The sequence below is a fragment of the Pseudomonas sp. AC229 genome (assembly GCF_979254655.1).
Genome location: NZ_CEEDHK010000005.1, coordinates 1 through 57671, shown reverse-complemented (window position 1 = coordinate 57671; position 57671 = coordinate 1). Strand labels below are relative to the sequence as shown.

General features: G+C 61.2%; 47 protein-coding genes and 1 pseudogene (1 of these 48 running past the window's edge). 24 read left to right on the top strand and 24 right to left on the bottom strand.

Annotated elements, in window-relative coordinates:
• Positions 1–43 carry the 3' end of a patatin-like phospholipase family protein gene (locus AC0IW7_RS08445; protein ID WP_122498391.1) on the top strand. It extends 983 nt beyond the left edge of the window, so only the last 43 of its 1026 coding nucleotides appear in the window; the start codon falls outside the window, past its left edge; it ends in the stop codon at positions 41–43.
• A gap of 3 nt (positions 44–46) precedes the next feature.
• Here the strand turns inward: AC0IW7_RS08445 and AC0IW7_RS08440 are convergent, their stop codons facing one another.
• From AC0IW7_RS08440 to AC0IW7_RS08425, 4 genes are all read right to left on the bottom strand, one after another.
• On the bottom strand, positions 47–667 hold the full coding sequence (locus AC0IW7_RS08440; protein WP_471817086.1) for a glutathione S-transferase C-terminal domain-containing protein: 621 nt from the start codon (positions 665–667) through the stop codon (positions 47–49).
• Positions 668–807: 140 nt separating this feature from the next.
• Positions 808–1209 carry an ExbD/TolR family protein gene (locus AC0IW7_RS08435; RefSeq protein WP_122451012.1) on the bottom strand — a complete coding sequence of 134 codons (402 nt, stop codon included), beginning with the start codon at positions 1207–1209 and terminating at the stop codon, positions 808–810.
• The gene (locus AC0IW7_RS08430) at positions 1209–1916 is read right to left on the bottom strand and encodes a MotA/TolQ/ExbB proton channel family protein (protein WP_122451013.1); all 708 of its coding nucleotides are present in this window, start codon (positions 1914–1916) and stop codon (positions 1209–1211) included. Before AC0IW7_RS08430 ends, AC0IW7_RS08435 begins: the two co-directional genes overlap by 1 nt.
• Positions 1917–1958: 42 nt before the next feature.
• Positions 1959–2777 (bottom strand): energy transducer TonB, encoded by an 819-nt coding sequence (locus AC0IW7_RS08425; protein WP_122498387.1) that lies wholly within the window; start codon positions 2775–2777, stop codon positions 1959–1961.
• 387 nt (positions 2778–3164) lie between these two features.
• Here AC0IW7_RS08425 and AC0IW7_RS08420 point away from each other — a divergent pair, with 387 nt between their 5' ends.
• From AC0IW7_RS08420 to AC0IW7_RS08400, 5 genes are all read left to right on the top strand, one after another.
• Positions 3165–3857 (top strand): DUF421 domain-containing protein, encoded by a 693-nt coding sequence (locus AC0IW7_RS08420; RefSeq protein WP_471817084.1) that lies wholly within the window; start codon positions 3165–3167, stop codon positions 3855–3857.
• A gap of 2 nt (positions 3858–3859) precedes the next feature.
• Complete coding sequence (locus AC0IW7_RS08415) at positions 3860–4966, top strand: DNA topoisomerase IB (protein WP_471817082.1); 1107 nt, start codon at positions 3860–3862, stop codon at positions 4964–4966.
• Between the two features lie 257 nt (positions 4967–5223).
• On the top strand, positions 5224–6264 hold the full coding sequence (locus AC0IW7_RS08410; RefSeq protein WP_471817080.1) for a GlxA family transcriptional regulator: 1041 nt from the start codon (positions 5224–5226) through the stop codon (positions 6262–6264).
• A gap of 43 nt (positions 6265–6307) precedes the next feature.
• Positions 6308–6556 (top strand): DUF1272 domain-containing protein, encoded by a 249-nt coding sequence (locus AC0IW7_RS08405; RefSeq protein WP_471817078.1) that lies wholly within the window; start codon positions 6308–6310, stop codon positions 6554–6556.
• 31 nt (positions 6557–6587) lie between these two features.
• Positions 6588–7760 carry an MFS transporter gene (locus AC0IW7_RS08400; RefSeq protein WP_471817459.1) on the top strand — a complete coding sequence of 391 codons (1173 nt, stop codon included), beginning with the start codon at positions 6588–6590 and terminating at the stop codon, positions 7758–7760.
• Between the two features lie 20 nt (positions 7761–7780).
• On the opposite strand, the gene AC0IW7_RS08395 is transcribed toward AC0IW7_RS08400, so the two are convergent.
• The 4 genes from AC0IW7_RS08395 to AC0IW7_RS08380 form a co-directional block, all read right to left on the bottom strand.
• On the bottom strand, positions 7781–12652 hold the full coding sequence (locus AC0IW7_RS08395) for a C80 family cysteine peptidase (protein WP_471817077.1): 4872 nt from the start codon (positions 12650–12652) through the stop codon (positions 7781–7783).
• Between the two features lie 189 nt (positions 12653–12841).
• Entirely contained in the window at positions 12842–13426 is a 585-nt protein-coding gene (gene nfuA, locus AC0IW7_RS08390) for a Fe-S biogenesis protein NfuA (RefSeq protein ID WP_122498371.1), read from the bottom strand.
• A 65-nt stretch (positions 13427–13491) separates the two neighbouring features.
• The gene (locus AC0IW7_RS08385) at positions 13492–14517 is read right to left on the bottom strand and encodes an acyltransferase family protein (RefSeq protein WP_471817075.1); all 1026 of its coding nucleotides are present in this window, start codon (positions 14515–14517) and stop codon (positions 13492–13494) included.
• 276 nt (positions 14518–14793) lie between these two features.
• The gene (locus AC0IW7_RS08380) at positions 14794–17073 is read right to left on the bottom strand and encodes a fatty acid cis/trans isomerase (protein WP_471817073.1); all 2280 of its coding nucleotides are present in this window, start codon (positions 17071–17073) and stop codon (positions 14794–14796) included.
• Positions 17074–17313: 240 nt separating this feature from the next.
• On the opposite strand from AC0IW7_RS08380, the gene metH reads away from it, so the two are divergent.
• Positions 17314–21024, top strand: a complete 3711-nt coding sequence (gene metH / locus AC0IW7_RS08375; RefSeq protein ID WP_471817071.1) for a methionine synthase — start codon at positions 17314–17316, stop codon at positions 21022–21024.
• 87 nt (positions 21025–21111) lie between these two features.
• The gene (locus AC0IW7_RS08370; RefSeq protein WP_471817069.1) at positions 21112–22404 is read left to right on the top strand and encodes a leucine-rich repeat-containing protein kinase family protein; all 1293 of its coding nucleotides are present in this window, start codon (positions 21112–21114) and stop codon (positions 22402–22404) included.
• 23 nt (positions 22405–22427) lie between these two features.
• On the opposite strand, the gene AC0IW7_RS08365 is transcribed toward AC0IW7_RS08370, so the two are convergent.
• A complete protein-coding gene (locus tag AC0IW7_RS08365) occupies positions 22428–23429 on the bottom strand; it encodes an AraC family transcriptional regulator (protein WP_463382558.1) in 1002 nt (333 codons plus the stop codon).
• 164 nt (positions 23430–23593) lie between these two features.
• On the opposite strand from AC0IW7_RS08365, the gene AC0IW7_RS08360 reads away from it, so the two are divergent.
• The 3 genes from AC0IW7_RS08360 to AC0IW7_RS08350 all read left to right on the top strand — a co-directional run bounded on the left by AC0IW7_RS08360 (position 23594) and on the right by AC0IW7_RS08350 (position 26354).
• Positions 23594–23911, top strand: a complete 318-nt coding sequence (locus AC0IW7_RS08360; protein WP_122498359.1) for an Mpo1-like protein — start codon at positions 23594–23596, stop codon at positions 23909–23911.
• A 289-nt stretch (positions 23912–24200) separates the two neighbouring features.
• Complete coding sequence (locus AC0IW7_RS08355; RefSeq protein WP_463549837.1) at positions 24201–24785, top strand: HD domain-containing protein; 585 nt, start codon at positions 24201–24203, stop codon at positions 24783–24785.
• A gap of 180 nt (positions 24786–24965) precedes the next feature.
• Positions 24966–26354 (top strand): adenylate/guanylate cyclase domain-containing protein, encoded by a 1389-nt coding sequence (locus AC0IW7_RS08350; protein WP_471817066.1) that lies wholly within the window; start codon positions 24966–24968, stop codon positions 26352–26354.
• A 126-nt stretch (positions 26355–26480) separates the two neighbouring features.
• Here the strand turns inward: AC0IW7_RS08350 and AC0IW7_RS08345 are convergent, their stop codons facing one another.
• Complete coding sequence (locus AC0IW7_RS08345; protein WP_471817064.1) at positions 26481–27506, bottom strand: glycosyltransferase family 4 protein; 1026 nt, start codon at positions 27504–27506, stop codon at positions 26481–26483.
• A gap of 89 nt (positions 27507–27595) precedes the next feature.
• Positions 27596–28402 (bottom strand): annotated as a pseudogene (locus AC0IW7_RS08340) (UDP-2,3-diacylglucosamine diphosphatase); the annotation flags it as partial.
• Positions 28403–28542: 140 nt separating this feature from the next.
• On the opposite strand from AC0IW7_RS08340, the gene AC0IW7_RS08335 reads away from it, so the two are divergent.
• From AC0IW7_RS08335 to AC0IW7_RS08325, 3 genes are all read left to right on the top strand, one after another.
• A complete protein-coding gene (locus AC0IW7_RS08335; RefSeq protein WP_471817063.1) occupies positions 28543–29292 on the top strand; it encodes an AraC family transcriptional regulator in 750 nt (249 codons plus the stop codon).
• A 94-nt stretch (positions 29293–29386) separates the two neighbouring features.
• Entirely contained in the window at positions 29387–29722 is a 336-nt protein-coding gene (locus AC0IW7_RS08330; RefSeq protein ID WP_471817061.1) for a tRNA-binding protein, read from the top strand.
• Positions 29723–29800: 78 nt separating this feature from the next.
• The gene (locus AC0IW7_RS08325; protein ID WP_471817059.1) at positions 29801–30694 is read left to right on the top strand and encodes a DMT family transporter; all 894 of its coding nucleotides are present in this window, start codon (positions 29801–29803) and stop codon (positions 30692–30694) included.
• A gap of 4 nt (positions 30695–30698) precedes the next feature.
• On the opposite strand, the gene AC0IW7_RS08320 is transcribed toward AC0IW7_RS08325, so the two are convergent.
• From AC0IW7_RS08320 to AC0IW7_RS08300, 5 genes are all read right to left on the bottom strand, one after another.
• Positions 30699–30995, bottom strand: a complete 297-nt coding sequence (locus AC0IW7_RS08320) for an Rdx family protein (protein ID WP_471817057.1) — start codon at positions 30993–30995, stop codon at positions 30699–30701.
• A gap of 68 nt (positions 30996–31063) precedes the next feature.
• On the bottom strand, positions 31064–33220 hold the full coding sequence (locus tag AC0IW7_RS08315; protein ID WP_471817055.1) for a motility hub landmark protein FimV: 2157 nt from the start codon (positions 33218–33220) through the stop codon (positions 31064–31066).
• 336 nt (positions 33221–33556) lie between these two features.
• Positions 33557–33994, bottom strand: a complete 438-nt coding sequence (locus AC0IW7_RS08310; protein ID WP_122498346.1) for a MarR family transcriptional regulator — start codon at positions 33992–33994, stop codon at positions 33557–33559.
• A 120-nt stretch (positions 33995–34114) separates the two neighbouring features.
• Positions 34115–35125: a DUF2804 domain-containing protein gene (locus AC0IW7_RS08305; RefSeq protein WP_471817053.1), complete on the bottom strand. Its 1011-nt coding sequence runs from the start codon at positions 35123–35125 to the stop codon at positions 34115–34117.
• Between the two features lie 137 nt (positions 35126–35262).
• On the bottom strand, positions 35263–35385 hold the full coding sequence (locus AC0IW7_RS08300) for a PA1414 family protein (RefSeq protein ID WP_471817457.1): 123 nt from the start codon (positions 35383–35385) through the stop codon (positions 35263–35265).
• A 357-nt stretch (positions 35386–35742) separates the two neighbouring features.
• On the opposite strand from AC0IW7_RS08300, the gene AC0IW7_RS08295 reads away from it, so the two are divergent.
• Positions 35743–36849, top strand: coding sequence for a DNA alkylation repair protein (locus AC0IW7_RS08295; RefSeq protein WP_471817051.1), 1107 nt, complete (start codon positions 35743–35745; stop codon positions 36847–36849).
• Here the strand turns inward: AC0IW7_RS08295 and AC0IW7_RS08290 are convergent.
• From AC0IW7_RS08290 to aceK, 7 genes are all read right to left on the bottom strand, one after another.
• Positions 36846–37772: a 5-oxoprolinase subunit C family protein gene (locus AC0IW7_RS08290; RefSeq protein ID WP_471817049.1), complete on the bottom strand. Its 927-nt coding sequence runs from the start codon at positions 37770–37772 to the stop codon at positions 36846–36848. The two genes, AC0IW7_RS08295 and AC0IW7_RS08290, sit on opposite strands and share 4 nt — an antisense overlap.
• Positions 37769–38473 carry a 5-oxoprolinase subunit PxpB gene (gene pxpB / locus AC0IW7_RS08285; RefSeq protein ID WP_471817048.1) on the bottom strand — a complete coding sequence of 235 codons (705 nt, stop codon included), beginning with the start codon at positions 38471–38473 and terminating at the stop codon, positions 37769–37771. The genes AC0IW7_RS08290 and pxpB overlap by 4 nt, the downstream gene beginning before the upstream one ends.
• Positions 38470–39216 carry a 5-oxoprolinase subunit PxpA gene (locus tag AC0IW7_RS08280; protein ID WP_471817046.1) on the bottom strand — a complete coding sequence of 249 codons (747 nt, stop codon included), beginning with the start codon at positions 39214–39216 and terminating at the stop codon, positions 38470–38472. The genes pxpB and AC0IW7_RS08280 overlap by 4 nt, the downstream gene beginning before the upstream one ends.
• A 387-nt stretch (positions 39217–39603) precedes the next feature.
• The gene (locus AC0IW7_RS08275; RefSeq protein ID WP_471817455.1) at positions 39604–40686 is read right to left on the bottom strand and encodes a polyamine ABC transporter substrate-binding protein; all 1083 of its coding nucleotides are present in this window, start codon (positions 40684–40686) and stop codon (positions 39604–39606) included.
• 1 nt (position 40687) lies between these two features.
• Entirely contained in the window at positions 40688–41740 is a 1053-nt protein-coding gene (locus AC0IW7_RS08270) for a histone deacetylase family protein (protein ID WP_471817044.1), read from the bottom strand.
• 213 nt (positions 41741–41953) lie between these two features.
• Positions 41954–42973, bottom strand: a complete 1020-nt coding sequence (locus AC0IW7_RS08265; protein WP_471817042.1) for an AraC family transcriptional regulator — start codon at positions 42971–42973, stop codon at positions 41954–41956.
• A 6-nt stretch (positions 42974–42979) separates the two neighbouring features.
• The gene (gene aceK, locus AC0IW7_RS08260; protein ID WP_471817040.1) at positions 42980–44701 is read right to left on the bottom strand and encodes a bifunctional isocitrate dehydrogenase kinase/phosphatase; all 1722 of its coding nucleotides are present in this window, start codon (positions 44699–44701) and stop codon (positions 42980–42982) included.
• Positions 44702–44940: 239 nt separating this feature from the next.
• Between aceK and AC0IW7_RS08255 the strand changes: the two genes are divergently transcribed.
• From AC0IW7_RS08255 to AC0IW7_RS08245, 3 genes are all read left to right on the top strand, one after another.
• Entirely contained in the window at positions 44941–45492 is a 552-nt protein-coding gene (locus AC0IW7_RS08255) for an RNA polymerase sigma factor (protein WP_471817038.1), read from the top strand.
• Positions 45489–46433 (top strand): FecR family protein, encoded by a 945-nt coding sequence (locus AC0IW7_RS08250; RefSeq protein WP_471817036.1) that lies wholly within the window; start codon positions 45489–45491, stop codon positions 46431–46433. Before AC0IW7_RS08255 ends, AC0IW7_RS08250 begins: the two co-directional genes overlap by 4 nt.
• A gap of 111 nt (positions 46434–46544) precedes the next feature.
• Entirely contained in the window at positions 46545–49067 is a 2523-nt protein-coding gene (locus AC0IW7_RS08245) for a TonB-dependent receptor (RefSeq protein WP_471817035.1), read from the top strand.
• Here AC0IW7_RS08245 and AC0IW7_RS08240 read toward each other — a convergent pair.
• Positions 49064–49990 carry a LysR family transcriptional regulator gene (locus AC0IW7_RS08240; protein ID WP_471817033.1) on the bottom strand — a complete coding sequence of 309 codons (927 nt, stop codon included), beginning with the start codon at positions 49988–49990 and terminating at the stop codon, positions 49064–49066. The genes AC0IW7_RS08245 and AC0IW7_RS08240 overlap by 4 nt on opposite strands.
• Positions 49991–50096: 106 nt before the next feature.
• On the opposite strand from AC0IW7_RS08240, the gene AC0IW7_RS08235 reads away from it, so the two are divergent.
• The 6 genes from AC0IW7_RS08235 (at position 50097) to AC0IW7_RS08210 (ending at position 57471) form a co-directional block, all read left to right on the top strand.
• On the top strand, positions 50097–51839 hold the full coding sequence (locus AC0IW7_RS08235; protein WP_471817031.1) for an amidohydrolase: 1743 nt from the start codon (positions 50097–50099) through the stop codon (positions 51837–51839).
• Positions 51840–52038: 199 nt separating this feature from the next.
• Positions 52039–52773, top strand: coding sequence for a TorF family putative porin (locus AC0IW7_RS08230; protein WP_471817029.1), 735 nt, complete (start codon positions 52039–52041; stop codon positions 52771–52773).
• Between the two features lie 118 nt (positions 52774–52891).
• Positions 52892–54274, top strand: coding sequence for a substrate-binding domain-containing protein (locus AC0IW7_RS08225; protein ID WP_471817028.1), 1383 nt, complete (start codon positions 52892–52894; stop codon positions 54272–54274).
• A 336-nt stretch (positions 54275–54610) separates the two neighbouring features.
• The gene (locus AC0IW7_RS08220) at positions 54611–54796 is read left to right on the top strand and encodes a hypothetical protein (RefSeq protein ID WP_471817026.1); all 186 of its coding nucleotides are present in this window, start codon (positions 54611–54613) and stop codon (positions 54794–54796) included.
• 396 nt (positions 54797–55192) lie between these two features.
• Positions 55193–56365 carry an acyl-CoA dehydrogenase family protein gene (locus AC0IW7_RS08215; protein WP_471817024.1) on the top strand — a complete coding sequence of 391 codons (1173 nt, stop codon included), beginning with the start codon at positions 55193–55195 and terminating at the stop codon, positions 56363–56365.
• An 8-nt stretch (positions 56366–56373) separates the two neighbouring features.
• The gene (locus AC0IW7_RS08210; protein ID WP_471817022.1) at positions 56374–57471 is read left to right on the top strand and encodes a sigma-54 interaction domain-containing protein; all 1098 of its coding nucleotides are present in this window, start codon (positions 56374–56376) and stop codon (positions 57469–57471) included.
• Positions 57472–57671: the final 200 nt, after the last annotated feature.

Genomic DNA, 57671 nt, shown 5'->3' with positions numbered 1-57671 from the left:
CACCAGCGACACGCTGGATCGCTACGAAGAGGAAAACGGCTGACGCTTAGAACCCCTCGGCCACCAGCGCGCGCTGTACCGCCGGCCGCGCTTTGAAGTGTTCACGAAAGCGCGCCAACGCCTGCAGCTCATCCAGGCGCCCGCCCACGCGCCCTGCCCAGCCGGCGAACACGCCCAGGTAGGCATCGGCAATGCTGTACTGCTCGCCGCCCAAGAAAGGCTGGGCTTGCAGGTGTTGCTCGATGTGCGCAAACGCCTTATACAACTGCTCCAGCGCCTGCGCACGAATGCCGGGGTGGGCGCTTTCGTCGGCGCTGTAGCGCTCCGGCCGGTTCAGCGGGCGAAAGGAGGCGGCGTGCACCTCGGCGGCCAGGTAACCCATCCAACTCTGAATCTGCGCGCGCTCCACGCTGCCCGCCGGCGCGAACAGCGAAGTGCCGGGCTTGAGGTCCGCGAGATACGGCAAAATCGCGCTGTTCTCGGTGATGCGCCGGCCATCGTCCAACTGCAAAACCGGCACGCGGCCCAAGGGGTTGATCAGGTGAATCGGCGAGTCCGCCGTGCGCAACGCAACGCGCTCCACCTGAATCGGCAACTCCAGCTCATGCACGACCACGTGAGCGGCGAACGAGCAAGCGCCCGGCGAGATATAGAGCGTGGAAGTCATCAGGTTTCCCCTGCCAAAACGCGTTCTTTATGGTCCGGGCGCGATGAACCGTAGCGAGCGAGCGCAGCGGTTTCACCGTGTCCGGGAACGAAGAAAATAGGCCGCCCGGCCCCTGCCTGAAGCAGGGCGACCAAAACGGGTTAACGCGCAGTAATCACCGACAGCTTGGTAATCCCTGCCCGCTCAATCGACGCCATGGCCTTGGCCACCTGGCCGTAGTCGACCTTCTCGTCGGCCTGCAACTGCACTCGCAGTTCGGCGTCTTTGGCCTTGGCCGTTTCCAGGCTGGTTTGCAGCAAGTCGGCTTGAATTTCGTCCTTGTTAAGGAACACTTTGCCGGCGCCGTCGATGCTGACCACCAGCGGGTCTTTCTGCTCGACCGGCGCCACGGCTTCGGTCTTCGGCAAGTTGATCGGGATGGCATTGGTCAGCAGCGGCGCCGTGACGATAAACACCACCAGCAGCACCAACATCACATCCACCAGCGGCGTTACGTTGATTTCGCTGAGCACTTCATCGCTGTCTTGAGTGGAGAACGCCATTACGAAGCCTCCTTCACTTTCTGCGGCGCGGCCTTACCGCCAGGCAGTTGAATAAGCTTGAACGCGGACTTCTGCGCCAGGCTGTAGAAGTCGTGGGCGAAGTCGTCCAGGTCGGCCGAGTTGAGCTTCAGGCGACGCAGGAAGTAGTTGTAAACCAGCACCGCCGGCACGGCGACGGCGATGCCCACACCGGTCGCCACCAGCGCAGCACCAATTGGGCCGGCCACGGTTTCCAGGCTGGCCGAGCCGGCCAGGCTGATACCTTTGAGCGCTTCCATGATTCCCCATACGGTGCCGAACAGACCGATAAAGGGCGACGTGCTGCCGATGGATGCAACCACCGCCAAGCCCGATTCCAACGAACGACGCTCCCGTTGAATCTGCTGACGCAGGGCGCGTTCGAGACGGTCCTGATGGTTGATCGCCTGACTCAGGTCCTGCGCATGTTCCTGCACCTGAATCGCGCCAAAGCCAGCCTGGGCGACACGGGAAACAGCGCCGGGCTGGGAGTTCACCAGCTCCGCTGCGCCATCCAGGCTGGAGGCACCCCAGAACAGCTTCTGGAACTTGCGGTCCTGGCGCTTCAAACGGCCGAACTGCAAGGCCTTTAGCAGGGCCAGGCCCCAGGTCACAACGGAGAAACCGACCAGCAGCCAGATGACCGCGCTTTCAATCGACTCGAGGGGGGATGTGGCCAATACGCTCATGATTCAACTCTCTCTGTAAATTCGCTAATGCGTTCGTCGCGGTCAGTGCAACTTGAAGCCGATCGGCACGCTGACCCAACCGTCTCGCGCCACATCGCCTTGCTTGGACGGCACAAACGACCAGCGCTTGACCGCCTGTACCGCTGCGTTATCCAGCAGCTCGCGGCCGCTGGAGGTTTGAATCTGAATCTCTGCCGGGCTGCCGCTGGCCAGTACATGCACCCGCAACACCACCGTGCCTTCCCAACCGCGACGCTGGGCCAGCGACGGGTATTCCGGCGCCGGGTTTTTCAAATACGCCGCGTTGGCGGACGGCGGCGTAACAGGAGCCGGAGCCGGTGGCGCGGGTGGCGCCGGTGCAGCAACGGGCGGTGGCGTCGGTGCCGGGGGCGGCGGTTCCACAGCCTTGGGTGCCGGCTTCGGTACGGGCTTGGGCGGCGGCGTCGGCTTGGGCTTAGGAATCGGTTTTGGCGCCGGCTTGGCCGCCAGTTCGTCCACCACAGGAGGTGGCGGTGGTGGCGGCTCAACCACGGGCGGCGGCGGTGGTGGTGGTGGCGGTTCCACCACCGGCGGCGCCGGACGGGTGAATTCGATTTCCATGGGCGGAATTTCTGGCGGCACCACCGGCAACGGCGGCGTGGCCTGCTGGTTGAGCCAGTAAATCAGCGCACCGTGGGCGACCACCGCGAGCACTGCCAGCAACAGCTTTTCGCGCCGACTCAGGGCGCCGACTGGCGCCACGTGGTGCCGCCGGCTCTGGGCCAACGGCTCGCGGTGGCGGTGACCGAGGTCGACCAGATCGGCGCTGGCCGGCGCCTGCCATTGCCGCTGCGCTGATGCGGCTGGTTGAACATTGCCCATTTAAAACTCCTCGCAATTGCATATGTCGCCGGTCCACAGCGCGGTGACCTAGCGCCCGCGCTGTCTGGCAAGTGGCCGTTGCAGAGCGGTTTGACGTGTTGGGCGCAATGATTGGCGAGCGGGCTTATCTCAAAAAGTAACTTTTAACTATTTTGTAATAACCTAAAAGAATTACAGTTTTTAACGTATTGATTTTCATAGCTTTTTATTTCCACAAACCTGAAGGGCATAAAAAACATGCTTTTTAGGCATTACACGTCCAGCCGCCGGACAACTGGCCCGGGCGCACAAATACACCGAACCTAAAACCGCCGGTCAGCGTCTATTTTGTTACCCGCAGTCAGGTAGGAAACCGCCCATGTCCCCTCGTTACCAAGGCCTCTGGCCATGACCGCTTTCGATTGGCAGCGGATGCTGATCGACAAGCTGCCCGTACCGTTTTTGCTCGAAGTCACGGTGCGCACGCTGTTCGCTTATCTGGTGGTGTTCACCTTTCTGAAAATCTCGGGACGCCGTGGCGTCAGGCAGCTGTCGCTGTTTGAACTGGTGGTGATCCTCACCCTCGGTTCGGCCGCCGGCGACGTCACTTTCTACGACGATGTGCCGTTGCTGCCCATCGTGGTGGTGTTCGCCACGTTGCTGCTGCTGTACCGCGTCACCACCTTTGCCATGGAGCGTTTGCCGCGATTCGGCGACTGGCTGGAAGGTCGCCCGGCGCTGATCATTGAAGACGGCGTGTGCGACGTGCCGGCGCTGGCTCGCAAGAATATTTCCACCGACGAGTTCTTTATGGAGCTGCGCCAGAAAGGCGTGGAGCACTTGGGGCAAGTGCGCATCGGCATCATGGAAGTGAACGGCGACGTCAGCCTGTACTTCCAGCCCGACGATCAGGTGCGCTACGGCCTGTCGGTATTGCCCAGCCCATTGCGGCAGCAATACCGCGAGGTGCCCAGAAGCGCCTTGTACGCCTGCATCTGGTGCGGCAACACCACGCAGCTGCAGGCCGGCGAGCACGCCACCTGCCAGCGCTGTGAGCACGATGAATGGAGCGAAGCCATTAACACTCCGAGGCAAGGCTGACCATGACCAGCGCAATCAAGCCCGACGTATTGCCGTTGGCAAAAGGAAAACGGCCCCTACCCGATGACGAAGGCGGCGACACCGGCACCCTGCTCTGCCCCGCTTTGCCGCCCGACTTGCACTACGTCGACGACCGCCAACCGGGTTTTCGCCGACGTAAAGTGCGCGGCAAGTTCGTCTACTTCGACCTCAAGGGCGAACGCATCCGCGACGCCGACGAGATTCAGCGCATCAACAAATTGGCTATTCCGCCGGCTTACCAAGACGTATGGATTTGCCCTGATCCGCAAGGCCACCTGCAAGCCACCGGCCGCGACGCCCGTGGGCGCAAGCAATACCGCTATCACCCGCGCTGGCGAGAAATTCGCGACGCCGACAAATACGAGCGTCTGCTGGAATTTGGTCGCGCCCTGCCCAAACTGCGCACGCGCACCGAAGAACACCTGCAACTGCCGGGGCTGGGTCATGACAAAGTGGTTGCCACGGTGGTGGCCTTGCTGGACTCCACGCTGATTCGCGTCGGCAACACGCAATACGCTCGCGACAACAAATCGTTCGGTTTGACCACCCTGCGCAACCGCCATGTTGACGTTAAAGGCGCCGGCATCCGCTTTCATTTTCGCGGTAAGAGCGGTGTCGAACATGAAGTGAGCTTGCAACACCCGCGCCTGGCGAAAATCATTCGCCGCTGCCTCGAGCTGCCCGGCCAGCATCTCTTTCAATACCTGGACGACGACGGACAGCGCCGGGTCGTGACCTCGTCCGACATCAACCAATACCTGCAAGAACAAAGCGGCAGCGACTTCACCGCCAAGGACTACCGCACCTGGGCCGGCACCGCCCTGGCCCTCGACCGTCTGCGCCAACTGCCCCACGAAGAGCGCTCGGCCACCGAGCAAAAACGCCTGGTCAATGAAGTGATCAAAGATGTCGCCAGCCAGCTCGGCAACACCCCCGCCATCTGCCGCAAATGTTATGTGCATCCGGCCGTGCTGGAACACTTCATTGCGGGCGAACTGGCATCGTTGAGCAATTCGCGCAGCCGCAAAGGTTTGCGGGATGAAGAAACCACATTGATGCGGTTTTTGGAGCGACTGAATCCGCAATGAGCTGACTTGCCCCGGTCAAAGGCTCGCGACTAACGTCTTTGCCTCACGGCGATGTGATTCTTGTAGGAGCGACCTTGGTCGCGAACCCTGGAAACGGCAATCTCGACGTCGAGGTTTTCAGGGTTCGCCAGCAAGCTGGCTGCTACAAGAGCATATGCGTTAAAGCCAAAAGCTAATGGCAAGATATGTGGGCTTATTGTCATTGTTGCCAAGCCCATCGCGCGACAGAATGGCACCCTCGTCAAGAAGGTGCCCCCATGGCCACGCCTCCTCATTCCAGCCACCTGCGCACCGTCGCCTGCCTGATCTTCCCGCAGGTGATGAGCCTGGATGTCACCGGCCCCATGCAAGTGTTCGCCTCGGCCAACGTCGAGCGCGGGCGACAGGGCTTGCCGCCGTTTTATGAGTTGCTGCTGGTGGGCGCAGACCTTGCGCCCGTGCCCACGTCTGCCGGCATGCGCCTGTGTGTGGACCGCACCTGGCAAACGCTGAATGTCGCGCAGCTAGACACCCTGCTAGTGCCCGGCGGCCTCGGCGTAAACGAGCAAATGCTCGACGCGCCGTTGCTTGAGTGGTTGCGCCAGGCCGAGCCGCAGGTGCGGCGGCTGGGTTCGATTTGTTCCGGTGCATTGATATTGGCCGCCGCCGGTGTGCTCGACGGCCGCCAGGCAACCACCCATTGGGCCGACGTCGACGAACTGCGCTGCCGTTTCCCCGCCGTGATGATTGAAAGCGACCGCCTGCACACCTTCGACCCGCGCAATCTGGACGGCGACAGCCATGTCTTCACCTCGGCGGGCGTCACGGCCGGTATCGACCTGGCGCTGGCCCTGGTTGAAGCCGACCTTGGCCGGGCAATGGCCTTGAGCGTCGCGAGGCGCTTGGTGATGTTTTTGCGTCGCCCGGGCGGACAAACACAGTTCAGCGCCCTGCTCACCCCTGAACCTACCCGCGTGCCGCGCCTGGCTGCGCTGCTCGACTGGCTGCCCGCCAACCTCGGGGCAGATTTGTCGCTGGAGGCCCTGGCGCAGCAGGCGAAAATGACGCCGCGCACCTTGTCGCGCGTATTTACCCAGGAATTGGGCATGGGCCCGGGGCGTTATGTCGAGCGCGTGCGGCTTGAAGCGGCGCGCTTGCTGCTACAAGACGCCCAAGCCTCGATTGCCACCGTGGCGCGGCTGACCGGCTTTGGGCATCCGGAAAATCTGCGGCGCACGTTTCACAAACACCTGGCGGTCAGTCCCCAGGAATATTCGCAGCGCTTTGGTGACGCCAGCCTGCGCGAGCCGGCGCTGTAAACGCCCGCCACCTCATTCAACCCACCTACGTAAGGACTACGCCATGCTCGAACTACGCCCAAGCTGTGAATGCTGCGACCGCGACCTGCCGCCCGACTCGGTAGACGCGCGCATCTGCACGTTCGAATGCACCTTCTGCCAGGACTGCACCGACACCCACCTCAAGGGCGAATGCCCGAACTGCGGCGGCGAATTGCTGCAACGCCCGCGTCGCCCGGCCGCCAAGTTGCTTAACAACCCCGCCTCCACCGAACGCGTGCATAAACCCGCCGGCTGCGCCAACGCCGGCTGACATCGCCATCCGCCCAGGAAAAACCACCATGTTGCTGTTGCGTAATGCCTCCGTTCGGCTGCTGTTCGCGGGTCAGGCCCTGTACTGGTCCTGCTCGCTCATCGGCATCACCCTGACCTCGTTGGTCGGCTTGCAACTGGCGCCAAGCAACGTGCTGGCCACCCTTCCCTTGGCGCTGCTGGTGCTCGGCAATTTGCTGGCGGTGCAGCCGCTGTCACTGTTTATGCAGCGTCACGGCCGGCGACCGGGCTTGATGCTCGGCGCGGCGTGTGGCGTGGCGGGCGGCTTACTCAGCGCGTTGGGCGTTTGGGTGGGCGATTTCACCGTGTTCTGCCTCGGCGCTTTGCCCATCGGCGCCTATCAGGCATCGGCCATGTACTACCGCTTCGCCGCGCTGGAAGCGGTAGACGAACATCAGAAAGGCCGCGCCACGGCTTATGTGGTCGGCGGCGGAGTGCTTGCGGCATTGCTGGCACCCAGCTTGGCGTTGTGGTCGCGCACCGTGCTGAGTACGCCGTATGTGGGGGCGTATTTGGCCATCGCGGCGCTCGCTACTTTCGGCTTGCTGTTGCTCAGCCGATTACGCGAAGGTGCCGCGCCGGCGCCAGGCAAAGCGGGCTTCGCCGCCATGCGCGAACTGCTGGCACGGCCGGTGGTGCGCGCAGCGGTTGCCACCACCGCTATCGGCCACGGCTTGATGGTGTTGGTAATGAACGCCACGCCACTGGCCATGAGTTTTTGTGGCTTTGATGTGGCAGTGGGCGCGGGCGTCATTCAGTGGCACATGCTCGGCATGTTTCTCCCCGCCTTCGTCGCCGGCCCGTTGGTAGACCGCCTCGGCAGCCGCCGCGTCGCCGTGCTCGGTGGCAGCATCTTGCTCGCCAGCGCCGCCGTAGCGCTTACCGGCCTGAGCCATGGGCATTTTTTACTGAGCTCATTCCTGCTGGGCTTGGGCTGGAACCTGGCCCTTATCGCTGGCACCACGTTGCTTGCCGAAGGCCATGTCGCCAGCGAGCGCGGCCAGGCGCAAGGCGTCATGGAACTGGTCAACGGTTCCGTCGCCGCCTGTGCCTCATTTGCCTCCGGCGCGTTGATTACCGGGCTGGGTTGGACCGCCATAAACATCGGCGTATTGCCGTTGGTGGCTGTGGCGCTGCTGATGCTGTGGCCGGCAAGAAAGCGTGGCGCAATCGCCACGCTTTAAATTGCGCATTGTCTAGCGGGTTACAACGGACGTTTGAACAGCACAGGCTTGGCTAATGTGCTCGGCGGACGAAACTCGAACTCGCCGTCAGCGGTTTCATGGTATTCCTTGAGATTCATATAGGTCGGCGCACGGTTCGTTTTGATAGCTGCCAAGGTTAACCAGCGGTACTTATCGGGAAGCTGCGGTTCTGTTGGCGCAAAAAGAAAAACCTTAGTCAGCTTTTCCCGACCGAAATCGGTTGACGCACCGTCTACATAATCCAAGTCCCCGCCCTGGTGCGCATTAAACACAATGGTAGTGGATGGATACTTTGCTTTGAGCCGCTCGATGGTCGGGTGTGCACTTTCCCCGGCGGCGTTCAGCACCACATGATTTGGGTACTTGGTAGTCTTGATCGCCTCGCCTGAACCACCGGCCAACTTTTTGTAAGGCTTACCGATGGACATTGGCGCTTCCTTCGGACGTGCATCACTTAATCCCGTCCAGCGAAAAAACTGTTCGTGTGTTGAGTAATCCGTAAATAACGGCGACATATCGTATGTTCGATTCTCGGGCAAATTTACCATTTCCTGTATCGCTGGGCCCGCGACGCCAAAATGAGTAGGAAATTTTCGCAGGTGTTCTGCACCAAAAATTCCGATCACGCCAGGCAGTTGAAACTTGGGGTCGCTGTTTATGGTGTTGGCCATTGAAAGATTACGGACAGTGACTTCTTCAGGGTCGTCCGGCGCATACCCAGGCCCCATTCTGCCGCAGTCAATACAATCAAATTTAAGGCCGCTGTTTATAATCGCCTCTCGGAGCTTTCCGGAGTTCTTATGTTCAACTACCAATGCCTCTTGCGATATATCTTTTTGCAGAGACCGAAAAAATTTCGTATCTTTTTCTAGGACATCAAAGTTACTGAAGTAGTCATCCACTGACGAAAACCCCTTGTACATTAGCGTCTGCACGGCAGCGGGATCTCTGGCAGACTTGTAACGCTTACTAAGAGGTGCGTCCTCCAACAAGACACGTTTCAATCGGGTTTCGGCATTTAACTGTCCGAACAATAACGTTGCAAACGGTGACCCATGTACCTCGCCGAAAAATACCGGCCCTAACTGAAGCTGGTAACTGGCTTTATTTTTGACATGTTCAAGATACTCCGCAGCTTGGTAACTTATCTTGCCGCTGCGTTGCGCATCCCAGATAAGATTCGGCTTTTCTTGATCATGGCGAGTGTTGTCAGCGCTTTGCGAATCATGCTTGCCAAGCGCGCCGGCGGTATCAGCCGAAACAGGCAGTTTGTGGCCATTGCCATCGATGATGATCGGTGTGGGGTAGCCTTTGACGCGCGTGTAGATATCTTCCTTTGTTTCAAGCAGGTGTCGCACCTCATCAACAAGGCCGCCTTTAGTGCAAAGCGACTCGCAACCGACCAATGTCAGTTTTTCAACTGAAGCGCCAGTGGCTGCGGATAATCGCGCTACAGTCGAGGCAATTTGCTCAGGGCCCAGCGCCCCGATTTTCCCGTCGGCTCCATGCCCAACCACTTCAAACTTCGCATTACGGCCTCCTCCCTCTATCGATCCTGAAACCACCTGAGCGTTGCCATCAGCTGTCGGAATGACAACAGTGGTTGTCGAGGGATGTTTAGCGGTCAACTGGGCAACCGCAAAATCGGCAGCCGGATCACCATGATTAGCGTTAATTAGAATATGGCGGTCAATTTTATTGGGGACGATTTCTTTGAAAAACCCATCGACCAAAGCCAGCTCTTTCACGCGTGTGTCGGCACCCAACGTACCTAACTTCTTGGAAATTGACTTTAGAATTTGTTGCGCGTCAATCAAGCGGGGACCTTCGCCGTTAAATATATGAACCTTTGTTTCCCCGACAGAGCCATACACCGCCGCGCCCGAACTGTACTTCGGCACGCCATCATCAGACGAATTAAACACAATCGATGTGGAAGGATGCTTCTTCTTAATCTGTTCGATTGCCGCGTTCGCAGAATCCCCTGCGCCGTTCACAACAACGTGACGCCAATATTTCTCGGCCACTACCGAAGCGCTTGTGCCACTACTTGGGGAGGCGCCAGAGGATTGCACTAGCTTGTACGGAAAATACCGCGACATGGGTGTCGCTAAATCTACCTGCCCTGTTGCTATGCTCGAAGGGTAATATACTTTCCCGGTTTGACCATCCGAAAAGGCAGGCGAAACGTCAAACACCCTCAATGGCGACACTCCGGAAAGTTCCTGCAATGCCGGATAAACGACGCCATTTACCGCTCGAGTGCGTAAATGTTCGGCTCCAAAAACTCCGATTACGCCTGGCTCTTTAAACCGACTATCACTGCGTATTTTGTCCGACATATAGTTATTTCGCAGTGCGTGTTCGGCCGACACGTCAGTCTTGGTTTTTCGCCCCCCATCAATGAAATCAAAGTTCACGCCTGCATCCATCACATGCTTCACCAGCTTCGCTTTAGCAGTAGCCGTTATTGTTCCATCGATGATCATGGAAACTCGGCGCGTAGCGTAACGATGATAAACATCGTTGGGGTCAGCGCTACTCACATTACTGAAATATTCGGCAATTTGAGACGTCCGCTCGGGAGTTAGCTGAATCGGGTTCCACCAAAAGTTACTCACTAACGACTCTAATGGCGGCAGCTCGAACAGTACGCGCTTAATGGCCCGCTCTTTAATTAGCTGCTCGACAATTAAGGAAGTAGCGGGAAGCCCATGGTACTCGCCCAGCAAGACGGGCCCTGTCTTTAACTGTTCGCGGGCATTATCGGTAACGCTCTTGAGGTAAGCGGCCGCTTCACTATCAATTAATCCCAGCCGTAAACCTTCGGAGATCAAATCTTCCGTTCCCGCATTTTTTGCTAGCGAGTTTGCTCCTGCCTGCGTTGTTTGAAATTCGTCATCGTTGCCTAATGCATGTGGATCGTTTGCCTGGGTGGGGGTCTTATCGCCCTGCGCGCTGATTCGTATCGCCGTGTCATAGCCCCTGACGTCCGTGACAGCTCCTTGCTGCTGTAGTAGCCCGCTCACTTCACTCACCAAGCTCGGGCCGTCTTTGGCACACGCCGTGCCGCAGCCCACCAGGGCCACTTTGTCGACAGTGCTGTTGCCATCGTTGGTTAGCTTTTGCACCACATCGGTGATTTGTTTGCCGTCTAACCCGCCGAGTTTCAGCCCGTCGCTGTGGCCGACTACTTCCACTTTTTTGCTGCCGCCTTCAGCCAGCGCGCCGCTCAGTACTTTGTGCCCGCCGTCGGCGGTTGGGGTGACGACGACGGTGTTGTCCGGGTGTTTGCTTGCGAGGTTCTGGACGGCTTTGTTCACCACTGGATCGGTGGTGTCGGTGTTGACTACAACGCGTTGGTCGAAGGTTTGTTTGACCTTCGGCGTATCGATGTCGGCAAAACGGCGGGCAGCAGGTTGAGGCGCATCCTGCACGTTGGTTGACCCGCTTTCGCTTTTGCGCGGCTGAGTGCGCGGCGCATCGGCAACGTGCACGTTGCGGCCAGCTTTCGGGGTGAAGAGCTTTTTCACCCCGGCCACGATTTCCTGCGCATCGCCGATCGAGATTTCGACTTTCACATCGGTGCCGGCCACGCGTTTGTTTTGCAGGACGCTGAGCTGTTTGTTGGCATCGGTGTTCAGCGGGCCGCTGATGCCGCCGGCAGCGCTGACTTTGCTTGGGTCGCCAACATCGATGGTCGCCGCGTTTTCGGCGATGTAATGCACCTGATCCACGCGACCAAATTCCAGCGTCACGCTCGGCAATCCGTTCTTGCTGATACCGCCGCCACCGCCGGCATAACCGCCGTCTTTGTTGCGGCTGTCTTGCAGGGTTTGCGCGGTGATGTTGCCGCCCACGTCGACGCTGCCCTGGCCTGGTTTTGAGGTGATATGCGCGCCGGTCAGGTTGAGGTTGCCGGCCACCTTGAGGTCCAGGTTGTCGGCGCTGATGCCCGCTTGCTCGGCGGTCAATTTGCTGTTGTCGAAGTCTTTGCCGCCCGAGGCACTGGTGCTGGCGGTGCCTTGGATGATGCCGTCCGTGGTTATCGCCACGCCGACGCTGGCGCTCCAGTTGCCGCGGGTGTGGTCCATTTCCGAGGTGTCTTGCACGCTGGTGATGGTCTGGTTGCCACCGATTTTGGCGCTGACGCTGTTGCCTTTGATGTTGGAGCCGATCAGGTTGTGGTCGCCGGCGGTTTCGATGCGGATGTCGGTGCCGCTGATCATGCCGTTGGTGTAGCTGGTGGATTTGCTCGTGGTTTCGTCGTAACTGCCGCTGGCGCCCGCGGACAAGCCCATGCCGACGCCCGTTGGCGCTGCACCAATACTGGCCGTGAGGCCTGCGGTGTGGGTGGTTACCGATTCGCTGCTGGTGCTGCTGCTTTTGGCCGCCGTTTGGGTCAGGTTGCCGGCGGATTTAATCGCCACTTTGCCGCCTTGCAGGTTCACGCCGTTGAGCGCGATGTCGCCTTTGGTGCTGGTCAGGCTGATGTTTCCGCCGATCTGGTTGATGTTTTGCGCACGGTTTTCAGCCTCTCGGGTTTCGAGGGTGTGTTGCATGCCGACCGTGACCGAGCCGCCGATGGCTTTGGCAATCTCGATCACTGGCACACCATTGGCAGCACTGGCCACACTGGCGCCGCCGCTGCGATCCAGCAGAATCTCGGCGGCCGCCCAACTCGGCACGCCCGCCACTAGCAGAGAAAGCGCGAGGTGTTTAAGCGAAAACGCCGGCGGCTTGGCCTCAACCGAACTAGCAGCAGGCCCCTGCCGCTGCCCAGGTTTGCGCTGGGCAGTAGTGATTTCCGCAACGGGAATTAAAAAGCCCAGGGGCTTGCTGAAGACGAGGCGAAAGCAGTGTTTGTTCATGACGGTTCTTCCCCTAGGGCTTATGTGCATAACCCTATGAAAAGCACGTCCTAGAGCCTGTACGAAGGCTCCGACCAGCTTCGCAGAACGAAGCTAAAACACTGCAGATTCCCCAGTGAAGCGGGCAGAAACGAACCCTCAATAACGAAAAAAGCGGCCCGAGGGCCGCCTTTTGTCAACGAACACTACTTAGTAGTACGCGTTTTCTTTGTTGGTGTGATCGGTAACGTCGCGAACGCCTTTGAGCTCAGGAATGCGTTCAAGCAAGGTTTTCTCGATGCCCTCTTTGAGGGTCAGGTCAACCTGGCCGCAACCTTGGCAACCGCCGCCGAATTTCAATACGGCAATGCCGTCTTCGACCACGTCGATCAGGCTGACTTCACCGCCGTGGCTGGCCAGCCCCGGGTTGATTTCGGTCTGCAGGTAATAGCTGATGCGCTCGTTGATGGGGCTGTCTTCGTTAACCATCGGAACTTTGGCGTTCGGTGCCTTGATGGTCAACTGGCCGCCCATGCGGTCGGTGGCGTAGTCGACTACCGCGTCTTCAAGGAAAGCTTCGCTGAAGGCGTCGATATAAGCGGTGAAGCTTTTCAGCGCTACGGCGTGGTCGTCTGGCTTCTCTTCGCCTGGCTTGCAATAGGCGATGCAGGTTTCAGCGTATTGGGTACCCGGCTGGGTGATGAAGATGCGGATGCCGATGCCGGTGGTGCTCTGCTTGCTCAGCAGGTCGGCTAGGTAATCGTGGGCAGCTTCAGTAATGGTGATGGCAGTCATGGCAACTCCTCGCAAACATGGGCGCAGTTTACGCCCATGGGGCGGGCGAATAAAGCCCTAGTAAATCAGTCAGGAATAGCCGATCTGTTTGTAAGAGGCTTCTGATAGTCCAGCCAGGCTTTGGCTTGCTGGAAAAAGCGCTTCTCGATCAGCTCGTAGCTCCCCCAAGAGGCGAGCACGATAGCCGGAATGCAGGCGCCGATCACCCAATAAATGTTTAGGTCGAAGCGCTGCGTCAGGTACCACCCCAACGACAAAACCAGCACGTGCACGAGGTATACCGAGTACGAGCAATCGCCAAGCGACTTGAGCACCCGGCTGCCACGGAAATAGCTTTCCAGCGAAATGCAGCTGGCCACAATCAATGCGCTCGGCACGCCCCAATGCAGCATGCGCACGGCGGTGTCCAGGTGATAAATGGTCAATAACGATCCGACGATGACCATCACCGGTAACCACCGGCCGGGTTGGATCCAGCCACGCTGATACATCATGCCCAGCACGATGCCGAACAGAAATTCATAAACGATGCTGTTGCGGTAGAAATCGCTCACCCAACTTTCCCGAGTCGCCACCGTGCCAACCAGAAACAGCGCACCGGCAATCAGCCACAGCCGGTAGCGCTCCGGCACACTGAAGCCAAGTGCGAACAGCAGGTAGAAGAACATCTCGTAATTGAGGGTCCAGCCCACGCTGAGAGTGGGATAAAGACCGAAGCCGCCAGGATTGTCGGCAGGAATAAACAGCAACGACAGCACAAAGTGCTGCAACTCGAAGCTTTGACCCGGCATCACGGGCTGGGCATAAACGATCAACAAGGCCGCCAGTAAGGAAAACAGCCAGTACGCCGGCACGATACGCAGCAGGCGATTAAGCAGAAAACGGCCGGCGGCGATGTCTTTGCCCTGGGTGGAGAGGTAGATGACAAAGCCACTGATCACAAAAAAAATGTCGACGCCCACGGCGCCTTTGTCGATAAAAAATTGGCCAAACGCACTGTCGGCTTTGAAATCGAAAAACACTTGCATGATGTGATGGCCAACCACCAACCACGCCGCCAGCGCCCTTAGCGCTTGCACTGAAATCAGCATAAATCCCTGCTCCCAACCACGACGCCTTCAGGCGCCAGAACCCGGCGCGCACATGGCAAACCGACACCACGGCGCGCCACCTCGCGTTACAGGGTTGACCGTAACGGCGGGGGAAAAGGTCCATAAATCAGGGGCAAGCGCTAACGATGCAGCACAAACAAATTCCCGTAGGAGCGGCTTTAGCCGCGATGCTGTTGGATCTCGAATATCCAAAGAATCGCGGCTAATCGAAATGCCGCCCAACCGCCCCCACAGGAGGAAGGCGGGTTTCGCAGCCTACAAATTCTCGTACCTATTCATGTCGAGAACCCCCGCCTCGACCGGCTCGGTGCGCTGGATGTAGCGGTCCAGGTCGTGGAAGTACTGCCAGAACTGCGGGTGTGAGCGGCGGATGCCCCAGCGCTGCACCACCTGTTCAAACGCCACGTCGTCGCGCACGCGCTCCAAGGTCGCGACGAACTCCGGCACCTGTTTCACCGGCACGTTAAACATGAAGTTTGGGTAGCTGCTCATCACGCCGGGGTACACCGTGAGCGTGTCCAGGCCCGGTTGATAACGCAGGCTCTCGCCCATCATGAAGGCCACGTTGCTGTGGGCGCGGTTGCGCAGCAGGCTGTAGACGTCGTAGCTGCCGTCTGCTTCTTCCACGCGCAACAAGGTCGCTTCGGGCAAGTCCTGGATCACTTTCAACCCGGCCGCCGGTTTGTTGGTCAGGCGGCTAAGCGCCTGCTCGGCGTCTTGCTGCGGTTTGGGAAAGTTGCGGCGGTAACAGTTGGCGTCGGCGCAGCGATTGATCGGGTCGGGCCGCATGTTGAAGCCGGCGTAACGCTCGGTCAGTTGCTTGGCGAAAATGTTTTTCGCATTCGCTTGCGGCAGGAACAGGCCCGTGGGGCTGTCGTTGTCGATGTCTTGGTAGTCCATCCACATCTTCAGCTTGCCGCCGTCCTGGTACCAGTCGCTGAGGATCTCGTCGCGCGCGTCGGCCGGCATCAGGCGCAGAAAATTCTGCTCGGCGCCGTTACGGATCAAGTCGAAATACAGCCGCGTCTGCGCCTGGTGCGAGACGTTGCCGAACACGTCGTAGTTGACCACCAACTGGTAATAGGTGCGCTCCAGCAGCGGGTAGTCCATCCACCACAGCGTTTGCGGCACCTCGCCAATCAAGCCTTTCTTCACCGTGGCGCTGTCGAAGTTGCGGAAGATCGACAGCACAGCGTTGTCGTTGCCCGCCCAGATATGCGACCAGCTTGGCGCCGGCGCGTCGGCGTAAGCATCTTTGCGCGCGTTTTCGTAGTCGTTGCGTTTGTCGCGGTACGCCCGCCACAGGCTCAAGGTGGCGCCCAGATCGTCGAGCTGGCCGGGCAAGGCGAGCTTCTCGGTGATTTGGCCCCGGTAGTTGGGGTCGGTGATGAACAGGTCGTGGTCGGGATCCTGGAAGATGACCCAGAAGTTATCGCGGATCACGTCCGTGGCGATCTGGCCCCGGCATACCGGACCGCGAATGAAGGTCTGCACAAAGTATTCGGCGTTTTCCAGCATGAACTGATACCGCGCCCGGGCAGGAATGGCGGCAAAGGTATCGAATGGATTGGCGCGACGCTGCGGGCCATACCCCGGCGAGGCTTGAACCTGCCAGTCATCGCCGTAAAACAGCTCCTTCACCCGTGCCAGCTTTTGCGGGCTCAGCGGATAGGTGATGTGGGTTTTATGCACGATCACGCCTTGAACCGGAATCAGGCGGTAATAGAAGACGGTGCCGGGGTCGTCGTTCGGTCGGCGGCTGGCGATCAGGTCGACCGGCGTACCGCTTGGCGTACGTGAGCGCACCACTTGAAAGAAATGGCGGTTATCGCCGTTCTGGAAGTACAGGTGCGCCAGGAACAAATGCTCGTACAGCCAACGTGCCGCCAAACCCTCGCGCGCGCCAGGGGCGTTGAACAGGTCTTCCCACTGCTTGATTTGCGCCAGTTCTATACCGTTGGCCATCAGCGCTTGCTGGTCCAGCGGCGCGCCGGCGGCCAGCCACTGTTGCAGCGTCTGCAATTCACCCGCCGTCAGGCCCGTCACGCCCAACGGCATGCCTTCCAGCGGATGCGTCTTGGCGTAACGGTCGAATTCGCCCGGCGTGGGGCAGGAATTGGGCCGCTCTACCCCGAGCTGGATGCTCTCGGGCAGTCTGGCGTTGGGCTCTACGGGGTGCTGCTGTCCCAGCTCCAACATGCGCGCCATCAGCGCCGCCTGGCCGCCCTGGGCGTCGAGCACGGACGAAAAGCCCTTGCGCTGCCACGCCGCCGGGCTATGGGCATCAAGAAACAAGCGCGTGGTGTCTACCGCTACGGTGCGGCCGCCGTCGTACACAGGCGTTTTCGTCGCCCCGCGTGACACGCCCTCGGCGCTGCCCATATTCAACTGGCACGGCGCGTCGTAGCAGGCGTGGCAGGCGACGCACTTCTCCGTGAGGATCGGTTGCACGTCGCGGGTATAAGAGATGGATTCGGCCCCGGCACCCATGGCGAAAAACCACAAGACTGCTGCGACGTAAGAGCGGTATGGCATGGGCACTTCCTTCAGGCGCAAGGGAGCGAGTTTAGCGAGATGCGCCGCTGCAGGCACCGTCGGCATGGAGATGAGCAGTGTTTTTTTGTAATCGCGGTTCACGCGGGGTAACGGTTTTGTGGGGGATCGTCTAGGCGCCAACATGAGCCAAATTCATGTCAACCCGCCATGTGCTCCAGCCGGTTGCAGCTTTGCTATTATCGCGCCCACTTAATTCCGCGCTTTTCAGGTAATGCCTACATGTCCGATCGCCAAGCCCGACTCCAGTCTCTTCAGCACGCCCTGAGTGAGCGCATTCTGATTCTCGACGGCGGCATGGGCACGATGATTCAGAGCTATCGCCTGGAGGAGGAGGATTACCGGGGCAAGCGCTTCGCCGACTGGCCGAGCGATGTGAAGGGCAACAACGACCTGCTGCTGCTTAGCCGTCCCGATGTGATTCAGGCTATCGAGAAGGCTTATCTCGATGCCGGCGCCGACATTCTGGAAACCAACACCTTCAACGCCACGCAAGTGTCGCAAGCCGATTACGGCATGGAAGCGCTGGTGTATGAGCTGAACGTGGAAGGCGCCCGCCTGGCGCGCCAGGTGGCGGATGCGAAAACCCTGGAAACCCCGGACCGTCCGCGCTTCGTTGCCGGGGTGCTTGGCCCGACCTCACGCACCTGTTCGCTGTCGCCCGACGTTAACAACCCCGGCTACCGCAACGTCACCTTTGACGAGCTGGTGGAGAACTATTCCGAAGCCACCCGCGGCCTGATCGAAGGCGGCGCGGACATGATTCTGATCGAAACCATTTTCGACACCCTCAACGCCAAGGCGGCAATTTTCGCGGTGCAAGGCGTTTATGAAGAAGTGGGGTTCGAGCTGCCAATCATGATTTCCGGCACCATCACCGACGCCTCCGGCCGCACCCTTTCCGGCCAGACCACCGAAGCGTTCTGGAACTCGGTCAGCCACGCCAAGCCGATTTCCGTTGGTTTGAACTGCGCGCTCGGCGCCAAGGAACTGCGTCCGTACCTGGAAGAGCTTTCGGGCAAGGCCGACACCCATGTGTCCGCCCACCCCAACGCCGGCTTGCCGAACGCCTTTGGTGAATACGACGAAAGCCCGGCGGAAATGGCCGTGGTGGTTGAAGAATTTGCCGCCTCGGGTTTTCTCAACATCGTCGGCGGCTGCTGCGGCACCACGCCCGCGCACATCAAGGCCATCGCCGAGGCCGTAAGCAAGTACAAGCCGCGCGCGATCCCTGACATTCCCAAAGCCTGCCGCCTTTCCGGGCTGGAGCCGTTCACCATCGACCGTCAGTCGTTGTTTGTGAACGTCGGCGAGCGCACCAACATCACCGGCAGCGCCAAGTTCGCCCGCCTGATTCGTGAAGACAACTACACCGAAGCCCTGGAAGTGGCGCTGCAACAGGTGGAAGCCGGCGCCCAGGTGATCGACATCAACATGGACGAGGGCATGCTCGATTCGAAGAAGGCGATGGTCACCTTCCTCAATCTGATCGCCTCCGAGCCGGACATTTCCCGCGTGCCGATCATGATCGACTCCTCCAAGTGGGAAGTGATCGAAGCGGGCCTCAAGTGCATTCAGGGCAAGGGCATCGTCAACTCGATTTCCATGAAAGAAGGCGTCGAGCAGTTCATTCACCACGCCAAACTGTGCAAGCGCTACGGCGCCGCCGTGGTGGTGATGGCGTTCGACGAACTCGGCCAGGCCGACACCGAACAGCGCAAGATCGAAATCTGCAAGCGCTCCTACGACATTCTCGTGGACGAAGTCGGCTTCCCGCCGCAAGACATCATCTTCGACCCGAACATTTTTGCCGTGGCCACCGGCATCGAGGAACACAACAACTACGCCGTCGACTTCATCAACGCCTGCGCCTACATCCGCGACCACCTGCCCTACGCCTTGAGTTCGGGCGGTGTGTCCAACGTGTCGTTCTCGTTCCGGGGCAACAACCCGGTGCGCGAGGCCATTCACTCGGTGTTCTTGTATTACGCGATCAAAAACGGCCTGACCATGGGCATCGTCAATGCCGGTCAGCTGGAGATTTACGACCAGATTCCCGCCGAGCTGCGCGACCGCGTGGAAGACGTGGTGCTCAACCGCACGCCGAACGGCACCGACGCCCTGCTGGCCATCGCCGACAACTACAAAGGCGACGGCAGCGTTAAAGAAGCGGAAACCGAAGAGTGGCGTTCCTGGACCGTCGGCAAGCGCCTGGAACACGCCCTGGTCAAGGGCATTACCACGCACATCGTCGAAGACACCGAAGAAGCGCGGCAGCAATGCAAGCGCCCGATCGAGGTGATCGAAGGCCCGCTGATGGCCGGCATGAACGTGGTCGGCGACCTGTTCGGCGCTGGCAAAATGTTCCTGCCGCAGGTGGTGAAATCCGCCCGCGTGATGAAGCAGGCCGTGGCGCACCTGATTCCCTTTATCGAGCTGGAAAAAGGCGACAAGCCTGAAGCCAAGGGCAAGATTCTGATGGCGACGGTGAAAGGCGACGTGCACGACATCGGCAAGAACATTGTCGGCGTGGTGCTCGGCTGTAACGGCTACGACATCGTCGACCTGGGCGTGATGGTGCCGGCGGAGAAGATTCTGCAAACGGCGATTGCCGAGAAGTGCGACATCATCGGCCTGTCGGGCCTGATCACGCCGTCGCTGGACGAAATGGTGCACGTTGCCCGCGAAATGCAGCGCCAGGGCTTCACCCTGCCGCTGATGATCGGCGGCGCCACCACCTCGAAAGCGCACACGGCGGTAAAAATCGAGCCCAAGTACCAGAACGATGCCGTGGTGTACGTGACCGACGCCTCGCGCGCCGTGGGCGTGGCCACGCAGTTGCTGTCCAAGGAACTGAAAGCCGGCTTCGTCGAAAGCACCCGCAAAGACTATGTGGAAGTGCGCGAGCGTACCGCCAACCGCAGCGCCCGCACCGAGCGCCTGAGCTACCCCGCCGCGGTGGCGAAGAAACCGCAATTCGATTGGGCCAGCTACCAGCCCAGCGTGCCGACATTTACCGGCGTGAAGGTGCTGGAAGACATCGACCTCAACGTGCTGGCCGAGTACATCGACTGGACGCCGTTTTTTATCTCGTGGGACCTGGCCGGCAAATTCCCGCGCATTCTCACCGACGAAGTGGTCGGCGAAGCGGCCACGGCGCTGTACAAAGACGCCCGCGAAATGCTCACCAAACTGATTGACGGCAAGCTGATCAAAGCCCGCGCCGTGTTCGGCTTCTGGCCGGCCAATCAGGTGCAGGACGACGACATCGAGCTGTACGGCGACGATGGCAAGCCGTTGGCCAAGCTGCATCACCTGCGCCAGCAAATCATCAAAACCGACGGCAAGCCGAACTTCTCACTGGCCGATTTCGTCGCGCCGAAAAGCAGCGGCATCACCGACTACGTGGGCGGCTTTATCACCACGGCCGGCATCGGCGCCGAAGAAGTGGCCAAGGCTTATCAAGACGCCGGCGACGACTATAACTCGATCATGGTCAAAGCCCTGGCCGACCGCCTGGCCGAAGCCTGCGCCGAGTGGCTGCACCAACAGGTGCGCAAAACCCACTGGGGCTACGACCCGGAAGAAACGCTAAGTAACGACGAGCTGATCAAGGAAGCCTACAAAGGCATCCGCCCTGCCCCCGGTTACCCGGCCTGCCCGGACCACACCGAGAAAGGCACGCTGTTCACCCTGCTCGACCCGGCCGCCGAGGAAAACAAAGCGGGCGTGAGCGGTGTGTTCCTGACCGAGCACTACGCCATGTTCCCGGCGGCAGCGGTCAGCGGCTGGTACTTCGCCCATCCACAGGCGCAGTACTTTGCGGTGGGTAAGGTGGATAAGGATCAGGTCGAGAGCTACACGGCGCGCAAGGGCCAGGATCTGGCTGTGACCGAGCGTTGGTTGGCGCCGAATTTGGGGTATGACAACTAAGTTCGGCCTCTGCGCTGTTTTTACCCTCTCCCCTAGCCCCTCTCCCGAAACGGGAGAGGGGAATTCTATCCGCGTGTAATTTCCTCTATGCATACGCTTGAACAACTGCGCAGTGGCGAGCTGGCTGGCATCAAGCGGCTGGATTTGTCCTGCGGGCTGACTGAGTTTCCCGACGAGATCTTCGCGCTGGCCGACAGCCTGGAAGTGCTCAACTTATCCGGCAACCAGCTCACCGCCCTGCCCTCGGATTTGCCGCGACTGCCTAAGCTCAAGGTGCTGTTCTGTTCCGACAACCCGTTCACCCACGTGCCCGAAGTGCTCGGTGATTGCGCGCAGTTGGAAATGGTCGGCTTCAAGGCCAACCGCATTGCCCATGTGCCGGCGGCCGCGCTGCCAGCGCAGTTGCGCTGGCTGATTCTGAGCGACAACCAGGTCGCCGAATTGCCACGTGAACTCGGCGAGCGGCCGCGTTTGCAAAAGCTGATGCTCGCCGGCAATCGCCTTAGCGCCCTGCCCGACAGCCTGAGCGCCCTTTCTAACCTGCAACTGCTGCGCATCGCCGCCAACCGCTTCGAGCGGTTGCCGGCGTGGTTGCTGGAATTGCCGCAACTGGCGTGGCTGGCGTATGCCGGCAATCCGGTCAGTGATGTGGCAGAGCGCGCGGTGTTGGCCGCTCACCCGGTGGCGGCCATTGCCCGGGCGCAGTTGCAGCTGGGTGACGTGTTGGGCGAAGGCGCCTCGGGGGTGATTCACGCGGCGCAGTGGCAAGCGCCGGACCAGGCGCCGCGTGCCATGGCCGCCAAGCTGTTTCGCGGAGAGGTCACCAGCGACGGCCTGCCCCACAGTGAAATGGCCGCGTGCCTGGCGGCGGGTAATCACCCGAATCTGATCGGCGTCGCCGGCCCCCTTCAAGCCGAAGCCGGCGCGCCGCCTGGCCTGTTGCTGGAGCGCATCAATGCCGACTACCGCGTGTTGGCCGGGCCGCCGTCGTTAGCCAGTTGCACCCGCGACTGCTATGCCGAAGAACGCCGCTTCTCGCTGGCGCAAGCGTTGTCCATCGCCCGTGCCGTCGCCTCCGCCGGCGCCCATCTGCATGGCAACGGCATTCTCCATGGCGATCTATACGCCCATAACCTGCTGGTGAACGACGCCGGCCACTGCCTGCTCGGCGATTTTGGCGCCGCCTCGTTCTTCGACCCGAGAAGCGCACAGGGCCAGGCACTGCAACGCATCGAAGCGCGAGCGTTTGGTTGTGTGCTGGAAGAATTGCTCGAACGCTGCGACGAGGCGCCGGAGCGGTTGTGGCAGTTGCAGCGCGCCTGTGTGGCGCCGAACGTGGCAGAGCGGCCAGATTTCCCGGCCATCCTTCAGACGCTTTGACAGCTTGAGCGCCGGGCTAACCGCTACATCTGCGCCCGGTATTCCCCTGGCGTGCTGTCGAACCAGCGCCTGAACGCCCGGAAAAAATTACTCGGATCGGCAAACCCCAGCAGGTACGCAATCTCCAGCAACGTCAGCTCCGGCTGCGCCAGATACTGCACCGCCAGCTCGCGGCGGGTGTCGTCGAGCAACTGTTGAAAACTGGTGCCCTCCTCTTGCAACCGGCGCTGCAAGGTCCGTTGCGACAGGTGCAACGCCTGCGCCACGGTGTCGCGCTTGGGCTCGCCCTGCGGCAACAACCGGCAGAGCAATTGGCGCGCCTGGTGGGTCATGCGGCTTTCGGAAAAACGCGCCAGGTATTCGCCGGCAAAACGGTCGTGCAATTGCGCCAGCGCCGGGTTGGCGCTGGGAATCGGCGCGTCGAGGTCGGCGCGTTCGAACACCAGGGCGTAATGCTCGGCGTTGAACTGCAGCGGTGCCTGGAACACTTGCTGATACGGCGCCAGATCGGCCGGCGGTTCGCCCTGGAAGCAGGCTTTCAGCGGGCGCAATTCCTTACCAGTGATCCAACGGCAAAACGACAGCGTGTAAGCCAACGAGGCCTCGGCACTCTGCCGCGCAGGAATCAGGCGATCACCGTGAATCGCCAGGGTCAGGGCGTAGCCCTCGGGCAGCGGGCGGAAGTTGAGGTCGGCGCCTTCAGCGATAATTCGCTGGAAACGCACCAGGCGCGTGAAGGCTTCTTTCAGCGTGCGACTGGACATGCACGCGTAGCCCACTACATGAAAGGACGCCGGGCGTACGACCTTGGCCAGGTTCAGGCCAATCGCCGGGTTGCCAGAGAGCTGCACCGCGCGGCCCCAAACGCGGGTCATGCCGTCCTGGGAAAAACGCGCATCGGGGTCATTCAAGGCTTGGTAATCCAGCCCCAACTCGGCAAACAGCTGACGGCAATCGACGCCACCCATTTCCAGCCCATTGACGATGGCCAGTACCCAACTCGAAGAAGTCGTACGTTCGCTCATGCAAGAGTTCTTGTTCTAGTCACGGGAGCCGCGCGAAGGCGGAACGAGCGCAAGGATACTAAAGTGGCGCTGATTGTCACTGGCCCACGAAGACACTCGACCTACACTTCAGTGCACCGTGTCCTACAGACAGCCATACCTAGGAAAACAACAGGAGGTGTGCCATGAGCACGCAAACCGCCGAACGTTTCACCAGTTTTGCGCAGTTCTATCCCTACTACCTGCAAGAGCACAGCAACCCGGTATGCCGCCGTCTGCACTACGTTGGCAGCCTGTTGGTGCTGAGCATTCTTGGCTATGCACTTTTTACGCAGCAGTGGTTGTGGCTGCTGGCCATGCCGCTCGCCGGTTATGGGTTTGCGTGGGTGGGGCATTTTATTTTTGAGAAGAATCGGCCCGCTACTTTTGACTATCCGCTGTGGAGTCTCGCCGGAGATTGGGTGATGCTCAAAGATGCCTTCACCGGCCGAATTCCCTTTTAACGGGCCTGATCTTCGACCATGCGGCGTTGAAAGCGGGATTCGAAAATGCTCATTGGCTACAGCCAACTCCGCTTTTCTCACCCACTTTCGCCTTGCCTGGCCTTCGCTCAGACCCGTTAAGACATGGCATCTCTTCGACCAGGCGGCGTTGAAAGCGGGATTTGAAAAAGCTCATTGGCTACAGCCAGCTCCGCTTTTCTCGCCCACTTTCGCCTTGCCTGGCCTTTGCTCAGACCCGTTAAGAACGCAACTTTCATCTAAAAAAACAAAAACAATCGCGGAGAACCTGATGAACGCTCACGCCCGCTTCACCCATATGCAAGACGGAACCGCCGAGGACTGGGCGATCATCGCTCAAGATTTCATGGCGTTTGCCAAGCTGTTGCCCGACCGGGTGATGACGCACCTCAAGCTGCTGGATGGCGACTTCGGGGGCTTTCCCGTGGACCGTCTGACCCATTCGCTGCAAACCGCCACCCGCGCCCACCGTGATGGGCGCGATGAGGAATACGTGGTGTGCGCGCTGTTGCATGACATTGGCGACACCCTCGGCACCTTTAACCATCCGGATATCGCAGCGGCCATGCTCAAGCCGTTTGTGAGTGAGGAAAACCTGTGGATGGTCGAGAAACACGGCATTTTCCAGGGTTATTACTTCTTTCATCACCTGGGCATGGACCGGCTGCTGCGTGAGCAATTTAAGGACCACCCGCAGTACCTGCGCACTATTGAGTTCTGCGCCAAGTACGATGCCGCCGCTTTCGACCCGGCCTATGAGCACCTGCCGCTGGAGTTCTTCGAACCGATGCTGCGGCGCCTGTTTGCCCAGCCTAAAAACTCGGTTTATAAGGCTGTAACCGAGCCATCAATCTGAAACCATAGTGCTATCACCGACCGCTGGAGCCCTTGTCTCCAGCCTTTCGGCGGGCGGTATTGGCGGTCCATCTTTTGCTGGTTATGATCCCGCACCAACCAAAAGCATGGCCTCTGTTTTGCAGAGAGCGAAGACGTCCTACAGAGACGTCAGAAAACCAGCAGGGATCGTGTCAACGCTATGAAGTCAGCCAGTATCGATCGTCCGATTGACTTACCTTCTTTACCTCTGCGCGAGTATTACTCGCGAGTGCTGGCTTACATCGCCATGGCGGCCAGCATCGCGGCTGGCACCTTTGTGCAGTATTTCGGCTACAACATCCTCTGGATGGTGCCTTACGCCCTGCTTTATCCCCATCTTGCCCACCACCTGAGTCAGCGTTTCAAGCGCGAGCACGCGCGTGAAACCGATCTGGTGTTGCTGTTTATCGACTCGCTGCACTGCGGCGCCGCCATTGCCCTGCTGGGTTTTTCGGTGGTGCCGAGTTTGATGATCGTGCTGACGCTGGTGTTTAGCGCGCTGATCATTGGCGGCCTGCGTTACCTGGGCCTGGCCCTGCTGATTACCGTTAGCGGCGTGGTGCTCACCAGCGTCATCGTGCAGCCGGAAGTCAAAGCCACCACGCCCACCTTGGTGTCGCTGATCAGCGTGGTGTTCAGCACGTTGTACATCTGCATCACCGCCTATTTCGTGCACCAACAAGGGCTGCGTCTGGACGTAGCGCGCAGCGAAATCAAGCGCGAGCAGGAAAAAGCCGCACGCCTGGCGCGAAACCTCGCCAAGTACTTGTCTCCGCAGGTGTGGGAATCGATTTTCAGCGGCAAGAAAAGCGTGCGCCTGGAAACCCAGCGCAAAAAGCTCACGGTGTTTTTCTCTGACATCAAGGGCTTTACCGAGCTGTCTGAAGAGTTGGAAGCCGAAGCGCTGACCGATCTGCTCAACACCTACCTCAATGAAATGTCGAAGATCACCCTGAAATACGGCGGCACCATCGACAAGTTCATTGGTGACTGCGTGATGGTGTTTTTCGGCGATCCGTCCAGCCAGGGCGCCAAGAAAGATGCGGTGAACGCCGTGTCCATGGCCATCGCCATGCGCAAGCACATGAAAGTGTTGCGCCAACAATGGCGAGCGCAAGGCATCACCAAACCGCTGGAAATTCGCATGGGGTTGAACACCGGTTATTGCACGGTAGGCAACTTCGGCGCCGACACGCGCATGGACTACACCATCATCGGCCGCGACGTGAACCTGGCCAGCCGCCTGGAAAGCGCCGCCGAGTCCGGGGAAATTCTGATTTCCCACGAGACCTACTCGCTGATCAAAGACGTGATCATGTGCCGCGACAAAGGCCAGATCACCGTCAAAGGCTTCACCCGTCCGGTGCAGATTTACCAAGTGGTCGACTTCCGTCGCGACCTGGGCGCTGCGTCGAGCTATGTGGAGCATGAATTGCCAGGCTTCTCTATGTACCTGGATACCAACGGCATTCAGAACTACGACAAAGAGCGCGTGATTCAGGCGCTGAACCTGGCGGCGGAGAAGTTGCGCGATAAGGTGATCGTCTAAATAGTAATCGGCGTTTACCGCCGCCCTCTCCCCCGGCCCCTCTCCCGCAAGCGGGCGAGGGGAGACAATCCAAACGGCGATCAGCCCCCTCTCCCGCTTGCGGGAGAGGGTTGGGGAGAGGGAAATTTACGCGACGACCTTAATCCCAAGGTCGACCACTTCCCCATCCAGCAACGGCTGCTGCGCCAGAAATTCCAACGCCGATGCCCGCCACGATTGTTTCTGCGCCGCCTGCGCGCAGCGCTGCCGATCCAGACTCAGCGCCGCCAGGCACGCGCGCCGCAAATCCTCGTCCATCACGCCGCTAATGCCCTCTTCCAGCACATCCAACGGACCTGGCACCGGAAACGCCGCCACCGGCGTGCCGCAGGCCAGCGCTTCAAGCATCACCAGCCCGTAGGTATCGGTGCGCGAGGGAAACACCAGCACGCTGGCTTCGGCATACGCCCGGGCCAACGTAGCGCCGTGCTGATAACCGTGAAAACGCACCTGCGGGTAGCGGCTTTGCAGCTCGGCACGCTGCGGGCCGTCGCCGATCACGTGTTTCTCGCCGGGAAGGTCCAGGCGCAAAAACGCGTCCAGATTTTTCTCCGGCGCCACCCGCCCCACATAGAGAAACGCCAGCTTGCCGGGCGTCTGCAGCGTTGGCGTGAAGCGCGTCAGGTCCACGCCTTTGCGCCACAGTCCAAGGCGTTGCAGGCCCCAGCTGGCGAACTCGCTGCGCAGCCGCTCGGTGGTCACCAGCACCGCCTGACTCGGTTGATGAAACCGGCGCAGGTAGGCGTAGCCCCAGGCCAAGGGAATGCGCGGCCAGCGGGTGTGGACGTATTCGGGAAAGCGCGTATGAATGGCGCTGGAGAACGCCAGCCCGCGTTTGCTTAACCAGCGCCGCGCGGTCCAGCCCAGCGGGCCTTCGGTGGCGAGGTGAACGCAGTCGGGGCGAAAATCGCGAATCGCCGGGCCGACCCGCCATAGGTCCCACACCAGCGGAATCTCTGGGTAAGTGGGGCACGGCACGTGGCGAAAATCTGTCGGCGACAGCAGCTTGACCAGATGGCCCAGCCCACGCAGCTCAGCGATGAGCGCTTGCAGGCTGGTGACTACGCCGTTTACCTGCGGCGTCCAGGCGTCGGTGACGATCAGAATCCTCATGCAGTGGTTTCGCGCGGCGCCGCTTCGGCCACCACGGCTGCGGGCGGATTCGCCAACGCGGCGCCCACAACGGCTGCCACAACAGCGCCGGCGGCTTGCTCCTCAGCAGCCTGCGGCGCCTGACGGGCGTGCTCGTCGGCCAGACGATAGAGCTCGATGCTGCCGTCCAGGTGTTCGATCAGCGCGGTGCAGCTTTCCACCCAGTCGCCGCAGTTCATGTATTCCACGTCGCCCATCTGGCGAATTTCGGCATGGTGAATATGGCCGCACACCACACCGTTGAAGCCGCGCTTGTTGCATTCGTGGGCGATGGCTTCTTCGAAGTCACTGATGAAGTTCACCGCGCTTTTCACCTTGTGCTTCAGGTACGCCGACAGCGACCAATAGCCGTAGCCGTACTTGCGCCGCCAGTGGTTCAGCCAGCGGTTCAGGGTGAGGGTGAATTCGTAGGCCGAGTCGCCGAGAAAGGCCAGCCAGCGGTGGTAGCGGGTAATCACGTCGAACTGGTCGCCGTGAATCACCAGCAGTCGACGGCCATCGGCGGTGATGTGCTCGGCTTCGTCGACCAACTGGATGTTGCCCAGAATCAGCTTGGAATAACGGCGCAGGAATTCGTCGTGGTTGCCGGTGACGTACACCACTTCGGTGCCGCGCTTGCTCATGGTTAGCAGCCGGCGAATCACGTTGGTGTGGGCCTGGGGCCAGAAGATGCCGCTGCGCAGGCGCCAGCCGTCGATGATGTCGCCTACCAGGTAAACCTTGTCGGCCTGATAGCGTTTGAGAAACTGCGACAGGTGTTCGGCCTGGCAATCGCGCGTGCCCAAGTGCACGTCGGAAATCCACAGGGTACGTACACGTTGCTTACGGCTGGGTTTTACGAGCTGAGCGCTGCTCATGGGCGCGGCCTCCGGCAGGGTTTAATGGAGGGTGAAGGCTGCGGGTGACCTGCGTGTGACATGCCCAAGACAAACTGATGACAACGCTTCCCCAGCCCGTGCGCATGGGTAAACTGCGCCTCTGTGCTAAGGAGCCCGCCATGCACTCGATTTTGTCCCTGCGCCATTACGGCGATGAGTTGATCGCCCATAGCCACAGCCACGCGCAAATCGTCTTTGGTCTTAACGGTCGCTTGGAATTTGAGGTGGAAGGCCAAGCAAGCCTGCTGCGCGGCCAACAGCTGTTGGTGATTCCCAGCGGCTCGCACCACGCCTGCGAAAGCAGTGAAGGCAGCGATTGCATGGTGTTCGATGTGCCCGACAGCCACTGGCTGCGCAGTCGCCTCGGCGCCCACGCCGACAATGGCCAACGCCTGCTCGACCGCCCGCAAACCCTGACCCTCGGCGGCGCGCAGCAACAGCTGGTGAATTGGCTAATCGCCAGCCCGATTGCCGACCCGGTCATCGCCCAGCAAGGCGCAGCGCTGTTACTGGCCAGCCTGGCCAGCGCGCCCGCCGCGTCGCCGGTGGCTGGGAAACTGCCGCTGGCGAGCCTTGATCGCTACATTGACCAGCACGCCGCGCACCCTGTGCAGGTCGCCGACCTGGCGCGCCTCAGCGGCTTGTCGGCAGCGCGCTTTCACGCCCGCTTTCTTCAGCAAACCGGGCAAACGCCGATGGACTACGTTCGCCAGCGTCGCCTGCGACAGGGCATTGACCTGCTGCGCAGCACCGCGCTGCCGGTCGGCGAGGTGGCGCAACGGGTCGGCTACAGTTCGCAAAGCGCCTTCACAGCCGCCCTCGCCCGGCATGTCGGCACCACGCCCAGGCAACTGCGGCGCGCGCGGTAGCCGCGAGAGCCTGGCGACAATGACCGCGAGCCTGGCGACAGACAGACGCCGGGACGCTGCCTACACTGCGCCGATCAGTGTCCCCGGAGCCGCTATGAACACCATTGAATGGCAAGACTTTGAGCGCGTGGAGCTGCGCGTCGGCACCATCTGCCATGCCGAACCGAACGCCAAGGCACGCAAGCCCGCCTATGTGCTGCAAATCGATCTCGGCCCGCTCGGGCTGAAGACCTCCAGCGCACAAATCACCGACCACTACAACGCTGAAAGCCTGATCGGCAAGCAGGTGCTATGCGTGTGCAACTTCGCGCCAAAATCCATCGCGGGCGTGCGCTCCGAGGTGCTGGTGACGGGCGCGTATGACGGAGAAAATCGGGTAGTCTTGGCCAGCTTTGAGCAGGCGCTGCCTAACGGTGCGCGTTTGGCGTAGGCGTTCAACATCCTGTAGGAGCGGTTGGGCGGCACTCCGATTCGCCGCGATGCTTTTGAATCAAATTTAAGGACCCCCATGAACCACCGCTCTGCCCTCACCGCCCTGCACTGCGGCGCCCTGATGTTTGGTTTTACCGGCGTGCTGGGCAAACTGGCGACCACTACGCCAAGCATGATCGTGTTCGGCCGCGCGCTGTTTGCGGTGCTGGCCTTGGCGGTGTTTGCTGCGCCGATCGCGCGAATTCCCTGGCAGCGTTTGCGCGCCCACGATTGGGCACGCTTGGCCTTGGGCGGTGTGTTGCTGGCCGGGCACTGGGTGAGTTTTTTTATCTCGGTGAAGGTGGCCGGCGTGGCCATCGCCACGCTCGGGTTCACCAGCTTTCCGGCGCTGACGGTAATTCTCGAAGGGCTGATTTTCCGCGAGCGCATTCGCCGCAATGAGATCGTGCTGGTGTGCCTGGTGAGTATCGGTCTGGTGCTGGTCACACCCGACTTCAACCTGGCCAGCGGCGCCACCACCGGCCTGCTCTGGGGCGTGCTCTCGGGCCTGCTGTTCGCGCTGTTGTCATTGGTTAACCGCGCAGGCTCCGGCAAGGTCGGGCCCGTGCAGTCGGCGTTGTGTCAGAACCTGGTCGTGGCGCTGTGTTTGCTGCCCTTCGCGGCAACGGAGCTGCCGAGCGTGTCGGCCATGAATTGGTTGTGGATTGCGCTGCTCGGCGTGTTCTGCACCGGCGTCGCCCACAGCCTGTTCGTCGCCAGCCTGGACGTGCTCAAAGCCCGCACCGCCGCCGTGGTGTTTGCCTTGGAGCCGGTGTACGGCATCACCTTCGCCTGGCTGATTTTTTCCGAAACGCCGACGCTGCGCATGATGGCTGGTGGCGCGTTGATCATCTTCGCGATTTTCTTGTCCGCCCGCATGGGCGACGGCAAGCCGGTGGAGCCGGTAGACGCCCAAGCCGCGCGGCCGTGAGTGACTAGTCCGCCGCTGGCGTGGCCCGGTCGTTATGGCCAAGGTCGCGCTCGGGGTCGATCACATCGCGCACCCGCTGTTTCAGCACCTTGGCCTCGGGAAACCCGCCATCGGCCTTGCGTTCCCAAATCTGCACGTCGCCACAGGTGATGCGGAACACGCCGCCGGTGCCGGGTTCCAGGCTGACCTTGGCCAAATCCTGGCCAAAGGTGGACAACAATTCCTGCGCCAACCAGGCGGCGCGCAGCAGCCATTGGCATTGCGTGCAGTAGGTAATGGTGACGTCAGCTTTGTTGTCCATGGTGCACTCCTGAAAACATAAAAAAGCCCGCGGCTATGAGGCACGCGGGCTTTTTGCTTGGGCCTTGCTCAGGCGATTTTAGCCAGCAACCTCGACGCTTCGCGCTTCTGCTCTTCGTCGCCTTCGTTGATCAGCTCGTTGAGGATGTCGCAGGCGCTTTCCAAGTGACCTTGCTCGATATAGGCCAGTGCCTGGTTGAACTTGGCCAGGTTGTCGCGGCGCGAGTCCAAATGGTCGAGGTCGTCCAGCGGCTCATCCTCTTCAACCAGCGGTTGGCTGAGATACTCGCCCTCGTCCACGCCCTTGCCGAACCAGCCTTCGTCATGGGTCTCTTCGACCACCATGGACGACTCGGCGAACGGGCTGTTCAAGTCCATTTTCTCAAGCTCTGGCGCCGGATCGTTGCTGGCTTTCTGCGCGGCTTCGGCTTTGCTGCGGGCGTTGGCAGAGAACGGGCTGATCAGGTCCCAGTCGGGGTCGAGGGAGAAGTCGTCAAGGTTGAACTGGTCGTCCTCGGCCACCGGCTGGCTTACCAGCGGCTGCGGCTCGTCCAACGCCAACACGGCGTCGTCGAACACGTCGGCCGCTGGTTCTTCGGCCAGCGGGCGCTCAAACATTTCCGGGTGACGCGCTTTGAGCTGAGCGATGGGCGCGTCGGGGTAACCGGCGTCGAGCAGAATTTCTTCCTCGCGCTGGAAGCCACGGGCATCGCCCAGTTGCGCCAACACTTCAAGCAAGCGGAAGCGGATATCGCTGCGCTGCGGCTCTGCATCCAGGGCGCGGCGCAGGCTGGCGGCAGCCTCGCTGAACCGGCCATAGGCGATGTAGATGTTGGCCCCTTCCAGGGTGTCGGTCGGGCTGGCGGCACGCGCTTCGGTGGTGGCCACGACGGCGCGTGGCTTGGCCACTACCGGCGCGGGCGCAACGGGTTCGCTGTCGTAATCGTCGAGGTCGAAGTCGTCGTCTTCATCCTGCGCCTGGCCTGCCGGAGCGACCACGATGACCGGCTGCGGCTCTGGCTCTCGACGCGAGCGGCGCCAGAACAGCACACCGAGCAACGCCAGCAGCAGCGCGCCCACCAAGGCCCACAGCGCGCCATACCAGGTGTTATCGGCAGGCTGTTGCGCAACCACCGGGGCGGATGGTTCAGCCACGTTGCTGCCCTCAGCCGGCGCCGGCGATTGCTGGGCGCTGAGCTGGGCTTTGAGGTCGGCCAGCTGTTTGTCCTTGGCGGCGGATTGCTCCATCAACTGCTGCACTTGCAACGTCAGTTCCGCCAGGCTTTGTTGCAGCTTGGTGTTTTCGTCGGCGCGCTGGGCCAGTTCGTTGTCCAGACGCCGCTGCATCTGCACGATCATTTCCGCTTGCGGATCAAGCGGCGCCGTGGGCATCGGCAGCGGCTCGTCGTCCGGCGACACGACGCTAAGGGTCGGCGGCGGCTCAACATCGCTGGCAGCGCCGGCGTTCGAAACCGGGCCAGACGCATTGGCGGGTGCCGAGGTACTGGCAGTGGCCGGCGCCGTGTCCGGCAGCAGCAAGCTGTCACCGACTTGCAGGCGACTGGTGTCGTCGTCGGTAAACACCTGCGGATTCAGCGCGTGGATTTCATCCATCAATTGCTGTTGCGACGACTTACTGCCTTGAGCGCGCAGCCGGGCGGTGATGGTCCACAGGTTATCGCCTCGGGCCACCACATAGCGCTTGCCGAGTGCGGCCGGCGGCGGCGCGGTTTTCGCCTTCGCTGCAGCGGGAGCGGCAGACGTCGAACGTGTGGCGGGTTTGGCCGAAGCGGCCGCTGGGGTGGCAGCCACGGCGTTGTAGGCAGAGGAATTGGGCGGATCAAGCAACAGCGTGTATTCGCGGAACAACTGGCCGTTGGGCCGCGCCAATTCGACGATGAAATTCAGGTAGGGCTCGCGCACCGGTTTGCTCGACACCACGCGAATCACACTTTTGCCGCCGCGCAGTAACGGCGTGAAGCGCAGGTCGTTGAGGAAGTAGATGCGGTCGACACCGGAGCGGGCGAACACGGCGTCAGGTGCCAGGTGCACCTTCATATCGGCGGCGCTGAGGTCGCCCACTTCCAGCAATTCGATATCGGCTTCCAGTGGCTGGTTAAGCGCCGAATGCAAGGTGATGTCGCCCAAGCCCAAGGCTGACGCCAACCCCGAATACAAAACCGAGCCGGAGGCCAAGCCAAGTAATAAATGTCGAACCTGCACCATCGACGCCTCCCGGAAAGTACTGCTCCATGTTCACACCACAGCGCACCTATCGGCGCAGTTCCAACGTTGTGGTGCTAACAAAAGGTTTAGCAAAAGACTGAAGAAGGGAGAGACATCCATGTAAGCCCCTGCCTAAGAGTATGGTCACGATTCCTTTATTTGTGACGCAGTTATCCCGGCATTTGGCCATGATACGCAAAACAGGGGAAAAACAGTCAAATAAATGGCAAAGAAAAGATGCACTTAGCGACCTTAGACGCCCGTGTCAAAAGCCATACAAAGCAGGTTTTTGATACAGGGGGAAAGTCATTGCAGCCCTCCCCGTTTGCGCAGGCCTTAACGCTTTTCGAGGTTACTGAGGATGCGCGCGTGAACTAACTGACAGCGGCGAAGTTCGTCTTCGTCGATACCATCAAACAACTCCTTACGCAGTTGCGTGGATATCGCCTCAATCTGCTCAATCAAAGGCCGGGCCGAATCGTCGAGGCTGATCTTTTTCGCGCGGCGGTCTTCAACCACTGCCTGACGGCGCACCAGGCCCTGGGTTTCCAGGCTGTCGAGCAACCGCGCCAAGGTCGGACCTTCAACCCCAACGCTTTGCGCCAGCTCACGCTGGGTGGGCAATTCATCGCGGAAACGGGCCAGGTGCAGCAACACCAACCAGCGCGCCTGAGACAAACCCAGGCCGGCCAGGCGGCGGTCCAATTCGCCGCGCCACGAGCGCGACAGTTGGGCCAGTTGCATACCAAAACGGTGTTGATCTGTGTGGGGCATAAGGAAACGCTCGTGGTCATAGCTAAAACTAATAATTAGCCAGCTAACCATAACCCTCAGCAAAGTGGAAGACATTGAGTTGTAAGACATAGTCCCTTTCTGAAAGCGACTATGTCGCGGTCACCATTTCACGTATTGGTCTTCGACAAAGCCCCACACCTCATCAATCGCCACAACGGGCCGGCCTTTTGGCCGCAGCTCACCGCGGAACTGTCCGAAAATCTGCTTGAAGTTACTGGCGATAATTCCGAGATTCAGTCGTTCTTTGTGCAGGCCACGTGCCTCGAAGTGCAGGTCGACCTGCCCGTCGAATGACTCGATTCGCCAGGGCGCCATCGGGTTTTCGCGGTCGAAGGTGAAGCGCACGGTGTCGACCTTGATCAGCTCGCCGTCGAGCCAGAAACAGTTCTCGGTGAAGCTGGTTTCGTTCACCCCGCACGACAGATTCAGCCCCACGCGCTGCACGCCAGCCTGCCCCGACAGGCAGGCCCAATTCCAGCACGTTTCCGGGCGCATATAGCCGGCCGACCAATCGTGATGGGCAAACGCGTCAATCGCGCCCAAATCGAAACTCCCCAGGGCGCTGTGCACGTTGCCCGCGCAGCGCACGCCCGCGACTTTTTGCGCATACACCCAGCCGTTGCTGGCCGTAGGGGTGTTCAGGCACATCGGTTGGAACGGCGGCTCGTGTTCGCTGAAGCGCGCGTCTATGCGCGTGCCGTCATCCAGCTCAACCCACAGGCGTTTTTCGCTGCCACTGTTTTCCAGGCGCAGCAGATTCTTGCCGCTGTGCAGCTCGCAAACGCCGTCATTGGGGTGTTGGGAAAATTGGCTGCCGATGCCCAGCGGCAACTTGAATTGGCGCTCGATCATGCGCCCGCTCGCTGGGTGATACAGGTAGACGAAACCGATGCCGGCCAGGCTCAAGTTGGCCAGCGCGCAGCCGCCAATCAGCTGATCGCTGATCACGCCGAAGTATTGGAATTGATGGAAGCGTCGCCACTTGGCCAAGGCGCCGAGACGGCGGCCCATGGGCGAGCGGAAATCGAAGTCGCGGTAGTTAACTTCGCCCACCGCGCGGGGAAAAATGCCGTAATGCGCTTGGCCATTGGCCTGAATCAGACGCTCCATCGAATGCACTGCTCCCCGGAAAAGTCCGAGGATGCTAGCACCGGCCAGAACGCCCTGGTGTCACGAAAAGCGCCACGCCGAGGGACATAATCGGCCAGCCCGGCGTTTAAACGGCCAGGCTGGAATCGCAACGTCGGTTAACGTCTGCGGCGCTGCGCAGCCATCCGGCGTTGCTGTTCCTCAGTTGGAATCGGGATAGGTTGCAGGCGGGCGGTGCCCAACAGAACGGACAGTTTCCAGGCCAAAGTACGCAGCCACATTTTCATCGTTTGTTCCTCTCTAAACAGCGAGTGGGCGGTCGCTTGTTACGTGCGGCCGTCTCCTCGGAACTCAAGCCTAAACAGTCACGTTGGCTTATCAGGAAGTTTTACAGAATCTGCTTACGTTTATAGCAGGCTATTCCGATGGATATCCGGTCCGATTGATTGATGGCAACGTCACGTTACTCTTTTGCAGGCCGCCGCATTGGCCGGGCTACACGCTGAGAGTGGCACTAACACTGGCACCGCGCCACTTCCCAGGCCTTGTCGGAGCGGGAAAAGTAGCGGTTTGCCGATATACGGTATGTCCTACCCAGCCGGTAGACTTCCCTGACAGCAATCTTCCCCAGGTCAGCCATGAGCAGCACGCAAACCAGCGCCCCCGCCCTTAAGGAAATTTTCAACCGCGACCGAATGCAGCACATCGCCGAGCAAAGCGCAGCGGTCTACCCGGCGTTCGACCGCAAACGGTTCCTGACGCTGGCCACAGACGGCCTCGATAATTTGTCGGTGATGCAGCGCATGGCGCGGGTCAGTGAAAGTTTGCACGCCACCCTGCCCGCCGACTTCGCCACGGCGCTGGGTATTCTCAAAGACCTGGCGCCGCGTCTGAACAGTGGCTTTGTGACCATGTGCTTGCCGCAATACGTCGCCATCTACGGGCGTGACCAGTTCGAGCTGTCGATGCAGGCACTCAAATATTTCACCTGCTTCGGCTCGTCCGAATTCGCCATTCGCCATTTCTTGCTGCAAGACCTGGAGCGCAGCCTGGCGCTGATGAGCGACTGGGCGTTCGACAGCAACGAACACGTGCGCCGCCTCGCCAGCGAAGGCAGCCGTCCGCGTTTGCCGTGGTCGTTCAGGCTGCCGCAAATGCAGGCCGAACCGTGGCGCGCCTGGCCGATTCTGCAGGCACTGAACGACGACCCCAGCCTGTATGTGCGCAAGTCGGTGGCCAACCATTTAAACGACATCAGCAAAGACCACCCCGACACGCTGCTCGACCAAATAGAAGCCTGGCCGCTGCACCAGCCACGCACCGCCTGGATTGCCCGCCATGCCCTGCGCACCCTGATCAAGGCTGGCGACCGCCGCGCGCTGGCGGTGCTGGGTGCCGGCGAACCGGCGCAAGTGACGTTGACCGCCCTGAGCGTCAGCCCCGAAACCGTGGCACTGGGCCACAGCATGACGCTGGCCTTCACCCTCACTTCCACCAGCGCCAGCGCCCAGCGTGTGGTGGTGGATTACGCCATCGACTACGTCAAAGCCTCCGGCAAAACCGCCAGCAAAGTGTTCAAGCTGAAAACCTTCGACTTGCCTGCCGGTGCCAGCGTGGTGCTGTCCCGTGCCCAACAGATGCGCGAGCTGACGACGCGCAAACACTACATGGGGCATCACGCCGTGCACGTGCTGGTGAACGGCGAGCGCCTGGGAACCACCGGCTTCGATCTAGTACCGGCTTAAGCCGGGGTGCTCAAGCGTTTGAGCAGCTGCACGTATTCGCGCTCGGCAACGTGCTGGACAACCGGTTTGAAACGCACGCTGTCTCCGGGTTGCGCTTGCGCCAGACGTGCCAGCGCCAGCGGTGTGAGCGCGCCTACGCGTGGATAGCCGCCGATGGTTTGCCGGTCGTTGAGCAGCACAATCGGCTGCCCGTCTGGCGGCACCTGAACGGCGCCCAGCGGGATGCCTTCGGAAATCAACCCAGCGCCTTGATAGCCAAGCGTCGGGCCCAGCAAGCGAATGCCCATGCGGTCGGCGCGGCTGTCGAGCCGCCACTCGGCATTGAATAAATCGAACAGCGCCTGGCCGCTGAACTCGCCCAGTTGCGCGCCGAGCATCAGGTCCAGCGGCTGCTCCAGGCTCAGCGCGGGAATGTGCTGTTCAGGTAACTGCCGAGGCGCCAGGGTCGGCCCGTTCCACGTCAAGGTATCGCCACGGATCAGCGCGCTGCCGTCGCCCTGCAACCCGCCCAACCCCTCGCGACTTACCGTGCTGGCGCTGCCCAGCGTCGGCGCGCAAGCAAAGCCCCCGGGCGCGGCGAGATACGCGCGTATGCCCTGACGCGGCGTGCTGAAGTGCAGGCGTTGACCGGCGCGCACACTGAAGCTGCGCCAAGGCCGCAACGGCTCGTTATCCAGCGTGGCGGCCAGGTCGGCGCCGGTCAGGGCAAGGCAACTGTCGTGCTCGATCAGCATTGCGAAACCGCCGAAGGTTATCTCCACCACAGTCGCGTTCAGGTCATTGCCCAGCAGCCAATTGGCCCACCGCATCGACAGCCAATCCGCCGGCCCGCCCTGCGTCACGCCCAGGTGGCGAACGCCGAAGCGCCCGCCGTCCTGCAACTGCACCAGCGGCGTGCTCTGTTCAACCGATGCGCGGCTCATGCCAAAGCCTCAAGCGCCGTATCGTCGCCGCCCAAGCGCAGGAACTCGGCGCGCTCCACCGGCACAAAGTGCACGCGGTCGCCGGGTTGCAACAGGCTGTAGCCGTCCAGGGCGCGATCAAACAGCGCCACCGGCGTGCGCCCCACCACATTCCAGCCGCCGGGCGACACCTGCGGATACGTCGCGGTCTGGCGCTCCGCCAACGCCACGCTGCCTTGGGGAACCCGCGGCCGAGGCGTGTCCAGACGCGGCGTCGCCAGTTGCGGGTCGACCAGGCCCATGTAAGCGAAACCGGGCGCGAAACCGAGGGCAAACACGCGGTAGGCGTGAGCGCTGTGCAGCGCAATAACCTGGCTGACCGACAGGCCACTGCGCCGCGCCAACCGGGATAATTCCGGCCCGACCTGCGGGTCGTACCACACCGGCAACGCATGGCTGCGCCCGCTGTTTTCGTCGGCTGGTTGCAAGTCGCGCAGGGCATCGTTAATCAATGTGCGGGCCTGGGCGCCGTCAATGCGCAGCACGTCGTAATGCAGCATCAAGGTCGTGTAAGACGGCACCAGGTCGATCAAGGCATCGGCAAACAGCGCGCGCAAACGCTGGGCGGCGGCGATCAGCCAGGGCATGTGGGCTTCGTTGATGTCGTCGAAGAGCCGCAGCATCAGGCAATCGACCGCCACCGCTTCGACCTTTGGTTTCATACCGACTTCAACGCGTCCAACGCCTCGCGAATACGCCGCACCGCCGCCACCGAGGCTGTGTTGTCGCCATGTACGCAGAGGCTATCGACGTGCAATTGCAGCGCGCTGCCGTCGCTCGCCAGCAACGGTTTGCCCTGCGCCAGATCCAGCGCCTGGGCGACGATGCGCTCGGGGTCGTGGTGCACCGCGCCCGGCAGCTGGCGCGACAGAAGATGGCCGGCGCCGTCGTAAGCGCGGTCGCTGAACGCTTCGAACCACAGGGGCACGTCGAACTCAGCGGCCAGCGCCTCGGCTGCCGTGTTGTCGGCACGCGCCATGAGCATCAGGCGCAAGCCGTCGCCATAATTGGCCACGGCCTGGAATACCGCGCGAAGCAGCGCCGGGTTTTTCATCATGTCGTTGTACAGCGCGCCGTGCGGCTTCACGTACTCCACTCGCCCGCCTTGGCCGCGACAAATGCCGGCAAGCGCGCCGATCTGGTACTGCAGCAGGTCGATGATTTCTTGCGGCGAGCAGGCCATGGACCGTCGGCCGAAGCCGACCAGATCGGGGTACGCTGGGTGCGCGCCGACACTCACGTTATGCTCCAGCGCCAAGGCCACGGTGGCGCGCATGGTGCCGGGGTCGCCGGCGTGGAAACCGCAGGCGATGTTGGCGCAGTCGATATAGGGCATGACCTCGGCGTCAAGGCCCATGGACCAGGCGCCGAAGCTTTCGCCCATGTCGCAGTTGAGTAGGACCACGGTTGGTTCCGGGTGGGATGGGGAGGTTGAAGCGTGGCTCAGGGGGGCGTTGGGATCAAGGGGGGGTTGGTGGGTAGGTTTTGCAGCGCGAGCGGCGTTTCCTGAAAGATTCTGGATTCCGAATCGTCGGACCGCCGCCTTCGCGGGAATGACGGAGGTTTTCCACCTATCACCGTCATTCCCGCGCAGGCGGGAATCCAGAATCGGGCTAATGGTAAAGGCGGTTGGCAGAGCGAGTGGCTTTTCCTGAAAGATTCTGGATCCCCGCGTTCGCGAGGATGACGGTGATGTGAAGATAGACCTCCGTCATCCTCGCGCACGCGGGGATCCAGAATGGTGCGTCGAACACCGCCCCCAAGTCCCCACCATCACCAGCCAAAAAGCCCCCTACTTCCCCGTCTTAACCTTCGTCCACGTCCGCGTCCTTAACCGTTCCAATGCCGGCGGCAGCATCTCCACGCTGTACAACTTCGCCTGCATTTCCGCCGAGGGATACACGTTGGGGTTATTGCGCAACGCCGGGCTGATCAAGCCGTCGGCCGCCTTGTTCGGATTGGCGTACGCCACGTAATCCGAAATCGGCGCCACCACTTCGGGCCGTAGCAGGTAGTTGATAAAGGCGTGTACCTCGTCGACGTTCTGCGCGTCGCGGGGAATGGCGAGTACGTCGAACCAGGCAGCGGTGCCTTCTTTGGGGATGCGGTATTCGATCTTGATGCCGTTCTTCGCCTCCTCCGCCCGCGCCGCCGCTTGCATGGCGCCGCCCGACCAGGCCAGCGCTACGCAGATATCGCCGTTGGCCAGGTCGGTGACGAACTTCGACGAGCTGAAGTAGGTAATCGAGGGCCGCAGTTTGTTCAGGTGCGCTTCGGCCTTTTTGTAATCCTCGGGGTTGTGGCTGTTGGGCGACAGGCCGAGGTATTGCAGCACTTCGGGAATCACTTCCGTCGGCGCATCCAGGTAGGCCACGCCGCACTGTTTGAGCTTGGCGAGAATGTCCGGGTTGAACAGCAAGTCCCACGAGTCCAGCGGCGCGTCGTCGCCGAGAATGGCTTTGACCTTGTCGACGTTGTAAGCAATGCCATTGGTGCCCCACATGTACGGCACCACGTACTGGTTGCCGGGGTCTTTGGCGGCCAGCACTTTGAGCAATTCCGGGTTGAGGTTTTCCCAGTTCGGCAGCTTGCTCTTGTCGAGTTTCTGGAACACCTGCGCCTTCATGTAGTTGGGCAAGAAACTATCGCTGGGCACCACCAGGTCGTAGCCGGAATGGCCGGAAAGCAGTTTGGCTTCGAGCACTTCGTTGCTGTCGTAAACGTCGTATTTGGGTTCGATGCCGGTTTCCTGTTTGAAGCCTTTGAGGGTGTCCGGGCCGATGTAGTCGAACCAGTTGTAGATACGCACCACCGGCTCCGCCGCCATCAGCGTGGCGCTGGCCAGCAGGCTGGCACTGGCGACCAGGCTAAGCATTTTATGTCGGCGCATGGGCAGCCTCCGCCTCAAAACCTTGCAGCACGTTGACGGCATTCACACCGATGGCTTCCACCGCATAACCGCCTTCCATCACAAACAATGTCGGCAGGCCAAGGGCGGCGATGCGCTTGCCCATGCTCAGGTAGTCCGGCGAGTCGAGTTTGAACTGGGAAATGGGGTCGTCTTTGTAGGTGTCTACGCCCAGGGAAACCACCAGCACGTCGGGTGCATAGGCGGCGATTTTCTCGCAGGCGTCGTCCAGCGCCGCGCTCCATTGCGCCCAGCCGCTGCCGAGCGCCAGCGGGTAGTTGTGGTTGCAGCCGGCGCCCTCGCCTTCGCCGGTTTCATCGGCGTTGCCGAGGAAGTACGGGTATTCGTCCAGCGGGTCGCCGTGAATGGAGGCGAACAGCACATCGCCGCGTTTGTAGAACAGCTCTTGCGTGCCGTTGCCGTGGTGGTAGTCGACGTCGAGAATGGCCACGCGCTCGGCGCCCTGGTCGAGAAACGCCTGGCTGGCGATGGCGACGTTATTCAGGAAGCAGTAGCCGCCCATAAAGTCGCTGCCGGCGTGATGGCCTGGCGGGCGGCACAGCGCAAAGGCGGTACGCGCACCTTGGCGCATGTGGTCCTGGGCGGTCAGCGCAACTTGCGCGGAGCTGTAGATGGCTTGCCACGTTCCGGCGGTAATTGGCGCTTCGGTATCGAAGCAGTAATGGCCCAGCTCACCGATCAGCGCGCGGGGAATCGGGCCGTCGCGGCGCAGGCGGCGGCCGGGAAAGGTCGAGGGCAGCAGGTCACAGCTGTGCCCTTCTGCCGCCCAGCGCGCCCAGGCGTTTTGCAGAAAGGTCAGGTAAGCCGCGTCGTGTACACGCGCTATCGGCGCCAGGCCGAAATCCTTGGGCGCAATCACCTCACCTAACTGTTGCTGCTGCACCCGCGCCAGCACCGTGTCGGCACGGCTGGGCATTTCGAAACAGGGCTGCAGCTGGCCATCGACCAGTTCCGACTGGCCATGGTGAAGACGGTGATCGTCGCTGTACACGGTCAACATGGGCGCTACCTCATCAGTGTTGTTGTGCCCGCATTGTGGGCACGCAACCGCGCTGGCGAGAACGCTGGCAGTGGCCAAAAGGGGATCGAAATGGCCAATTTGGTTGGCCGAATAAAGATCACAAACTCGAGGCTAACGCCTCTCCTACAGGACGGCTTCGGTTCCCTGTAGGAGAGGCTTTAGCCTCGATTTCTGAAAAAGAAAGCGCCAGAACTAAACGCGAAAATAACTCGGCGGCTGCCCGCTCCAGCGCTGGAAGGCGTGGCGCAAGCCGGCGGTTTCGCTGAAGCCGAGCAATTCGGCGATGCGGTAGATGGGCAGGTCGCCCTGTTGCAGCAGCTCCTTGGCGCGACTGAAGCGCAGCTCGTCGAGCAGTTGCTGGTAGCTGGTGTGTTGTTGCTGCAAATAGCGCCGCAGGCTGCGGGCCGAGCAGTTCATGTGCCGCGCCAGTTCGTCCAGGCCCGGCGGTTGCTGCAAGCGCTCGGCCAGCAGCGCGCGCACACGCTCCAGCCAGGCACGGCTGGCGGCCAGTTCGGCGTTTTGCCGGCGGCATTGGTCGAGCATTTCCTGGTGGGTGATCGGGTCGGCCAGCGGCAGCGCTGCATCAAGCCAGTGGGCCGCGAAACCGATGGCGTTACGCGGTTGGTCGAAGTGCAGCGCACAGGCAAAACAGTCGCGGTAGGCCTGACGCCGTTCAGGCGTGTCGCGGCAGTCAAACTGCACGGCCTCCAGCGGCAACGGCTGGCCAAGCAGGTCAGCGCACACCACCTTCAGCGAAGCCAGACACAGCTCGACGTTGAACGGCCGCAGCGCTTCGTCTTCGCCATAACCGGTGGCCACCAACCAAGCCACGTCGCCTTCGCGCACCAGGCTGAGGTTGAAGTAAGTGCCCAGCAGCACCGGGTAACTCAGACCAATGCGCAGCGCTTGCCCAAAGGTGGGCGCCGACAGCAGCGCGTAACCCAGCAAACCGTAAGCAGAAATGCGCGTGCGCACGCCCAGTTGCAGGCCCAGCGCCGGCAGCGGACTTAGGCGCAGGGCGTTGGCGAACACCTGCTGTTCCTGACTGGGCCCGATCAGGCGTTTCATGCCGCGCAAGTCGTCGGTGGAAATACCGCTGCCCTCGAGCACGGTCTCGGCGGCGTGCCCGTGGGCCTGCAACAGGCTCACGGTGAGCGTCGACATATGCAGCGAGTTAAGCCACGAGGAGCGGGAGAAAATCGCCTCGGCCATGGGCAGTCAGTTCAGTTGCTCTTTGCGCCGATACGGGAACACGTCGATCACCTTGCCGGCGCGAATCGCGTCCTGAAGGCTTTTCCAGTAGTCCGCTTTGTACAGGTCGCCATGCAGCTCGCTGAACAGCTTGCGCTGGCCCATGTCGGCGAACAGGAACGGCGGAAATTCCTCGGGGAATACGTCCAGCGGCCCGATCGAATACCACGGCTCGGACGACATCTCGTCTTCGGGATAACGCGGTGGCGGAATGACGCGGAAGTTGGCTTCGGTGAGGGCGCAGATTTCGTCGTAGTCGTAAAACACCACGCGGCCATGGCGGGTGACGCCGAAGTTTTTCAGCAGCATGTCGCCGGGGAAAATGTTCGCCGCCGCCAATTGCTTGATGGCCAGGCCGTAATCTTCCAGCGCTTCGAGCACCTGGGCTTCGTTGGCGTGTTCGAGGTAGATGTTCAGCGGCGTCATGCGCCGTTCAGTCCAGCAGTGGCGCACCAGCACGGTTTCGCCTTCCAGCTCGACGGTGGACGGTGCCACCTCCAGCAGCTCGGCCAGGCACTCCGGGTCGAACTTGGACTTGGGAAAACGGAAGTCGGCGAATTCCTGGGTGTCGGCCATGCGCCCTACCCGGTCGACGCTTTTCACCATGCGGTACTTCTCGATCACCGTGGCGCGGTCGACGTTTTTCGACGGCGAGAATTTGTCTTTGATGATTTTGAACACGGTGTTGAAACCCGGCAGCGTGAACACGCTCATGACCATGCCGCGCACGCCGGGCGCCATGATGAAACGGTCATCGGTGTTGGCCAGGTGGTTAATCAGCGCGCGGTAAAACTCGGACTTGCCGTGTTTGTAAAAGCCAATTGAGGTGTACAGCTCGGCGACGTGCTTGCCCGGCAGAATGCGTTTGAGGAAACCGACAAACTCGGCGGGAATCGCCACATCGACCATGAAGTACGAACGGGTGAAGGAGAAGATGATCGACACTTCTGCTTCATCGGTAATCAGCGCGTCAATCTGAATGCCGCGCTCCTCGCGGTGCAGCAGCGGAATCACCAGCGGCCACTGTTCGTCACGGGTGTAAATGCGCCCCACCAGGTAGGCACCTTTGTTGCGGTACAGCACCGAAGAAAACAGCTCGATGCACAGCTCCGGGTCTTTGCACACCCAGTCCGGCAGGTTGGCCCGCAGTTGGCCTTCCAGGCGCCCCAGATCGCGGTTCAGGTCTTCGTAGGGCACGCTGAATTGGTAGTCGGTGAACACCTGCTCAAGCATGCCAGCCAGGTTCACTTGCGGCATGTAGGTGCGGGTTTGCGCCCCGCGTTCGTGGCTGCGCAAGGACGGCCGCGTGGTGTGAATAAACATGCAGCCGTCGCTGATCAGGTCGTGACTGAACAGGCCACAGAAAATCGAGTTGAACCAGGTTTCGGCCAGTTCGTCGTCGAAGCGGCTGTCGATCAGGTTGATGTAAGCGCTTTTCACCAGCGGCCACAGGTGCACGTCGAGCAGCACTTCATCGGCGTGGGCCTGGCGCAAGCGCAGGCTGACTTCGTGCACTTTCTCTTCATACAAATTGATGCGCGCCGCCGAGGCCTGCTGAATTTCCTGCCATTGCGCCTGTTCGAAGCGTGCGCGGGCGCCGTCGGTGATCTGTTTGAAGTGCTCGCGATAGTCATCGAAGCCGTCGAGGATCAACCGGGCGATATCGGCGGCGGGCCATTGCTGGGGCATAAAAAACTCTCGGCAGTGAAGGTCGGCAGGTGAAGGTCGGCTGCGTTTGCAAGCGGCAACGAAAGCGGCAACGAACGCCGAGCTTAGCCAGATGCCGCAACAAGAGAAAGCGGCGCGGCAAGAAAGTCATTTGTACGAAACAGAGAATTTCACCGAAACACATTTCGCACGAGACAAATGCTAACCATTCTCGATAACATCGCCGCGCCCTGCTCCGCCGCTGACCGAAAAGGACGCTCATGTCTCGCCGCCACCCCGACCCTGAAGACGCGCACACGTATCGCAGCTTCTATGCGGACATCCTGCATTACCTGCGCAAACGCACGGATAACGCCAGTGATGCGGCCGACATGACCCAGGACGTATTCACCCAATGGCTGGGCTATCGCGACCAGGCCAGCGTCGAGCAACCGCGCGCGTTTCTGTTTCAAATGGCGCGCAATTTACTGCGCGATCATTGGCGTAAACAGAAGGTGCGGCATTCGTTATTTGCCGAGCACAGCGCGCAACCCAACGAGGTCGAGGTGCACGTGACGCCCCTGCACAGCAACGAGCCGCTTGCCCGTGCCCAGCAGCAGCAACATCTGGAACGCCTCAGCAGCGTGCTGGACGAACTCTCGCCGCGGCGCCGCGAAGCCCTTATGCTGCATCGCTTTGATGGCTTGAGTCAGGCGCAGATCGCCGACCGCATGGGAATTTCCGTAAGCATGGTGGAAAAACACATCGCCTTCGCCCTGCTGCATTGCAAGCGCCGGCTGGAACAGGACCACGCTCAGGAGCCGGCGCAGTGAACGCGCCCGTCGATAACCCGGGCGACGACAGCATCGACGCCCAGGCCGCCGAGTGGTTCAGCCGTAACCGAGGCAGCAACCCCGACCCGCAAGCGTTCGCCCAGTGGCTGGCCGAACCTGCACACGCCCGCGCCTACGCCAAGTTCGAAGCCCTGTGGGCTGAGCTGGGCGAACTGCGCACCGCGCCGTCGCTTCGCCCAGCCCGTCGTCGACGTGGCTGGCGGCCGGCGCTGGCCGTTGCCGCCGCGCTGCTGTGTGCCCTTCTGGCCATGACCCTCGGCGCACCCCACACCGTGTTCAGCCAACACATTGCGGCGCAGGCCAAGGGCGTTCGTGATGTGCAACTGCCCGATGGCAGCACGTTATTCGTCAACGCCAATACCCGGCTGAGCATCGATTTCACCGCCCACCGTCGCGACATCCATTTGGTCCAGGGTCAGTTGTATATCGAGGCGGCGCCCGACAAAGAACGGCCGCTGTGGGTGCATTCCGGCGATGCGCAGGTGCGCGTGGTGGGCACCGGCTTTGACGTGCGGCGCGGCCAGCGGCAGTTGGTGGTGACCGTCGCCCATGGCCAGGTTGCGCTGATCCCGACGGCCGATGCCACGCCCACGCTGCTCAGTGCCCAGCAGCGCGCCAGTTACGACTACCGCAGCGGCCGCGTGCAGCAGACGCTGCTTGATGCCAGCCAGGTCGCCGATTGGCGCAGCGGCCATTTGGTGTTTCGCAACCGCGACCTCGCCAGCCTGATCGACGAGTTGGCGCTGTACCGCGACCAGCCGGTGCAGTTAAGCGATCCGGCGTTAGCCAACTACACGGTGTCCGGCAGTCTGGACGTCAACGACCCGGACGCTCTGCTGCGCGCGCTGCCGGCCCTGCTGCCGGTGAGAACGGTGATTCTTGGCGACGGACGCGCCAAGATCGAGCCACGAAAAAAATAGATGCGAATATTTGTTATTTGCATATGAGGGTTTTGCTCCGTGCCGCGTCTTCCTCCCGTCTGCATCGTCCGTGCAGGCCAATTTTTGGCAATTGCCACCTTGGGGGAAGTCATGTTTCGCGTGCACCACTACGTCCAAAGCCGCTACGCCCGCCCATCGCTGCTGGCCTTGTGCGTGGCCTTCAGCCTGCAAGCCCAGGCGCAGACATTCAGCCTGAACCTGCCCGCCCAGCCGCTGGCCGTCTCGCTCAGCCAGGTGGCGCAACAAACCCAGGCGCAGTTGCTGTTCGACGAAACCCTGCTGCGCAACGTGCAAGCGCCCGCCCTTAGCGGCCAATTCAGCCCCGACGAGGCCATTCGCCACTTGCTGCGCGGCAGCGCGTTTACCCTGGTGAAGGTCGATAACACCTACGTCGTGCGCGCCAGCGAAGTACCGGCCACGGAACAGGGCATCAGCCTCGGCGCGTTGAGTATTGTCGGCGACGGCGCGCAGGTGGATTCGGCGACGGTGGGCCGTTCCACGCTAAGCCAGGTCGAGATCGACCGTCGCCAGCCCAACAACATCGGCAGCCTGCTTTCCACCTTGCCGGGCGTCACCGCCGGCGGCTCGCCAAAGCCGGGCGGCCAAACCTTGAATATCTGGGGCATGGGCGATGCCGAAGACGTGCCGTTAACCCTCAATGGCGCGCCCAAATCCGGCTTTGAGCGTTACCAGCAAGGCACCGTTTTTATCGAGCCGGAGCTGATCAAAAGCATCGAAGTTGAAAAAGGCCCGCACTCGCCCTTCACTGGCAACGGCGGCTTCGGCGGCACGGTGAACATGACCACCAAGGACGCTCCCGACCTGCTCGAACAAGGCCGCGACACCGGCGCCATGCTCAAGTACGGCTACAGCAGCAACGACCATCAGCAGATCTACACCGGTGCGACGTATGGCCGTACCGAAGACGGCATGATCGACGCGCTGGTGTATTACACCAAGCGCGACGGCGGCGACCTCAAGCTCGCCGATCAACGTCCCGACCCGGACAACCGCTACCCGATCAACCCCAAGCGCTTGCCTAACTCCGCGCAAGACCTGGACGCCGAGCTGTTCAAACTCAACTTGCACCCCAACGATGAACACAGCTTGGGCCTGTCTTACACCCGCTCGAACAGCGAGCGCATGACGCCGTTTTCCTCCAACAGCTACCCCACGCCGCCAACCGCCGCCAACATTCGGCTGTACGGCTATGAAGGTGCCCTGCGCCGTTTGCTCGCCGACCGCACCACGGTCGACACCACCTGGTCGGCCAAGTACGAATACCAGCCGCTGGACAACCCGGTGGTGGACATGGAGCTGAGCTACTCGCACTCGAAAACCGAGCAGACCGACGAGCGCGGCGAAACCGCCTTCTACCAGCCCGCCACGGGTGGCCGAAAGATGGACACCTCGTACCGCGACGACGTCATCGAACTGCGCAATACCAGCCTGTTCGACACCGGCCCGCTGGCCCACGCCGTCACGGTTGGCAGCCAGTTGCGCAAGCACAAACGCGACACCCTCATGTACATGCCCGGCAGCACCTACAACCGACCGCAGTACAACTACGGCTACTACCAGCCGGGCTTTATGCCGCGCGGCAAGGTCGACAGCCAGGGCTACTACATCAAAGACGCCATCACCCTGGGCGATCTGACCCTCACCCCATCGCTGCGCTTCGACCAAGTGCGCAACGACGGCAAAAAGAACCTGGCGCCGCTGTACAACACGCCCGGCGTGCACGACTACAGCAGCCAGACCTACAGCGGCTGGTCGCCACGCCTGTCCTTGTTCTGGGCGCCGCTGCCGCAGGTGGGCTTCTTTGCCGACTACAGCAAAACCTGGCGCGCGCCGGTGATCGACGAACAATACGAAGTGCAAAGCGCCACCAGCACCCGCAACCGCACCAGCCGTGATTTGGACCCCGAGCGCATCACCGCTTTGCGTGCCGGCACCGTGCTGTCGTTCGACATCGGCCGCGCCGAAAACCTGCAAGTGCGCACCACCGTGTTCCGCAACGAAATCAAAGACGAGATTTTCAAAAACCTCGGCGTCGACTGTGAAAACCAGTCCATCAACGGCGGCTCCCTGACCGCCCGCTGCGGCGCCGGCAACCGACCGATCTACCGCAATATCAATGGCTCGACCATCAAGGGCTTCGAGGTCGAAAGCTTCTACGACTCCACTTGGGTGTTCGGCTCGCTGAGCTATTCATGGATGACCGGCAAACACGACGGCGCCTACCTCAACCCCTGGGGCCCCGACGTGTGGGCGCGCGATATTCCATCACCAAAATGGAACGGCACCCTCGGCGCGAAGATCGTGCCGCTTGATATGCAAGTGGGCTGGCAAGCCGAGTACGTGCGTAAAACCGACCGCGTACCCAGTGAGGACTGGGCCAGCGATTCCCCCTACGACGAGGCGCAGAACGACAGCTACGCCGTGTTCGGTTTATTCGCCAATTGGAAACCGCGCCAGCGCGGATTGAAAGGCACCGAGGTAAATCTCACCGTCGACAACATTTTCAACAAGGACTACATCCCGCAACTGAGCGGCGACAGCGTGCGCAGCCAAGGCCGCAACGCCAAAGTCAGCGTCACCCGTTTCTTCTAAAGCTGGCCCTCAAGCCCACGCTGGGCGAGAAACGCGGCGAGGAAATCTATAAACGCCTGCACCTTGCCGGTGGCACGCCGATGGCTGGGGTACACCGCCAGAATATGCGGGCCGAAGGCGTCGGGATCGATGTCGTAGTCCGCCATCACGCGTATCAAACGGCCCTCGGCCAGGTACGGCACCACGCTCCATTCCGGCGTATGCAGCAGGCCGGCGCCGGCCAGGGCGCTGGCCAACAACAGGTCATAGTTATCGCTGCGCAGCCGCGTATTGGTTGGGTGCGCCAGGGTCAGGCGCTGGCCGTCGCGCTCGACAAACCATTGATGCTTGTCCAGCGCCGGGTGCTGATACACCAGCCATTGGTGCTCACTGACGTTGCTCGGCGTCAGCGGCTCGGGATGGCGTTCCAGGTAGGCCGGGCTGGCACAGATAAAAATGCGATTGCGCCCCACACGGCGAGCAATCAGGCCGGGCAAATCGCTATGGCCTTCACGCAACGCCAGGTCGTAGCCGCTTTCCACAAGGTCGACAAAGGCATCGCACAAATCGATGTGCAGGGTCAGTTGCGGGTACACCGCCAGAAAGCCTGCGCACACTTCATCAAGAAACGCGCGCCCAAACGCCAGCGGCGCGGTGATTCGCAAGTTGCCGTGCAGCCCGTGTTGCAACTGGCCAATTTCCTCACCCACTTCATGCAGGCGCTGCAGCACGTGGCGCGCTGTTTCCAAGTACAACCGCCCCGCTTCGGTCAGTACCGTGCGCCGCGTGCTGCGCTCAAACAGACGGCTGCCCAATTCGGCTTCCAGGTGGCTGACGGCCTTGGTCAGCGCCGACGGCGTTTTGCCTAACTGCTCGGCCGCACGGCTGAAACTGCCGTGTTCGGCGGTGGCCACAAACATGCCGAGGGCGCTGAGCTTGTCCATGCAGTTTTTCCTGTCAGGCAAAAGGGTTTTGCGCGGCGCAGCCGTTCTGCCCGCCAAGCGCAACCGCTAGTCTCGCCACCAGACCAATAAATACAAGGGGTTTCCCATGAAAAGGTTCATTCCGAACCTGCTGGCGTTGGCGGTGGCTTTTTCCTCGATGGAATCGATGGCGGCTGCTGATCTGGTGTTGTTCAACGGCAAAGTCTTCACCGCCGAAAGCAGCGCGCCCACCGTGCAAGCCGTGGCCGTGGAAAAAGGCAAAATCTTGCAAGTGGGCAGCGACGCGGAGATCAAAGCGCTGGCCGACAGCACCACCACCGTCATCGACCTGGGCGGCAAAGCCCTTATGCCCGGCATGATCGACGCCCACTCCCACGCCGTGTTCGGCGGTCTGGAGATGGCCTCGGCGAATATGGCCGATGAAGTCGTGCCCCTTGAAGAATTGGAAAAACGCCTGCAAGGCTGGCGCGCCAACGGCAAAGCCGGGCACGGCGCGGTGCTCGTTGTAGCGGGCATGAATTCGGCCTACTGGGCCCAGGCCGAAGCCCTGCGCGAGCGCTTCAATGCCGGCGAGTGGGCCGACCAACCCATCGCCTTTATGGGCAGCGATCACCACACCGGCTGGATCAACGCCGCCATGCTCAAGCGCGCCGGCATCGACGCCGCGCTGATCAACAAGCTGCCGGCCGCCGAAGCCGACACCGTGGGCAAACGCGCCAACGGCGAACCCAACGGCTTTCTGGTAGACGCCGGCTGGGACCGTGCCGCTGCCGTGCTGCCGCCGCCGAGCGAAGCCGTGATGTTCAAGGCCGGGCAAACCGCCGTGGCCTACAACAACAGCTTGGGCATCACCGCCTGGATGGACCCCGCCGCCAACGCTGCGCCCGGCGAAGCCGTGTTCGCCATGAAGCCCACGGAGAAATCCGTGGGCGTGTTGCCGGTGTACAAGGCCCTTTCGGAAAAAGGCCAACTGACGGCCCACGTTGCCGCGCTGCTGGTGGCCAACGGCAAGAGCCGCCCGAGCGACCTCGATGTGTTAGCCAAGGTGCGCGACCAGTTCCAGAACGTGCCCAACCTGACGCTGCCCGGCATCAAGATTTTCGCCGACGGCGTGCTCGAATACCCGGCGCAAAGCGCAGCGCTTATCGACCCGTACACCAACTCGCAAAAGCGCGGTGAACTGCTAATCGACCCGGCGCATTTCGGCGAGCTGGTCAGCGCCATCGACGCCCGCGGCTGGCTGGTGCACATCCACGCCATCGGCGACCGCGCGGTGCGCGAGTCGCTGAACGGCATCGAACAGGCACGCAAAGACCGGCAAAGCGGCATCACCCATTCGATTACCCACTTGCAGCTGGTCAACCCGAAAGAATTTGCCCGCTTCAAACCGCTGAACGTGATCGCCGCCATGCAATTGCTGTGGGCCGGCGCCGACGAATACACCGTCGACATGGTCAAGCCCTACGTCAGCGCGTTTGCCTTCCGCTATCAATACCCGGCGCGCTCGCTGCTCAAACAAGGCGCCACCATTGCCGGTGCCAGCGACTGGCCGGTGTCGAGCCCAAGCCCGTGGCTGGCCATCGCCCAAGCCATCAGCCGCGAAGGCGAAGAAGGCGTGCTCAACGCCGACGAACGCATCGACCGCGACACCATGTTCTATGCCTACACCCTCAACGCGGCGCGCACCATCGGCCTGGAAAAACAGATCGGCTCGTTGAAAGCCGGCAAGGCTGCCGACTTCGTCATCCTCGACCGTGACGTGTTCACCGTCGACGCCAAAGCCTTGGGCGAAACCCAGGTGCTGGCGACGTATTTCGCGGGCAAGCAGGTGTACGCCGCCGAGCAATAACCGTGCGCCGCCTTGCCCTCTCCCCCGGCCCCTCTCCCGCACGCGGGCGAGGGGAGACCAGCGCGAACGCCTGGCTTCAAGCACCGCGATCGTCCCCTCTCCCGCGTGCGGGAGAGGGTTAGGGAGAGGGCAAGCTGCACGCACGGCCTACCTGTCCGCTCGCCCCGCCCCATAAAAACCACAACATCGGGATCACACCATGAAGCACGTTTTGCTCGCAGGCCTCGCCCTGTTTCCGCTCTTAAGCCAGGCCGCCATTCCCTTGAATGACGACTTCGCCGTGCAGGTCGACCTGACCCTGGCCAGCGACTACCGCACCCGTGGCATTTCGCAAACCCAGAACGACCCCGCCGCCCAAGCGGGCGCCACGCTGTTGCACAGCAGCGGCCTGTACGCCGGTGCCTGGACCTCGAACGTCGACTTCGGTTTCGGCCTGAAAACCCGGCAAGAAGTGGACTACTACGCCGGCTGGTTCTGGCAGGCGACCGAAGACGTGAGCCTGGACGTGGGCTACCTCAAATACGCCTACCCGAAAGAAGGCCAATTCAACCAGAGCGAGGCCTACGGCATCCTCAGCGCTTTTGGCTTCAAGGCTGCTGCGTATTACTCCAACGACGCGCCCAACATCGTCGGCAAAGACCAAGACACCCTCTACACCTACGTTGGCTACGAAACCACCCTGCCCGCCGACGTTGGCTTGCTGCTGCGCTACGGCCGCATGGACTTCAAAGACCCGTTGTACTGGTCGCAAAATGGCACCGGCAGCGACTCGTACCGCGAGTGGGAAGCCAAACTCAGCTACGAGCTGTTCGAGGTGAAATGGGGCTTGAGCTACATCGACACCGACCTGTCAGACGACCAGTGCGCGAGCAATTACGGCTTTACCGACACCTGCGGCGCCACGGTGGTAGCGAGCGTCAGCAAGTCGTTCTGATTGGTGTGTTTGCGCCTTTGCTTTCGCACGGCAAAGGCGCACGCATTGTCACTTTCCTGCAACCTTTCCGACTTATTCTCCGGGCACTTTCCACCGCTCTAGAATAAGGTCCTGCCGCATGCCGCGCGCCCCTGCTGTAACCGAACGTGATACTTGGATTCGCACCGTCACCTTCCTGGTTCTGGGTTTTATCTGCTACGCCTTGCCTTGGTCCGTATTCGCCGCGCTACCCGCCACGGCGGGTGACGCGCCGGCGTTGCGCATCCAGGGTTCCAACACCATCGGCGCGAAACTGGGCCCCGCCCTGGTTAAAGGTTTGTTTGAACAACAGGGCCTGAAAAACCTGCGCGCCGAGCCCACCGGCAACGACAACGAACAGCGCCTCAGCGGCCAGAACGCCAAAGGCCAGAACGTAGTCATCATCGTCGCCGCCCATGGCTCGGGCACCGGTTTTGTCGCCCTGAAAGACGGCAGCGCCGACCTGGCCGCTTCGTCACGTCCAATCAAAGACAGCGAATACGCCGACCTCGCCGGCTTGGGTGATTTGAAAGGCCGTGGCGCCGAGCACATCATCGCCATCGACGGCCTGGCGATCATCCTGCACCCCAGCAACCCGCTCAGCGCGTTGAGCACCGAGCAACTGGCGCAGATTTTTTCCGGCGACGCGAAAACCTGGGAAGCCCTGGGCGGCCGTGGCGGCGCGATCCACCTGTACGCCCGCGACGACAATTCCGGCACCTACGACACCTTCAAGGAACTGGTACTGGCCAGCCACGGCAAAACCCTGAGCCCCGGCGCCAAGCGTTTTGAATCCAGCGAACAACTGTCCGATGAAGTGGCCAAAGACCCTGCCGCCATCGGCTTTATCGGCCTGCCCTACATCCGCCAGGCCAAAGCCGTGGCCATCGCCGACGGGGACTCACAGGCCATGCCGCCGTCCTCCAGCCTGATCGCCACCGAAGACTATCCGCTGTCGCGCCGGCTGTTCTTCTACCTGCCGCCGCAGGTGAAAAACCCATGGGCCGAGGCCCTGGTGAAATTTGCCCAAAGCCCCGAAGGCCAGGCCATCGTCGCCAAAACCGGGTTTATCGCCCAGACCGTGCAAGCGATCAAAGTGGCGCCCACCGCCGACATGCCGAAGAACTACCAAGACCTGGCGCGCGACGCCCAGCGCCTGTCGGTGAACTTCCGCTTCCAGGAAGGCAGCGCCAACCTGGACAACAAATCGCACTACGACCTGCAGCGCGTGATGGATTACCTGCGAGACAACAACAAACTCAACCGTCAGGTCGTGCTGCTCGGCTTCGGCGACCCCAAAGCCGACCCCTCGCGTGCCGCATTGCTGTCGAAACTGCGCGCCATGACCGTGCGCCGTGAACTGGCCAAACAAGGCGTAATGTTCCGCGACATCGACGGCCTCGGCGACGAGCTTCCGGTGGCCGCCAACAGCGCCGAAAACGGCCGCATCAAAAACCGCCGCGTGGAAGTGTGGGTGTACTAAACCGCTGCAGCTTTAGCGCGCGGCTAAAGCCCAACGGTAATGCGCTGCACCTGTAGGAGCCAGCTTGCTGGCGAACGCTGCAAACGTGGGTGTCGGCCTATGCCATCGCTTCGCGACCAAGGTCGCTCCTACACAACCAAAAGATTGCGGCTAAAGCCGCTCCTACAGGGAACGCACAATCCGTAGGAGCGGCTTTAGCCGCGATTGGCCGGGCCTGCGAGCGCAGTAAAAACATCGCGCCGCGTTGCCGCTGTCATCTTTAGTGCAATTGCGAGCCTGCGGCCGCACCGTTACTCTTCGCGCTGCGGCGCCGTGGGCCGCGAACAGGGAGCGGTGATGAACAACGTGCATGTCGAGTATGTGAAGCTGCGCGGGCAGCAATGCTGGCGCGTGCGTATCGGCTATCGGGGTGTGACCTTTCAGGAAGAATTGGCCGCCCGCACTTTCGCCGCGCAACTGCATCAGCGCCTCACTTGGCTGCGCGCCAGACAGCACGACCTGGACCCTCCCGAGCACGATTAACGCCCCTTCGGCAAGCCCCAATGCGCAGTGCACGCCACGCAACAGCGCCGTCGGCCTCCCTAGATATCCACACTATCTGTGCATAACTCTGTGCACAGGACGCTACATGTAGCGTTTTGCGCTGGCAAAGGTGGGTGCGGTCAAATAGCGATCAGCGCACCTCTTTTCCCTTCCCCTTGTCTTTACTGTTTGCGGCACAACTGTCGCGCGAGCAACTGTTGCTCCAGCAACAGCCATTCAGCAAACCACTGCTACGCCAGCACCCGCTGCGCCTTGCCGTTCTGCCCTTCGGCCTGAAACAGCGGCGTGTGGATGCTGGTACAGCGATTGCAAAACCCTGTTTAACCGCGGCCGCCTGCAGGCAACGACGCCGTCTTTCGACACGAGGATCACGCTGTGAACACCGACTCCCACCCGCTGCACACGGCGCGCCGTTTGGCTGCCGGCTTCGCCGAAACCGCCATTGAGCGCGACCAACGAGGCGGCACGCCCAAGGCCGAGCGCGATGCCCTGCGCGCCAGCGGTTTGCTGGCCCTGAGCATCCCCACCGAGTTCGGCGGCCTGGGCGCGAGCTGGAGCGAGACCCTGACGGTGGTGCGCGAATTCGCCAAGGTCGACAGCTCCATCGCCCATGTCTTCGGCTTTCAACACCTGATGCTCGCCACCGTGCGGCTGTTTTCCAAACCCGAACAATGGCAGCCGTGGTTTGAACAAACCGCGCGCAAAAACTGGTTCTGGGGCAACGCGCTCAACCCGCTGGACACCCGCACCGTGGTGAAGACCTTCGCCGACCACCGCGAGTTCTCCGGCAAGAAAAGCTTCTGCTCCGGCGCCACCGACTCGGAAATGCTCATCGCCTCGGCCATCGACGAAAGCGTCGGCGGCAAGCTGCTGATCGCCGCCGTACCCACCGCGCGCACCGGCATCACCCTGCACGACGACTGGAACAACATGGGCCAGCGGCAAACCGACAGCGGCAGCGCCACCTTTGAACGGGTACGCGTGGAAGAATCGGAACTGCTGCTCGACCCCGGCCCGCTGAGCACCCCCTTCGCCTGTCTGCGTCCGTTGATCGCGCAGCTGCACTTCGCCCATATCTTCCTCGGCATCAGCGAAGGTGCGCTGGACGAAGCGCGGCAATACACCCTCAAAGAAAGCCGCCCCTGGTTTAAATCCAAAGCCAACCACGCCAGCGAAGACCCCTACGTACTGCGCCACTACGGCGAATTCTGGGCCGCGCTGGAAGGCACGCGTTTGTTGGTAGAACGGGCAGCCGGCTTGCTCGACGATGCCTGGCAAAAAGAACACAACCTCAGCAGCGAAGAACGCGGCCACCTGGCCCTGGCCATTTCCACCGCCAAGGTGTCGGCCACGCGCACCGGCCTGGACCTCTGTAGCCGGCTGTTCGAAGTGACCGGCGCACGCGCCACCCATGCCTCACTGCGGCTCGACCGTTACTGGCGCAACGTGCGCACCCAGACCCTACACGACCCCGTGGACTACAAGATTCAGGAACTCGGCGACTGGGCGCTGAACCACAGCTTGCCGACCCCGACTTTTTACTCATAGGCACGACCATGCAGCTGCTAACGCTCCCCGCTTCTCCCGCACTGGCTACCTCGATACGGGCGACCGCTCAGGTCTTCGAAGACCCCAAATCGCAGGCGCTTCTCGCCCATCTGCAACAGGTCGCACCCAGTGAGGCGAGCGTCCTGATCATCGGCGAAACCGGGACCGGCAAGGAGCTGGTAGCGCGCCACATCCACAACCTCAGCCACCGCAGCAGCGGCCCGTTCGTGGCCGTCAACTGCGGCGCCTTCTCTGAATCGCTGGTGGAAGCCGAACTGTTCGGCCACGAAAAAGGCGCCTTCACCGGCGCCTTGGTCGCCAAAGCCGGCTGGTTCGAAGAAGCCAACGGCGGCACCTTATTCCTCGACGAAATCGGCGACCTGCCGATGGCCATTCAAGTGAAACTGCTGCGCGTGCTGCAAGAGCGCGAAGTGGTACGCCTGGGCTCACGCAAAAGCATCGCCATCAACGTGCGCGTGCTGGCCGCCACCAACGTGCAACTGGAACGCGCGATCAACGCCAACCATTTCCGCGAAGACTTGTACTACCGCCTCAACGTCGTAAGCCTGCAACTGCACCCCTTGCGCGAGCGGCCGGGCGACATCCTGCCGCTGACCCGTTACTTCCTGCGCAGCTACAGCGGCCGCCTCGGCTACGGCGACGTGCAACTGAGCGCCGAGGCCGAACGCAAACTCCTGAGCTACGGCTGGCCGGGCAACATTCGCGAGCTGGAAAACGTCATTCACCACACGTTGCTGATCTGCCGCGACGACCTGATTCGCGAAGAGGATTTGCGACTTTCAAACCTGAGAATCGATCGTCCGGACGAGGTGCAAACGCCGCCGGAAGAGTCCGCCGAAGCGTTGCTTGAGCGGGCGTTTTTGCGTTTGTTTGAGGAGCAAGCCGGCGACTTGCATGAGAAGGTGGAGGACACGCTTTTGCGCGCGGCGTATCGGTTTTGTCATTACAACCAGGTGCATACGGCGAGCTTGTTGGGACTCAGCCGCAACGTGACGCGGGCGCGGTTGATTGCGATTGGGGAGTTGGTCGTTAACAAACGACGGGGGGATGAGGTTGCGACGAGGGTGTTGCAATTGTCGATTTGAGTTGTGCGAAGGAAGGGGCGAAACCAAAACGTTCGGTGCACACGGTAATGAATAACCTTCGCCGATCTACTGTGTACGGCTTGAAATACTGGATCCCCGCGTTCGCGAGGATGACGGAGGTGTTTGTAAATCCTCCGTCATCCTGTCTCTTATACACATCTGACGCTGCCGACGAAGTAGAGCCGGTGTAGATCTCGGTG

Bases quoted from the DNA above. Each gene is read 5' to 3' on its own strand.
- AC0IW7_RS08440 (WP_471817086.1), bottom strand. From the start codon at position 667: ATGACTTCCACGCTCTATATCTCGCCGGGCGCTTGCTCGTTCGCCGCT.
- AC0IW7_RS08435 (WP_122451012.1), bottom strand. From the start codon at position 1,209: ATGGCGTTCTCCACTCAAGACAGCGATGAAGTGCTCAGCGAAATCAAC.
- AC0IW7_RS08430 (WP_122451013.1), bottom strand. From the start codon at position 1,916: ATGAGCGTATTGGCCACATCCCCCCTCGAGTCGATTGAAAGCGCGGTC.
- AC0IW7_RS08425 (WP_122498387.1), bottom strand. From the start codon at position 2,777: ATGGGCAATGTTCAACCAGCCGCATCAGCGCAGCGGCAATGGCAGGCG.
- AC0IW7_RS08420 (WP_471817084.1), top strand. From the start codon at position 3,165: ATGACCGCTTTCGATTGGCAGCGGATGCTGATCGACAAGCTGCCCGTA.
- AC0IW7_RS08415 (WP_471817082.1), top strand. From the start codon at position 3,860: ATGACCAGCGCAATCAAGCCCGACGTATTGCCGTTGGCAAAAGGAAAA.
- AC0IW7_RS08410 (WP_471817080.1), top strand. From the start codon at position 5,224: ATGGCCACGCCTCCTCATTCCAGCCACCTGCGCACCGTCGCCTGCCTG.
- AC0IW7_RS08405 (WP_471817078.1), top strand. From the start codon at position 6,308: ATGCTCGAACTACGCCCAAGCTGTGAATGCTGCGACCGCGACCTGCCG.
- AC0IW7_RS08395 (WP_471817077.1), bottom strand. From the start codon at position 12,652: ATGAACAAACACTGCTTTCGCCTCGTCTTCAGCAAGCCCCTGGGCTTT.
- nfuA (WP_122498371.1), bottom strand. From the start codon at position 13,426: ATGACTGCCATCACCATTACTGAAGCTGCCCACGATTACCTAGCCGAC.
- AC0IW7_RS08385 (WP_471817075.1), bottom strand. From the start codon at position 14,517: ATGCTGATTTCAGTGCAAGCGCTAAGGGCGCTGGCGGCGTGGTTGGTG.
- AC0IW7_RS08380 (WP_471817073.1), bottom strand. From the start codon at position 17,073: ATGCCATACCGCTCTTACGTCGCAGCAGTCTTGTGGTTTTTCGCCATG.
- metH (WP_471817071.1), top strand. From the start codon at position 17,314: ATGTCCGATCGCCAAGCCCGACTCCAGTCTCTTCAGCACGCCCTGAGT.
- AC0IW7_RS08370 (WP_471817069.1), top strand. From the start codon at position 21,112: ATGCATACGCTTGAACAACTGCGCAGTGGCGAGCTGGCTGGCATCAAG.
- AC0IW7_RS08365 (WP_463382558.1), bottom strand. From the start codon at position 23,429: ATGAGCGAACGTACGACTTCTTCGAGTTGGGTACTGGCCATCGTCAAT.
- AC0IW7_RS08360 (WP_122498359.1), top strand. From the start codon at position 23,594: ATGAGCACGCAAACCGCCGAACGTTTCACCAGTTTTGCGCAGTTCTAT.
- AC0IW7_RS08355 (WP_463549837.1), top strand. From the start codon at position 24,201: ATGAACGCTCACGCCCGCTTCACCCATATGCAAGACGGAACCGCCGAG.
- AC0IW7_RS08350 (WP_471817066.1), top strand. From the start codon at position 24,966: ATGAAGTCAGCCAGTATCGATCGTCCGATTGACTTACCTTCTTTACCT.
- AC0IW7_RS08345 (WP_471817064.1), bottom strand. From the start codon at position 27,506: ATGAGGATTCTGATCGTCACCGACGCCTGGACGCCGCAGGTAAACGGC.
- AC0IW7_RS08335 (WP_471817063.1), top strand. From the start codon at position 28,543: ATGCACTCGATTTTGTCCCTGCGCCATTACGGCGATGAGTTGATCGCC.
- AC0IW7_RS08330 (WP_471817061.1), top strand. From the start codon at position 29,387: ATGAACACCATTGAATGGCAAGACTTTGAGCGCGTGGAGCTGCGCGTC.
- AC0IW7_RS08325 (WP_471817059.1), top strand. From the start codon at position 29,801: ATGAACCACCGCTCTGCCCTCACCGCCCTGCACTGCGGCGCCCTGATG.
- AC0IW7_RS08320 (WP_471817057.1), bottom strand. From the start codon at position 30,995: ATGGACAACAAAGCTGACGTCACCATTACCTACTGCACGCAATGCCAA.
- AC0IW7_RS08315 (WP_471817055.1), bottom strand. From the start codon at position 33,220: ATGGTGCAGGTTCGACATTTATTACTTGGCTTGGCCTCCGGCTCGGTT.
- AC0IW7_RS08310 (WP_122498346.1), bottom strand. From the start codon at position 33,994: ATGCCCCACACAGATCAACACCGTTTTGGTATGCAACTGGCCCAACTG.
- AC0IW7_RS08305 (WP_471817053.1), bottom strand. From the start codon at position 35,125: ATGGAGCGTCTGATTCAGGCCAATGGCCAAGCGCATTACGGCATTTTT.
- AC0IW7_RS08300 (WP_471817457.1), bottom strand. From the start codon at position 35,385: ATGTGGCTGCGTACTTTGGCCTGGAAACTGTCCGTTCTGTTGGGCACC.
- AC0IW7_RS08295 (WP_471817051.1), top strand. From the start codon at position 35,743: ATGAGCAGCACGCAAACCAGCGCCCCCGCCCTTAAGGAAATTTTCAAC.
- AC0IW7_RS08290 (WP_471817049.1), bottom strand. From the start codon at position 37,772: ATGAGCCGCGCATCGGTTGAACAGAGCACGCCGCTGGTGCAGTTGCAG.
- pxpB (WP_471817048.1), bottom strand. From the start codon at position 38,473: ATGAAACCAAAGGTCGAAGCGGTGGCGGTCGATTGCCTGATGCTGCGG.
- AC0IW7_RS08275 (WP_471817455.1), bottom strand. From the start codon at position 40,686: ATGCTTAGCCTGGTCGCCAGTGCCAGCCTGCTGGCCAGCGCCACGCTG.
- AC0IW7_RS08270 (WP_471817044.1), bottom strand. From the start codon at position 41,740: ATGTTGACCGTGTACAGCGACGATCACCGTCTTCACCATGGCCAGTCG.
- AC0IW7_RS08265 (WP_471817042.1), bottom strand. From the start codon at position 42,973: ATGGCCGAGGCGATTTTCTCCCGCTCCTCGTGGCTTAACTCGCTGCAT.
- aceK (WP_471817040.1), bottom strand. From the start codon at position 44,701: ATGCCCCAGCAATGGCCCGCCGCCGATATCGCCCGGTTGATCCTCGAC.
- AC0IW7_RS08255 (WP_471817038.1), top strand. From the start codon at position 44,941: ATGTCTCGCCGCCACCCCGACCCTGAAGACGCGCACACGTATCGCAGC.
- AC0IW7_RS08245 (WP_471817035.1), top strand. From the start codon at position 46,545: ATGTTTCGCGTGCACCACTACGTCCAAAGCCGCTACGCCCGCCCATCG.
- AC0IW7_RS08240 (WP_471817033.1), bottom strand. From the start codon at position 49,990: ATGGACAAGCTCAGCGCCCTCGGCATGTTTGTGGCCACCGCCGAACAC.
- AC0IW7_RS08235 (WP_471817031.1), top strand. From the start codon at position 50,097: ATGAAAAGGTTCATTCCGAACCTGCTGGCGTTGGCGGTGGCTTTTTCC.
- AC0IW7_RS08230 (WP_471817029.1), top strand. From the start codon at position 52,039: ATGAAGCACGTTTTGCTCGCAGGCCTCGCCCTGTTTCCGCTCTTAAGC.
- AC0IW7_RS08225 (WP_471817028.1), top strand. From the start codon at position 52,892: ATGCCGCGCGCCCCTGCTGTAACCGAACGTGATACTTGGATTCGCACC.
- AC0IW7_RS08220 (WP_471817026.1), top strand. From the start codon at position 54,611: ATGAACAACGTGCATGTCGAGTATGTGAAGCTGCGCGGGCAGCAATGC.
- AC0IW7_RS08210 (WP_471817022.1), top strand. From the start codon at position 56,374: ATGCAGCTGCTAACGCTCCCCGCTTCTCCCGCACTGGCTACCTCGATA.